The organism is Gordonibacter sp. RACS_AR68, assembly GCF_030418485.1.
GTDB classification, from domain to species: Bacteria; Actinomycetota; Coriobacteriia; order Coriobacteriales; family Eggerthellaceae; genus Gordonibacter; species Gordonibacter urolithinfaciens.
Map to the genome: position 1 here is coordinate 285242 of NZ_JAIPUP010000004.1, position 57671 is coordinate 342912.

General features: G+C 66.7%; 49 protein-coding genes, 1 pseudogene and 1 CRISPR repeat array (2 of these 51 running past the window's edge). Of the genes and pseudogenes, 23 read left to right on the forward strand and 27 right to left on the reverse strand.

Translation table 11 applies throughout. The features are described from left to right. On the forward strand, positions 1–889 hold the 3' portion of the coding sequence (locus K9U15_RS10450; RefSeq protein WP_301156060.1) for a DGQHR domain-containing protein. Its footprint begins 1427 nt before the window's first position; only the last 889 of its 2316 coding nucleotides appear in the window; its start codon lies off the left edge, out of view; its stop codon occupies positions 887–889. Continuing rightward, entirely contained in the window at positions 886–1686 is an 801-nt protein-coding gene (locus K9U15_RS10455) for a Dam family site-specific DNA-(adenine-N6)-methyltransferase (RefSeq protein ID WP_227114895.1), read from the forward strand. The genes K9U15_RS10450 and K9U15_RS10455 overlap by 4 nt, the downstream gene beginning before the upstream one ends. A 158-nt stretch (positions 1687–1844) precedes the next feature. Here the strand turns inward: K9U15_RS10455 and K9U15_RS10460 are convergent, their stop codons facing one another. The 4 genes from K9U15_RS10460 to K9U15_RS10475 form a co-directional block, all read right to left on the reverse strand. Further along, positions 1845–3527: a DEAD/DEAH box helicase family protein gene (locus K9U15_RS10460; protein WP_301156062.1), complete on the reverse strand. Its 1683-nt coding sequence runs from the start codon at positions 3525–3527 to the stop codon at positions 1845–1847. Continuing rightward, positions 3528–4340 (reverse strand): hypothetical protein, encoded by an 813-nt coding sequence (locus K9U15_RS10465; protein WP_227114893.1) that lies wholly within the window; start codon positions 4338–4340, stop codon positions 3528–3530. It abuts the gene before it with no gap. 564 nt (positions 4341–4904) lie between these two features. Further along, positions 4905–5315: a HipA domain-containing protein gene (locus tag K9U15_RS10470; RefSeq protein WP_227114892.1), complete on the reverse strand. Its 411-nt coding sequence runs from the start codon at positions 5313–5315 to the stop codon at positions 4905–4907. Beyond that, positions 5299–5580 (reverse strand): helix-turn-helix domain-containing protein, encoded by a 282-nt coding sequence (locus K9U15_RS10475; RefSeq protein ID WP_227114891.1) that lies wholly within the window; start codon positions 5578–5580, stop codon positions 5299–5301. Before K9U15_RS10475 ends, K9U15_RS10470 begins: the two co-directional genes overlap by 17 nt. Before the next feature lie 183 nt (positions 5581–5763). On the opposite strand from K9U15_RS10475, the gene K9U15_RS10480 reads away from it, so the two are divergent. The 11 genes and pseudogenes from K9U15_RS10480 (at position 5764) to K9U15_RS10520 (ending at position 14366) form a co-directional block, all read left to right on the forward strand. Next, positions 5764–6243: a helix-turn-helix domain-containing protein gene (locus K9U15_RS10480; RefSeq protein ID WP_227114890.1), complete on the forward strand. Its 480-nt coding sequence runs from the start codon at positions 5764–5766 to the stop codon at positions 6241–6243. An 82-nt stretch (positions 6244–6325) separates the two neighbouring features. Next, positions 6326–6424 (forward strand): annotated as a pseudogene (locus K9U15_RS14545) (DUF4357 domain-containing protein); the annotation flags it as partial. 595 nt (positions 6425–7019) lie between these two features. Continuing rightward, positions 7020–7145 (forward strand): hypothetical protein, encoded by a 126-nt coding sequence (locus K9U15_RS14550; RefSeq protein ID WP_367316883.1) that lies wholly within the window; start codon positions 7020–7022, stop codon positions 7143–7145. Positions 7146–7149: 4 nt separating this feature from the next. After that, positions 7150–7641, forward strand: a complete 492-nt coding sequence (locus K9U15_RS14555; RefSeq protein ID WP_367316884.1) for a hypothetical protein — start codon at positions 7150–7152, stop codon at positions 7639–7641. A gap of 100 nt (positions 7642–7741) precedes the next feature. Then, complete coding sequence (locus tag K9U15_RS10490; protein ID WP_227114888.1) at positions 7742–8161, forward strand: peptide deformylase; 420 nt, start codon at positions 7742–7744, stop codon at positions 8159–8161. Positions 8162–8317: 156 nt separating this feature from the next. Continuing rightward, positions 8318–8935 (forward strand): HNH endonuclease signature motif containing protein, encoded by a 618-nt coding sequence (locus K9U15_RS10495; protein WP_096227043.1) that lies wholly within the window; start codon positions 8318–8320, stop codon positions 8933–8935. Positions 8936–8981: 46 nt separating this feature from the next. Further along, entirely contained in the window at positions 8982–9392 is a 411-nt protein-coding gene (locus K9U15_RS10500) for a peptide deformylase (RefSeq protein ID WP_123674098.1), read from the forward strand. A 151-nt stretch (positions 9393–9543) separates the two neighbouring features. Beyond that, complete coding sequence (locus K9U15_RS10505; protein WP_301156064.1) at positions 9544–11706, forward strand: UvrD-helicase domain-containing protein; 2163 nt, start codon at positions 9544–9546, stop codon at positions 11704–11706. Further along, entirely contained in the window at positions 11703–12233 is a 531-nt protein-coding gene (gene thpR, locus K9U15_RS10510) for an RNA 2',3'-cyclic phosphodiesterase (protein WP_301156065.1), read from the forward strand. Before K9U15_RS10505 ends, thpR begins: the two co-directional genes overlap by 4 nt. A 169-nt stretch (positions 12234–12402) precedes the next feature. Next, on the forward strand, positions 12403–13827 hold the full coding sequence (locus K9U15_RS10515) for an amidophosphoribosyltransferase (protein ID WP_087190323.1): 1425 nt from the start codon (positions 12403–12405) through the stop codon (positions 13825–13827). Between the two features lie 155 nt (positions 13828–13982). Beyond that, a complete protein-coding gene (locus K9U15_RS10520; protein WP_123674075.1) occupies positions 13983–14366 on the forward strand; it encodes a hypothetical protein in 384 nt (127 codons plus the stop codon). A gap of 109 nt (positions 14367–14475) precedes the next feature. Here K9U15_RS10520 and K9U15_RS10525 read toward each other — a convergent pair whose 3' ends face one another. Beyond that, positions 14476–15465, reverse strand: a complete 990-nt coding sequence (locus K9U15_RS10525; protein WP_123674076.1) for a diaminopimelate dehydrogenase — start codon at positions 15463–15465, stop codon at positions 14476–14478. A gap of 312 nt (positions 15466–15777) precedes the next feature. On the opposite strand from K9U15_RS10525, the gene K9U15_RS10530 reads away from it, so the two are divergent. After that, positions 15778–16236: a hypothetical protein gene (locus K9U15_RS10530; RefSeq protein ID WP_087190320.1), complete on the forward strand. Its 459-nt coding sequence runs from the start codon at positions 15778–15780 to the stop codon at positions 16234–16236. 19 nt (positions 16237–16255) lie between these two features. On the opposite strand, the gene K9U15_RS10535 is transcribed toward K9U15_RS10530, so the two are convergent. The 5 genes from K9U15_RS10535 to cas9 all read right to left on the reverse strand — a co-directional run bounded on the left by K9U15_RS10535 (position 16256) and on the right by cas9 (position 24701). Then, positions 16256–17242: a YafY family protein gene (locus tag K9U15_RS10535; protein ID WP_114568894.1), complete on the reverse strand. Its 987-nt coding sequence runs from the start codon at positions 17240–17242 to the stop codon at positions 16256–16258. A 256-nt stretch (positions 17243–17498) separates the two neighbouring features. Beyond that, positions 17499–18653: direct repeats of the CRISPR family, unit length 36 nt; unit sequence GTTTGACTACCAGTCAGTTTGTCACTGCTCCAAAAC. Between the two features lie 55 nt (positions 18654–18708). After that, positions 18709–19389, reverse strand: a complete 681-nt coding sequence (gene csn2, locus K9U15_RS10540) for a type II-A CRISPR-associated protein Csn2 (RefSeq protein ID WP_227114884.1) — start codon at positions 19387–19389, stop codon at positions 18709–18711. Continuing rightward, a complete protein-coding gene (cas2, locus tag K9U15_RS10545) occupies positions 19386–19694 on the reverse strand; it encodes a CRISPR-associated endonuclease Cas2 (protein ID WP_227114883.1) in 309 nt (102 codons plus the stop codon). The genes csn2 and cas2 overlap by 4 nt, the downstream gene beginning before the upstream one ends. 23 nt (positions 19695–19717) lie before the next feature. Next, entirely contained in the window at positions 19718–20596 is an 879-nt protein-coding gene (cas1, locus tag K9U15_RS10550) for a type II CRISPR-associated endonuclease Cas1 (RefSeq protein WP_301156066.1), read from the reverse strand. Then, a complete protein-coding gene (cas9, locus tag K9U15_RS10555) occupies positions 20586–24701 on the reverse strand; it encodes a type II CRISPR RNA-guided endonuclease Cas9 (RefSeq protein WP_227114881.1) in 4116 nt (1371 codons plus the stop codon). The genes cas1 and cas9 overlap by 11 nt, the downstream gene beginning before the upstream one ends. 401 nt (positions 24702–25102) lie before the next feature. Here cas9 and ettA point away from each other — a divergent pair, with 401 nt between their 5' ends. Further along, entirely contained in the window at positions 25103–26782 is a 1680-nt protein-coding gene (gene ettA / locus K9U15_RS10560) for an energy-dependent translational throttle protein EttA (protein WP_227114880.1), read from the forward strand. 77 nt (positions 26783–26859) lie between these two features. Here the strand turns inward: ettA and fdhF are convergent, their stop codons facing one another. The 4 genes from fdhF to trpB all read right to left on the reverse strand — a co-directional run bounded on the left by fdhF (position 26860) and on the right by trpB (position 33655). Then, the gene (gene fdhF, locus K9U15_RS10565; RefSeq protein ID WP_227114879.1) at positions 26860–29571 is read right to left on the reverse strand and encodes a formate dehydrogenase subunit alpha; all 2712 of its coding nucleotides are present in this window, start codon (positions 29569–29571) and stop codon (positions 26860–26862) included. Continuing rightward, positions 29564–31402: an NAD(P)-binding protein gene (locus tag K9U15_RS10570; RefSeq protein WP_301156067.1), complete on the reverse strand. Its 1839-nt coding sequence runs from the start codon at positions 31400–31402 to the stop codon at positions 29564–29566. The genes fdhF and K9U15_RS10570 overlap by 8 nt, the downstream gene beginning before the upstream one ends. A gap of 164 nt (positions 31403–31566) precedes the next feature. Further along, complete coding sequence (gene trpA, locus K9U15_RS10575; protein WP_154270355.1) at positions 31567–32478, reverse strand: tryptophan synthase subunit alpha; 912 nt, start codon at positions 32476–32478, stop codon at positions 31567–31569. Beyond that, complete coding sequence (trpB, locus tag K9U15_RS10580; protein ID WP_096227053.1) at positions 32471–33655, reverse strand: tryptophan synthase subunit beta; 1185 nt, start codon at positions 33653–33655, stop codon at positions 32471–32473. The genes trpA and trpB overlap by 8 nt, the downstream gene beginning before the upstream one ends. A 551-nt stretch (positions 33656–34206) precedes the next feature. On the opposite strand from trpB, the gene K9U15_RS10585 reads away from it, so the two are divergent. Then, complete coding sequence (locus K9U15_RS10585; protein ID WP_123674081.1) at positions 34207–35169, forward strand: L-lactate dehydrogenase; 963 nt, start codon at positions 34207–34209, stop codon at positions 35167–35169. A gap of 369 nt (positions 35170–35538) precedes the next feature. Here the strand turns inward: K9U15_RS10585 and K9U15_RS10590 are convergent, their stop codons facing one another. The 3 genes from K9U15_RS10590 to K9U15_RS10600 all read right to left on the reverse strand — a co-directional run bounded on the left by K9U15_RS10590 (position 35539) and on the right by K9U15_RS10600 (position 37604). Continuing rightward, a complete protein-coding gene (locus K9U15_RS10590) occupies positions 35539–36375 on the reverse strand; it encodes an RNA methyltransferase (RefSeq protein ID WP_123674082.1) in 837 nt (278 codons plus the stop codon). Between the two features lie 14 nt (positions 36376–36389). Further along, positions 36390–36992, reverse strand: a complete 603-nt coding sequence (thrH, locus tag K9U15_RS10595) for a bifunctional phosphoserine phosphatase/homoserine phosphotransferase ThrH (RefSeq protein ID WP_096227056.1) — start codon at positions 36990–36992, stop codon at positions 36390–36392. Positions 36993–37220: 228 nt separating this feature from the next. Then, complete coding sequence (locus K9U15_RS10600) at positions 37221–37604, reverse strand: RidA family protein (RefSeq protein WP_301156068.1); 384 nt, start codon at positions 37602–37604, stop codon at positions 37221–37223. 107 nt (positions 37605–37711) lie between these two features. Between K9U15_RS10600 and K9U15_RS10605 the strand changes: the two genes are divergently transcribed. The 4 genes from K9U15_RS10605 to K9U15_RS10620 all read left to right on the forward strand — a co-directional run bounded on the left by K9U15_RS10605 (position 37712) and on the right by K9U15_RS10620 (position 42940). Then, a complete protein-coding gene (locus K9U15_RS10605; protein ID WP_227114876.1) occupies positions 37712–38302 on the forward strand; it encodes a hypothetical protein in 591 nt (196 codons plus the stop codon). A 344-nt stretch (positions 38303–38646) separates the two neighbouring features. Then, on the forward strand, positions 38647–40365 hold the full coding sequence (gene cydD / locus K9U15_RS10610; RefSeq protein ID WP_301156069.1) for a thiol reductant ABC exporter subunit CydD: 1719 nt from the start codon (positions 38647–38649) through the stop codon (positions 40363–40365). After that, complete coding sequence (cydC, locus tag K9U15_RS10615) at positions 40362–42173, forward strand: thiol reductant ABC exporter subunit CydC (protein ID WP_301156070.1); 1812 nt, start codon at positions 40362–40364, stop codon at positions 42171–42173. Before cydD ends, cydC begins: the two co-directional genes overlap by 4 nt. Positions 42174–42478: 305 nt before the next feature. Next, the gene (locus K9U15_RS10620) at positions 42479–42940 is read left to right on the forward strand and encodes a zinc ribbon domain-containing protein (RefSeq protein ID WP_096227061.1); all 462 of its coding nucleotides are present in this window, start codon (positions 42479–42481) and stop codon (positions 42938–42940) included. Here the strand turns inward: K9U15_RS10620 and K9U15_RS10625 are convergent. The 3 genes from K9U15_RS10625 to K9U15_RS10635 all read right to left on the reverse strand — a co-directional run bounded on the left by K9U15_RS10625 (position 42909) and on the right by K9U15_RS10635 (position 45382). Next, positions 42909–43853: a helix-turn-helix transcriptional regulator gene (locus K9U15_RS10625; protein WP_172623277.1), complete on the reverse strand. Its 945-nt coding sequence runs from the start codon at positions 43851–43853 to the stop codon at positions 42909–42911. The two genes, K9U15_RS10620 and K9U15_RS10625, sit on opposite strands and share 32 nt — an antisense overlap. 243 nt (positions 43854–44096) lie before the next feature. Further along, entirely contained in the window at positions 44097–44972 is an 876-nt protein-coding gene (locus K9U15_RS10630; protein ID WP_096227062.1) for a patatin-like phospholipase family protein, read from the reverse strand. 47 nt (positions 44973–45019) lie between these two features. After that, positions 45020–45382, reverse strand: coding sequence for a transcriptional regulator (locus K9U15_RS10635; protein WP_087190303.1), 363 nt, complete (start codon positions 45380–45382; stop codon positions 45020–45022). Between the two features lie 220 nt (positions 45383–45602). On the opposite strand from K9U15_RS10635, the gene K9U15_RS10640 reads away from it, so the two are divergent. Further along, complete coding sequence (locus K9U15_RS10640) at positions 45603–45974, forward strand: n-acetylglutamate synthase (protein WP_123674089.1); 372 nt, start codon at positions 45603–45605, stop codon at positions 45972–45974. Here the strand turns inward: K9U15_RS10640 and K9U15_RS10645 are convergent. The 4 genes from K9U15_RS10645 to K9U15_RS10660 form a co-directional block, all read right to left on the reverse strand. Then, positions 45971–46732 carry a TatD family hydrolase gene (locus tag K9U15_RS10645; RefSeq protein ID WP_301156072.1) on the reverse strand — a complete coding sequence of 254 codons (762 nt, stop codon included), beginning with the start codon at positions 46730–46732 and terminating at the stop codon, positions 45971–45973. The genes K9U15_RS10640 and K9U15_RS10645 overlap by 4 nt on opposite strands. Further along, positions 46729–47469 carry a ThiF family adenylyltransferase gene (locus K9U15_RS10650; protein WP_096227064.1) on the reverse strand — a complete coding sequence of 247 codons (741 nt, stop codon included), beginning with the start codon at positions 47467–47469 and terminating at the stop codon, positions 46729–46731. Before K9U15_RS10650 ends, K9U15_RS10645 begins: the two co-directional genes overlap by 4 nt. Positions 47470–47608: 139 nt before the next feature. Further along, positions 47609–48136 carry a hypothetical protein gene (locus tag K9U15_RS10655; protein ID WP_096227065.1) on the reverse strand — a complete coding sequence of 176 codons (528 nt, stop codon included), beginning with the start codon at positions 48134–48136 and terminating at the stop codon, positions 47609–47611. A 29-nt stretch (positions 48137–48165) separates the two neighbouring features. Continuing rightward, entirely contained in the window at positions 48166–49074 is a 909-nt protein-coding gene (locus K9U15_RS10660; protein ID WP_096227066.1) for a patatin family protein, read from the reverse strand. Between the two features lie 85 nt (positions 49075–49159). On the opposite strand from K9U15_RS10660, the gene K9U15_RS10665 reads away from it, so the two are divergent. Further along, on the forward strand, positions 49160–49396 hold the full coding sequence (locus K9U15_RS10665; protein ID WP_087190298.1) for a glutathione S-transferase N-terminal domain-containing protein: 237 nt from the start codon (positions 49160–49162) through the stop codon (positions 49394–49396). Between the two features lie 70 nt (positions 49397–49466). On the opposite strand, the gene K9U15_RS10670 is transcribed toward K9U15_RS10665, so the two are convergent. Beyond that, positions 49467–50555, reverse strand: coding sequence for a hypothetical protein (locus K9U15_RS10670; protein ID WP_301156073.1), 1089 nt, complete (start codon positions 50553–50555; stop codon positions 49467–49469). Positions 50556–50787: 232 nt separating this feature from the next. On the opposite strand from K9U15_RS10670, the gene K9U15_RS10675 reads away from it, so the two are divergent. Beyond that, entirely contained in the window at positions 50788–51153 is a 366-nt protein-coding gene (locus K9U15_RS10675) for a PH domain-containing protein (protein ID WP_096227068.1), read from the forward strand. Between the two features lie 34 nt (positions 51154–51187). Here K9U15_RS10675 and K9U15_RS10680 read toward each other — a convergent pair whose 3' ends face one another. Next, positions 51188–56590: a DEAD/DEAH box helicase gene (locus K9U15_RS10680; RefSeq protein ID WP_301156074.1), complete on the reverse strand. Its 5403-nt coding sequence runs from the start codon at positions 56588–56590 to the stop codon at positions 51188–51190. A gap of 251 nt (positions 56591–56841) precedes the next feature. After that, positions 56842–57671: the 3' portion of an MFS transporter gene (locus tag K9U15_RS10685; RefSeq protein ID WP_154270912.1), read on the reverse strand. The gene runs 520 nt beyond the window's last position; 830 of the gene's 1350 nt are visible here — the last part of the coding sequence; its start codon lies off the right edge, out of view; its stop codon occupies positions 56842–56844.

Below are 57671 nucleotides of genomic sequence, written 5' to 3' on the forward strand. Positions count from 1 at the left end.
AGAGACGGATACTCTCACTCTAGAGCGAGCACGAGAGGTTCTTAATGGCTTTTTTGACTTGATCAGAAGCGCAAACCCTGAGATTTGGGACGCCGGTCGAGGGGGGCTGCTCTGCACAAATATCAGCTTACAAGGTTATATGCTGTTTCTAAGCTCAGTTATTTCATATTGGGAGAATAAAACGAATTCGAATGCGAGAGAACTAGAACCCTTGGATCTCCTGCTCGAAGTAAATACCTATCTTGACCCCATTCGCGGTTGGCTCGCAAAAGCAAACTTTCTCAAAATGAATGAACGTTTCAAAATCCAATACGGATCAGGCGCTCCAAGCACATATTTTTACAAGCTCTGTCAATTAGTAAATCCTGAATATGACGATTTTTGCCCCACAGGATATCTGGAGTGGCTTGAAAGCCAATCGGCCGAAAAGATTGCTGAGGCGGACAAACAGATCAAAGAGATCTCTATTATAGTCAATAGGATTGTATTTGATACTCTAAAAGAGGTCTATGGTGAAGAGGTTAGTGGTTACTGGCATGAAGGCGTGAAAGACAAGACCATCATGAGCAGCGCCTATCAGAAATCACTTGACGAGCCTAACAGGGGCCTTGCACTCGAAAACTACGTAGAATTCATTGAGCACAAGAAGATAATCGAAAGAAAAGAAAACTGGCCTCTTTTCAAAGAGTATTTCGATATTCCGGAATTAGGCGAGAAAGGAAAAACGAAAAATTTAAAATGGATGGAAAAGATTAATGAGTTAAGGAGAATCCCCGCCCATCCAACAGAAAGTCGAAATTACCGCAAAGACGATTTCGAATACATCGACTACGTGTACCAAAAGCTGATTACGAAAACGTCTATCGATTTTCGCGGATCAACAGCATGAAACCTTTTCTGAACTGGGCTGGAGGCAAGCGCTGGCTCGTTAATGATTATTCTGATCACATTCCGACAAATACCGTTCGCCATATCGAACCCTTTGTCGGAAGCGGTGCTGTCTTTTTTTATTGCAGCCCACAAACTGCGCTAATCGCTGATTCTAACGCCAATCTTATTGAGACATATCAAGCTATCAAAGATAATCCCAAAGCGGTGCATAATCATTTAAAAATTCACGACGCGAAGCATTGCCGAGACTACTATTATCTTATCAGAAGCCAGGAGTACGATGACCCTTTCGAAAGAGCTGCGCGGTTCATTTATTTGAATCGCACATGTTTTAATGGCTTATATCGCGTCAATAAGAATGGCGGCTTCAACGTTCCCATTGGAACAAAAAAGCACGTTCTCCAGAATGACGACTCTTTTTCCGATTGGTCGGAAGCACTGTGTAATGCGGAAATAGTCGCCCAAGATTTTGAAAAAACTATCGATAGCGCAAAAAAAGGCGAGTTCATTTACGCGGACCCACCTTACACCGTTCAGCACAACAACAATGGCTTTGTGAAATACAATGAAACCATGTTTTCCTGGGAGGATCAGAAGAGGCTGTCCGTCTTATTAAAAAGAGCCGCCGAGCGTGGAGTGAAGATTCTTGCATCTAACGCCGATCATCCTTCCATTTGGGAGTTATACAGCTCGGAAATCTGGTCAATACAACGAGTAGATCGTTTTAGCGGCATCGCTTCATCCTCTACGAGAAGGAAGATAATTAGTGAAATTTTAATATCTAACGGCAAATAGCGTACTGTACCGATTATCTAATCACTCAAATAAAGGTTTTTATACTCACTGTCGAATTCTTATCATCATAGAATTCAATTCAAGCTCTTTCTTTAATATAGTGATGAAATTCACTTCTGATCTGGCCTTGAATCGGCGCATATCCCCTCCCACGACGTTTATTCGCTTCCGAATAATCCCAGCAACTCGCGAGCTACTTCTCCGCTGATGAAACGCAACACTTGGTCGTCAGCCCTGGGGTAGGCGAAGGGGGCTATGCCGCCATACCAGACTGTGGCGCTGTCGGCGACTACGAGGTTGGGGCAGGCTTCGCGGAAGGATACTCGGGCTCCGACTTGCTTGAGCAGCGCGGCGGCATCGGCGATTGCCTGCACCTTCTTCGGCTTTGCTTCCTCGGGATCGGGCAAGGTCGCCTGCACATCCACGCCTCGCGCAACCGCCGCCTCCAGGCAGGGCACCAGCAGCTCAACGCGGCGCTTGAGTACCTCCGAGCTCGCTACCACCAGAGTCTTCGCCGCCTTCGTCACGTCCAGCTCGAACCGCTCCAGGTACGATTCTGGAGTCACGAACTCGCCGCGCACATCGCCTTCGACGCCCGCCGGACGCAACTCGTAGCCTTGCGCAGCGTACTCCTTCAGGCGCTTGCGGTACATTCGGTCGAGCATCCGCACGTTGACGTCGACGTAATCGTACACGACCACCTCGTTCTTCCCCTCGCGCCGCCGATGGAGGCGGCCCGCGTACTGCGCCACGAGCCCACTCCACGACACCGGCCCGGCCATGAACAGCGCATCCAGCCGGTCGTCGTCGAACCCTTCACCCACGTAGCTCCCCGTTGCCACGATGGCAAACGGCTTGCCGGACGCGAACTGTCCGAGCATGCGCAGCTTCTCCCGCTTGATCCTCTGCGGATCCGATCCCACCAGCAGCATCGTCTCGTACCCCTGCGAGGCGAGCCCCTTTTCTAGCCTCGCCGCATGCTCCACACGGCGCGTCAAAACGAGCGCGGTCCCTCCCCCGTCAAGCACGCGTGCGACATCCCGCACGATCAGGCCGTTGCGTGCCTCATCGACACAGAGCCCGTCCACCAGCTGGGTGAAGTTCTCCTGATCGACGTCGTCGAGGCGGGTTTTCGTGAAGCGAGGCACCATCACGCGCGCAAGCGGTGCCTCTTCGCCGACCGCCCCTCTCCCCGCTTGGTAACGGACCGGCCCGCACTGCATGAAAGCGATGGATTGCAGTCCATCGGAACGCTTGGGCGTTCCCGTCAGCCCGTGCACGTAGTGGGCCTTCACCGCGCGCATGACCTTCTCGAAGCTGAATGCCGACACATGATGGCACTCGTCGCAGATCACCATCCCATAGCTTCCTACGAGGGCAGCCACGCGTTTCTCGCCGGGAAGGTCGCCTTTCTCGAACAGCGCCGGGACGAGTGCGATATCGACGACGCCGCTCGGCAGGCGCTTCCCTCCACCGATCTGGCCGATAATGGAGCGATTCTTCCTGCTCTTGCGGCCGGTCGGCGTCAGCAGCTCCGGCAGCTCCTCGTCGATGTCCAGGAACTGTTCGAGCCGCTCCTTCCATTGCTCGAGCAGCGTCACCTTCTCAACGAGGACGAGCGTGCTCACCTTGCGGCACGCGATCAAGTTGGCGGCCGCCACGGTCTTGCCGAACGCCGGTGGGGCCACCAGCACGCCGATGTCGCATGCTGCGAGCGCCTGGACGGCGGGTGCCTGATCGGGCCGCAGCTCACCCCTGAATTCAACCTTGATCGGCCGGCCCTCGCAACGCGCCTCTTCGAACGTCGGTTGCGCACTGCACGTTGCGAGCAGCTTCGTCACCTAATCCTCGCATCCGCGTGGCAGCCCGATCCAGTCTCCAGCATCCTCGGCGAAGTGCAGCACCCCCTCTTTGCCGTACACCGACTGGCGCATAGCTTGCGCTCGGTAGAAATCGGGGTTGCCGAACGCGGCTAGGCGCCCGATCCGGTCGATCGCCGCAGCCAACAAGCCCTCCTTCGACACGAACAGCAGGTTCGAACGCACGATGCGCACCTGCGCGGGCATATCCCCCGGCCCCAGCTTCGCACGCGCCTTCGAGGCCCACGGCAAAACCTCGCCTCCCTCACCGCCCTTGCACGCTGACGCTTCCGCATCGAGCAGCTCGCTCGCAGACGAGGCGTCTGCGTCTGCCAGGTCGCCGAGGATGCGCTTGCCGAAGCGCCGCAGCAGCCGCATGAGATCGTCCGACGTCATGCGCTCGACCGGCGAGAGGAACCTCCACTGATCCGCATAGGGCCGAAACGACGCGTCGACGAACAGCGAGTTGCCGTCACGTCGCGCGTCGCCCTGGAACGGCAACGCGATCGCATTGCCGAAACCGCCAGTCGGCGTGGAGTCCTGGTTGGGGAACAGACGGTCGTACGATCCGAATCGCACACTCGGATCGATCCGCATCGCGCGCATCAGCAGAGCGCATCCGAGCTTGCGGGCATCCGACGCGGCAACCAGCTCGCTAAAGAACACCCACACATGCGCGCCGTTGCCCGACCGCGAGCGCTCGATGGCGACGGGCACGCCCTCCCGCTCGCACACGCCGCTAAATGCGCCGACCGCCTGCCGCCAATCGTCCTTGTCGAAGTCCACCGCGAGCACGCGCGTCCTGTCGTCGTCGATAAGCAGGTAGCCCGCGACACCCCGACGCCTTCCCGCCCTGTGCCGCGGAAATGCGCCTTGAGAACCTCACCGTCGAGAGGCAAGAACTCACGATGCAAACAGTCCGCGCACTTAACGCGGGGTTTCACGCACACGCCGCCTTTCCACTCATGAGCGCATGCGGGCGCATAGCCGACGCGCGCCGTCTTCTTGCTGAAGCAGCTCTTCGCAAACACGTCGTTTCGCACAGCGAACAGCGAGTTGAACAGCGCAAGCTTCTCGGCGCTCGAGCTTGCCGAGGTCACGACGCCCTCGTCCGCCGATCGACGGGCCTCGAAGCGGGCACAGCCGGTTTCCCATGCCTCGCACGTTGCGTAGCGCCTCGAACCGTCGAGAGCTTCGCACACCACAACTTCGCCGCCATCCGTGGCCGAAGCAAGCTTCTCGACGAAGCGGTACTCCGCGTCGGCAATCAGTGCGTGCGCAACCCGCAGCGAACCGTCATCCACAAGGACTCCCGTCTCGAGAAACGACTCGCATCAGCATAGCATGGACCTACGCGCCTCAGCCCTGCTTCCCCAACGCTCCCCTCACGACTTCCTCGACTTCGTCCAGCATCGCACGAGTTCTGCGAGGCGGCAGGCCAGCCCGCGTTCCCACCGCCAGCAAGTCATCGTGCGTGATGTCGGCCCCTTTCCCGTTGACCATCGCGGCATGCTCGCCGTTTATGCAGGAATTCCTCGTGAGGTCGTACGCCGGCGACAGCGTCCACGAATCGAACGCATTGTCGTGCAAAAACGTGAAGTTCTTCGCATGATCGTCCCTGTTTCCCACTAGGACGTTGAACGAACCCGTCTTCGATCCAAGAATCGGCGTACTGAAACGTGCGACGCGAAGATGCGTCAAGGACAAATCATCGGCGAATCCCCGAATGCCACCGGTCTCGATTCGACAGTCGTCAGCGCTTCCGGCCACGGATAACTTCCTCTATCGAAGAATCACCGCGCTTGGCGAACAAGCTGCCGAAGTCGTCCTCGCATCCGAGAGCGATGGCGATACGGATAAGCGAATCGAATGCCACCAGTCCTTTTTGCTCGAAACGCTTATATGACGCTAGCGACATGCCGGCCTTGCTGTTGAGCTGCTGTTGTGTGAGCCCGAGTTCTTTGCGGCGCGCCCGAACCCACGCCGCAACCGACGCACCTATCTCGCCCGGGTTCTTTTGTTCGAAGTCAATCATGGCTTATATAGCAGCCATTTTTTATAATGGGAACTGAATAGCTAATAATTTGTTCCTTTTGTTTTACAAGACAAGAGACAGACCCTCTCGGTTGCCCCCACATTCGCCCTCTGGGAGGTGGACTCGCGGGCCCCTACACGCGACAATGGCCCCATCGACCAACCACGCCCCAGGAGGCCAACCGTGAACCAGATCGCAACCGGCATGTTCATCGCGCGCAAGCGCAGGGAGCTTAACCTCACGCAGGCGCAGCTGGCGAAGCGGCTCGGCATCTCGAGCAAGTCCGTCTCGAAGTGGGAGCGCGGCAAGTGCATGCCCGACTACGCCGTCGTGAACGAGCTGTGCGACGCCCTCGGCATCTCCGTGAGCGAGCTGCTCGACGGCGAGGAGAACGAGCGCAAGAACCTACGCATGTACGACAACGATCAGATGATCGAGATGCTCGCGCGCATCCAGCGGCTCGAGAACCAACGCGTCACCATCATTGCCATCGCGCTCATCGTGATGGGTCTCGGCCTGCTCGCTCTCTCGCCCCTGTTCGGCGGCTCGGACCTGACCGATTTTATCAGCGGCGTGCTGTTCGGCATCGGCATCGGCACGACCCTCATCGGCGTCTTCCTGGCCGCGCGCAGCGTCTTCGCGTACCTGGGGCACTCGGATTAGGAACCTCACGCGCCATCCTTGATACACTGTCCCCATTCGACAAACTCAACAGAATGGAACGACCGACCATGGGATACAGCTCATGGGGACAGGCGTCATAGCGGGCGACTCCTTTTCGCAAGACTACGAGTTCAGCTCGCCATCGGCAGCGTCATCGGTCGTACTCGGCCGCAGCTCGAACGGCCGACTGGAAGACAGAAGAGGGAAGATCGCTGCGCGAGCTTTAGGGCAAGAAGGGTTTAGGCAGGGGCGTCGGCGTCCATGCTGTGCAAATCTGTGGCACAATGATCGCGAGCCGATTCCTCGTCGCGCCGCGAAAGGAACATCATGGACAACCGCCCTTCCGATAACGCGCCGAACGCAGCAGCACCCCAGTCCGATTCCGCCTATGCCGACGCCGCGTCGGCGCAGGGCGAAGGCGCTCCGAAGAAGACGGCGGCCGAGTACGCCGCGACCTTCAACAAGGCCGTCGACGTCGCCGAGCAGGTGCTGCGCTTCGCTCCCCTTCCCGCCGGGGCCAAGCGCGTGGCGACCCGCGCCATGCCCACGGTGAAGAAGGTGGCGAAGGTTGCCCCCATGGTGGCGCCGGCCGCCGAGCCCTACGTGCGCAAGGCCGTCGCGAAGGCCAAGGAGGTCGCACCCGAGGTCGCGCATGCGGCGAAGGCGGGGGCGAAGACCGTCGCCGCAGGGGCCCAGACCGGCGCGCAGGCGGCGGCGTCGGGTGCGAAGACGGTCGCCGGGCACGTGCGAGAGACGGCCCCCAAGCTGGGCATGCGGTGTCCGACGGGACCAAGGCCGCCGCGACCCACGTCCATGACGATGCCCCCAAACTCGGCCGCGCCGCCGCCGAGAAGGCGTCGCGCCTGGCCGGCAAGCTCAAGCGCAAGAACAAGGAGGGCTGAAGCCGTGAAAGGCAACGGCGAGAACGCGCAGATCGAGCTCCTCACGGAGCGCCTGCAGGGCCGCGACAACGCAGATGCCTACACGGCGCTCAAAGAGCTCCTTGCGCTGAGCGAGGCCACCGACGCCGTCTCCGCGTACTTCGACACGTTCGCCCGCCTGCTGCATGCGAAGAGCGCCTTCGCCCGCACGCGCGGCTTCCTGCTGATCGTCGCGAACGCCCGTTGGGACGCCGAGGAGCGCACGGCCGGCATCTTCGATGACCTCGCGCGCCTGTTCAACGACCCGAAGCCCACCACGGCGCCAGTGCGTCCAGGCTGCGCCCGCCCTCGCCCAGGCACAGCCCACGCTCGTGCCGCGCATCGCCGAGGCGCTCGAGGGAGTCGATCCCGGCCGCTATCCCGACAGCACGGCCCCGCTCGTCGCCGCCGACGTCACCGCGGCCCTCGAGGCCGTGCGCGCGCTCGGCTCGACCGCCACCTGATGCGCAAACCTTAAGCCTCTTCATGGTAGAATTCATCCGAACCGAAGCCGGCCCGGCGCAATGAGCGCCGCAAGCCGGCGAGACGCAGAGCCAACCGGACGGAGCAACCGCATCATGATCAAAGAACTCGTGACCGACGAAGCCATCCTCTCGCAGCCGTGCGAGCCCGCCACCGCCGAGGACGCCGCCGTGGCGCAGGACCTGCTCGACACCCTCGCCTCGCTCGACGAGGCGGCGTGCCTGGCGGCCAACCAGATAGGCGTGGCGAAGGCCGTCATCGTCTACCACGACGAGAGCGAGCAGCCGCACGTCATGTACAACCCGGTTCTCAAGCAGGCGCTCGGCGCGTACAAGACGGTCGAGGGCTGCCTCACCCTGGAGTCAGAGTCCAAGGTCACCCGCTACGAGCGCGTCAAGGTGGTCTACGACGAGCTGGTGGACGGCGCCCTCGTCAGCCGCAAGCGCAACTTCACCGGCTGGACCGCCGAGCTCATCCAGCACATGATCGACCACTGCAAGGGCAAGCTGGTCTGAGGATATGAGCAACAGGAGGTCCCTTTAAGCCTTGTTCTCCTGAATTATCAGCCAATGTCTACGCTCGCCTTCTCGCTCAATCAACGCAATTTGATGAAATGAGGGGACGCGTTATCCGCGCAAAAATACGAGAGCTCCCTCGGAAAAGATCGTCTCATGAATGATAGACAACGCATAAAGACAACCGTTCAGGAGTCGATAGACTATTGGTCGGGACATGTAAACGAATGCGGACTGAGCGTAGACTGGAGCGAAGCTGAAACTCACTGTTGGAGGTGTGGCTGCAAGAGAAACCTGGAGCGATGTCATATTGTGCCCCACGCCCTAGGTGGAAAAGACGAACCATCGAACATAGTTCTTCTCTGCCACCGATGCCATGCAGAAGGACCAAACGTCAACGACCCGGAAATCATGTGGGACTGGCTGAAAGCTTACGGTGTTTCATACTATGGCACGTTTTGGAAAATCGTCGGAATGAAGGAATACCGCTTCATATACAGGCACAGTGTACTGAAAGAGGCGGAGGCCATATTGGAATCTGCGGGAATCCCCGTGGATTCCCCTTTGGCACAAAAGCTTTTCAACGACCATCTCGATAGGGCAACCCAAGAAGCAAGTATTCACTATGGGCAGCCATATTTCAACGCAGCCACGATGGCGGGCATATTCCGCGTGGCTCTCAAGAAAATGGCGAAGACCCTTGGCGTTGATTTCCCTTCGCTGCCGGAAGTCAGGGATATTGCGCACGAACCATGGTGGAGCGAGCTGACGTAGCTCAAGCTTCGTCGTGCGCCCGAAACACAACAGGAGGCTTTTGACTATGATCAGGCCCATCATGACGAACCGGATGTTCCTCTCGCTGCCCTCATCGGCCGCCATGGCAGCCGACGCCCAGACGGCGCAGGACCTGCTCGACACGCTCGCGGCGCATGCCCACGAGTGCGTCGGCATGGCGGCCAACATGATCGGCACGGCCAAGCGCATCATCGTCTTCGACGACGAGGGTACCCCGCGCATCATGTTCAACCCGGAGATCGTCAGCCGCTCGGGCGCGTACGAGGCCGAGGAGGGCTGCCTGTCGCTTCCTGGCAGCCGCCGCACAACGCGCTACCGCACCATCAAGGTGCGCTTCGAGGACCGAGGCTTCCAACCGCGCGAGCAAACGTTCACCGGCTTCACCGCGCAGATCATCCAGCACGAGATCGACCACTGCAACGGCATTTTGATCTGACCGACGCTCCCATGGGCGACAGAGACGGCTCCGCTTACTCGAGCCTCCCCCTCTCCACGAATCGCTGACAACGGCCATTCGCGCGCTCGAATCCGGTAGAATGTTTCGGCGAACTTTTCAACCTGACCGATGCGCGCCGCAAGGAGAACCCGTGCCGACCAAACCCTTCCAGAACCCCGCCGACGACAGCGCCGATCCCGTCTTCGACCAGGAGCAGAGTCACCTCGCTGAAACTTACGCGAAGCTCCGGCAGATCGGGCGCGCCCTCGTGCGCAAGATGGAGCGCGCGCAGCGCGAGGCGGCGGCCGACAAGAAGGCGATGGCGGAAGAGCTCGCGCCCAACTTCGCCACCTACGCCGACGCGATGGAGACCTACGCCGACTTCGCAGCCATGAACCGCGTGATCGACGGGTACAACCTCGCGCAGGACGCCGACGCCGCCGAGCTCGCCAAGGTGGAGCTCCTGCTCAAGCAGCCTTACTTCGCCAAGGTCGCCCTGCAGTTCAAGCCCGGCCAACCTCCCAAGGAGCTCTACATCGGCACGGCCGGCATCTCGGACGAGAACTACCGCCGCCTCGTGGTGGACTGGCGCTCGCCGGTGGCCGAGACCTACTACAACCAGGACAACGGCCGCACCTCGTACGTGGCCGACGGCCGCACCATCGAAGCCGACCTCAAGCTGCGCCGCCAGTTCGACATCGAGGAAGACCGCCTGAACGCCTACTTCGACACCACGGTCGCCATCCAGGACTCGCTCCTCCTGGCGTCGCTTTCGAAGCAGCGCACCGCGCAGATGAAAGCCATCACGGCCACCATCCAGAAGGAGCAGAACACCGTCGTGCGCCACGAGGACGTGCCGGTGCTGCTGGTGAGCGGCATCGCGGGCAGTGGGAAGACGTCGGTGCTGTTGCAGCGCATCGCCTACCTCTTCTACCAGCAGCGCGGCAGCCTCGATGCGAGCGAGGTCTTCCTCGTCTCGCCGAACCCGGTGTTCAGCCACTACATCGCGAGCGTCCTCCCCGACCTGGGCGAGCGCAACCCGGAAAGCCTCACCTGGGACGAGTTCGCGCGCCGCCTGCTGCCGCCCGACCGCGGCAGCGGCCGCGTGGACGTGCCGCTCTCCGCGCTCGCGCGCATCGATAGGGCCATCGAATCGTTCGAGTTTGACGCGAACGACTTCAAAGACATCCGCGTGGATGAGAAGCGCCTCATCGCCGCCGACCAGATCCGCAAGCTGGCCGACAAGCTCGGCCGCATCCCCGCCGGCCCGCATCGTATCACGCTCATGCGCGAGGAGCTGCACGCGCGCCTGGAGAGCCGCCTGAAGCAGATGGCCGGAACCGACGAGGCGCTCGACGAGCTGGAGGCCCTCGAGGCCGACGAGCAGCTGCGCATCTTCGGCGAGCTCATCGCGCCGACCGACGAGCAGGAGGAGCGCGCGCTCGCCCTGCGCTACCTGACCGACCGCTACGCCGACGCCTTCGCCGCCGTGGAGAACGATGACTGGCTACGCATCGACCGCATCGGCATGCGCCTCCTCGAAACCGACGGCCTCGCGCCGCTCGAGTGGCTCTACCTGAAGATGGCGCTCACGGGACTGGGCAACCCGGATGCGAAGTACGTGATGGTGGACGAGGTGCAGGACTACACCGCCGCCCAGCTGGCCGTGCTCGCGCGCTACTTCCGGCGGGCGAACTTCCTGCTCTTGGGCGACCCGAACCAGGCCATCGCGCCCGACACGGCTGCGTTCGACGACGTGCGCGAGGTGTTCCAGGCCGCGCGCGGCGCGGTGGAGGAATGCCGCCTCATGACGAGCTACCGCTCGACGCCCGAGATCACCGCCCTGTTCGCGAGCCTGCTGCCGCCCGAGGAGCAGCTCCAGGTCTCCTCCATCCAGCGCGCCGACGAGCCGCCGGCCCTCCGCGCCTTCGACGACGACGCCGCCTACGCGGACGCCCTGCGCGCCGCCGTGGCCGGGGCGCGCGCAGGCGAGGGGCTCGCCGCCGTCATCGCGCCGTGGAAGCACGAGGCCAAACGGCTCCAGCAGCTGCTCGGCGAGGACGCGCCGCCGCTCTTGGACGAGCACGACGAGCTCCCCGCGAGCGGCGTCGTGCTCATCACGCTCAAGCTGGCGAAGGGCCTCGAGTTCGACCACGTCGTCGTGCCGGACGCCTCGGCGCGCGTCTTCCCTGGCGACGACCTCTCGCGCCGCCGCCTCTACACCACCATCTCGCGCGCCACCCGCCGCGTCGACGTGCTGGCGAAGGGCCCGCTCACGCCGCTGCTCGACGGCTTCGGAAAGGAAACCTCATGAGGACGTTCGTCGCGCTCGATTTGCCGCCGGACTTCGCCGACGACGTCGCCGCACTTGCCCGCCAGATGGGAGCCGCTGTGGAGGGCCGCTTCCTGCCGCGCTCGACCTACCACCTCACGCTCGCCTTCCTCGGCGAGGTCGACGAGGCGCAGGCGGCCCGCGCGGCCGACGCCCTCGACGCCGCGTGCGCGAATACGGCCCCCGTCGTGCTGGCGAGCGACGGCCTGGGCAAGTTCGGTCGCGCGAGCGACGCGACGCTCTGGCTGGGCGTGGTGCCCACCCGCGAGCTCGAGGACCTCTCCGAGCACCTGCGCGACGAGCTGGCCTCCCGCGGCGTGCCCTTCGACGCGAAGCCGTTCAAGCCGCACATCACCCTCGCCCGCCGCGCCCGCATCCCCAAGGCGAGCCTGCCGCCGCTCGCCTTCCCCCGCGACGACCGGGCCGCCGCCGTCACGCTCTACAAGAGCACCCTCGAGCGCACCGGCGCCGTCTACAAGACCCTCCACACGACGCACCTCGGCGCCTAGCGGGCAGCCCACGCCGCGGTCGACCCGCCGCGACCGCCCGGCCGCTCTCGGGGCTTCTCGTGCAGAAACCGCGAATCGCCTGCCCGCCTCGCCCCAGACGCGCGCCGGGAGCCTTATACTGGTACCTTTGTTGGCACTGCAGGCTACGGGCAAGACGAAAGGCAAACCAATGGGCGGATTCTTCGGGGCTGCATCGCATCACGATGTGGTGCTGGACGTATTTTTCGGGGTGGACTACCACTCGCATCTGGGGACACGGCGCGCAGGCATGATCTTCCACGACGAGGAAGTGGGCTTCCAGCGCGAGATCCACTCGATAGAGAACACGCCCTTCCGCACCCGCTTCGAGGACGATCTTCCCGGATTCAAGGGCATGAGCGGTATCGGCTGCATCAGCGACACCGACCCGCAGCCGCTGCTCGTGCGCTCGCACCTGGGCACGTTCGGCATCACCACCGTAGGCGCCATCAACAATGCCGAGCAGCTGGTGGAGCGCTACTTCTCCAGCGGCAGCCGACAGTTCATGGCCATGAGCTCGGGAGCCGTGAACACCACGGAGCTGGTGGCCGCGCTTATAAACCAGAAGGACAATTTCGTGGAGGGCATCAAGCACGCCCAGAAAGAGATCGAGGGCTCGCTCACCCTGCTCATCATGACGAGCGACGGGACGATCATCGCCGCACGCGACAGCATGGGACGCCTGCCGGTGCTCATCGGAAAGGACGGCGAGGGCTTCTGCATCTCGTTCGAATCGTTCGCCTACCACAAGCTGGGCTATCACGACGAGTACGAGCTGGGGCCGGGCGAGATCGTGCGCGTGGACGCGGACGGCTACGAGACCATCTCCCCTGCTGGCACGCAGATGAAGATCTGCGCCTTCCTGTGGGTCTACTACGGCTACCCCAACTCCAACTACGAGGGCGTGAACGTAGAGGTCATGCGCTACCGCAACGGCGCGATCATGGCGCGCGACGAGGCAGCGGCGGGCGGCGTGCCCGACGTGGACTACGTGGCCGGCGTGCCCGACTCGGGCGTACCGCATGCCATCGGTTACTCCACCGAGAGCAAGGCCCCCTTCGGCCGCCCGTTCATCAAGTACACCCCCACCTGGCCGCGCTCGTTCATGCCCGCTAATCAGGACGTGCGCAACCGCGTGGCGAAGATGAAGCTCATCCCCGTGCCCGAGCTCATCAACGGCAAGCGGCTCCTGTTCGTGGACGACTCCATCGTGCGCGGCACGCAGCTGCAGGGCACAGTGAACTACCTGCACGAATGCGGCGCCACCGAGGTGCACATGCGCTCGGCCTGCCCGCCCATCATGTTCGGCTGCAAGTACCTGAGCTTCTCGCGCAGCCGCTCCGAGATGGAGCTCATCGCGCGCCGCGTGGTGCAGGAGCTTGAAGGCGACGAAGGGCAGAAGCACCTCGACGAGTACGCCGACAGCTCCACCGAGCGCGGCCAGTGCATGCTGAAGTCCATCTGCGAGAAGATGGGCTTCGACTCGCTGGGCTACCAGTCGCTCGACGGCATGCTGGAGGCCATCGGCATCGACCGCGAGAAGGTATGCACGTACTGCTGGTCGGGCAGGGAATAGGTTTTCGGCCACGGCGGCGCGCAGAAACCTGCGCGCCGCTTTTTTATGCGCGGAAACGAGAGAATTTACATCAACCGTCCCGTTAGTAGGACAAGCAAGCAGGCGGCGGCGCGTATGATGGGGCCACCATTCAACGCACGACCCCAGGAGGCACCATGGTCGCCAACGCCGCCCTTGCCACGAATTACCCCCTTGCCGAAGCACCCTCGCCCTCGCACGGCGCCACCGTCCGCGGAGCGCATGCGCGCACCGGGCAGGATGCCCCCGCCATCCGCGTGATCGCCTGCCCCGGCGGCGCAGGCCGCCTGCCGCAGCATGCGCGCGCCTTGCCGGCGGCGGCGCTTCCCGCTGCAAGCCGCGAGGCGGCGGCCCGGCCGAAAGACACCTGCCGCCCGGACTTCCCGTCCCCCGCCCACGCAGCGCGCACGGCCCTTTGCCTGCAAGGCACCGCGTTCGGGCTGACCGCCCGCGAGCGCACGTTCGCCACCGGGGCCGGTATCCTGTTCGCAGCCGCGGCGTTGGCAACGATCCTGCTCTGAGACGAGAACGGGCGGACCGCTTGCGCAGCCCGCCCGTCCAAGGTTGTTCTCGCGGCCCCATGGCCGCGCAGCTCGTTTGCCAGCCTCTCGCCGTTCTGCTGCGCGAAACCTACAGCATGCTCGCGCGCAGCTCCTCGGCGCTCAAGGGCGACAGATACGCGGGCGGGACGTCGAACAGCGTCTTGCAGCCCGTCTGCCCCTCGGCGGACAGGCGGTGCACCGCACGGGCACAGGCCGCCAGCACGCTGCCGGTGAACTCGGGGTTCGAATCCAGCTTCAGCGAGTACTCCACCACGTGGCCGTGCTCGCCGTCCTGGCCGGTCACGCCCGAGCGGATCACGGAACCGCCGTGCGGGATGCCGGCGTGGTCGCGGTCGAGCTCCTCCTGCGACACGAACGTCACCGTGGTGTCGTAGTCGGCGAAGTAGTTCGGCATCTCCACGATGGCGCGCTCGATGGCGGCCGTGTCGGCGCCCTCCTCCGCCACGACGAAGCACTCGCGCGTGTGCTTCTGGCGGGTGGTGAGCTCGGGGTTCTCGCCAGCGCGCACGGCCTCGAGCGCCGCGGGCACGGGAACGGTGTACTGGCGTGCGTCGGCCACGCCCTCGATGCGGCGGATGGCGTCGCTGTGGCCCTGGGACACGCCGCGGCCCCAGAAGGTGTAGTCGTGCCCCTCGGGCAGGATGCTCGTGGCGTACAGGCGCGCGAGCGAGAACATGCCCGGATCCCAGCCGCCGGAGATCAAGGCCACCTTGCCGCCCGCCTTCGCCTCCACGTCCACGTCGGCGAAGTGGGCGGGGATGTTCGCGTGCGTGTCGAACGAGTCCACCACGTTGAACAGGCTCGCGCAAGCGGGCGTCTGCTCGGGCAGGTCGCGCGCGCTGCCACCGCACAGCACGAGCACGTCCACGTCGCCCGTGTGCGCCGCCAGGTCATCGGCCGCGTACACGGGCACGCCGGCGGTCAGCGGCTGCACGCTCGCCGGGTCGCGCCGCGTGAACAGCGCCGCAAGCTCCAGGTCCTCGTTCTGCCGGCAGGCCAGCTCCACGCCACGCCCCAGGTTGCCGTATCCGTAAATGCCGATGCGCGTCTTCGCCATAGTTCCGCTCCTTGCCAAAGTGTCCGTACGTGTTGCAACGATCATCCACGAACTGCGCCCATCCCGTCAATGCGCGCAGGTCAACTCCAAGAAAGCCCCATCGCATCGAAACACGTTGGAAACCTTGGCGGCCGAGAGGGTCGGCCGCCGCGCGAGAAATGTGCGGAGCTGTCCCATAGGAAGGACAGCCGCTCCGAGCCGCGCGCGTATGATGGCGATACAGGCGAAAACCGAGACCTAGGAGGCACCGTGGACGAACCGTCACGCCCCGCAAAGCAAGATGCGCAGGGAGACCTTCGTGAAGGACGCGCGATGAGCATGCCGGTGGAGGCCGCGACGGCGTTCGCGAACCTGTACCAGCGCTGGTTCGACGATGCCCGCGGCCTCGCGGAGGCCAACCGTCGGCAAGCACGGGGCGCGATCGGCGCATGCGTGGCCGACGTGGTGACGCTCTGGAATGAGCGGGAGCGGTCATGGCTGCCGAACGCGCCGACCATCCTGCGGCTCGAGTCGGGCGACCTCGCAGCGTTCGCCATGAGGGAGCCGTGCATCGCCCTGTATTCCGGCTGCATCGCCACGGACGCCCCCGTGACGGGCCTACGTTGGGAGAGCTTCCGCCCCTGCTCGTACGCCATCGGGCGGACGGTGGCCGACCTCGTGCTCGTCACCGGCCGAGGCGGCCTGCTCGAGGACGTGGAGGTCGTGCTCGACGATGGAGGACGGCTGTTCCTGGGCAACCGCGACGCATGGCCGCTCGCCCACGCGGTCTAGCCGCGGCCGCGCCGAAGCGTCACTCCCCGTACGAGGCGACGATGCCCGCCAGGTAGTCGCGATACTCGGCCGCGAGCGAGGCGGGCTTCTCGATGTGCACCCGGTCGCCGAACTGCGCGAGCCAGCCGAACAGCACGGGGCTTTTCATGACCACGGCGTACACGCGCGCCCAGCCCTCGCCCGCCGGCAGGGACTCGACGTCCTTGCCGAAGCGGTCGATCACAGCGCCCATCACGGACTCGTCCACGAGCAGCGTCATCGGGACCGGCTCGCCCGCGTACATGCCGAACGCACGGCTCTCCAGCTCGCACGGGTCGAACGTGGCGATGCGCTCGTTCTTGGCGGCCGGCTCCTCCAGCACCTCGATGCGATCCATGCGATCCACGCGATAGTTCGCGAACCCGTCGTGCTTCTCGTTGAACGCCACCAGGTAGTAGTAGCCCTCGGAGTACACGAGCTGCACGGGCGTCTCCACGTAGCGCCTGCCGTCATGCTGCAGCTTCTTGCGCTTCTCGGCGTCGTACTTGAAGTAGGTGAAGGATATCTTGCGCTTGCCCGCCAAGGCCTCCTGGATACGGTCGACGCTGTAGAACACCGACTCGTTCTGCATCTTAATGCGGCCTTCCACGTGCACGCGCTTGTCGAGCAGCTTGCGCTGGCGCTTCGTGGCGAGCCGCTTCACGCCGGCCACGAGCGCGTCGCTTTTGCGCTGCGTGAGGAAGCGCGAGCTCTGCACGGCGTCCACCAGCAGCAACAGCTCGTGGAAAGCGAAGTCGCGCCGCTCCAGCGCGTACTCCACCGGCGCGCGCTGGTAGGTGCGCACGTCCAAGCCGAACTCGCGCAGCGCCTCGATGTCGCGGTAGATGCCTTTGCGCTCGGCCGTGATGCCCTGTGCCTCCAGCCGCTCGAGGATCTGCGCCATCGTGAGCCCCTGCTCGGCATCGGTCTCCTCCTCGAGCATCCGCATGAGATACAGCAGCTTGAGCTTCTGACGGTTGACGGCCATGGTTCCTCCTCGCAACAGGTCCGCTTGCAATCCCTACGTGCGAGTATAAACTATCTATCCCTATTATGGTACAGGCAATCGCCCTGAAAACCACCGGCAATTGTTAACCGACGACGGAAGACGCATCCAACCTCACACCCTCCCACCCCTGTATCTTAAAGCGATGCCCTCCGGTTGGTCATCCTATTCGTTTATGTCCACCAGTCCGCCAGCCACCGCTCCAAAACGGCTACCGAAGGCTACGCGCCCAAGATTAGCTTGATTAACAGTCGGTTCGTCACCGCACCAAAACCAGCGCATGCAACGAGCGTATCAGCCGTTTGTCTGACCACCAGTCAGTTTGCCACTGCTCCAAAACGCTGCGTTCATCTTCCGAGCTCGCCACTTCCGTTTGACTACCAGTCAGTTTGCCACTGCTCCAAAACCTGCTCTCTTCGAGCTTGATGATGCGGCGCGTTTGACTGCCAGTCAGTTTGTCACTGCTCCAAAACTGGGAGACGGTGATGCGGCATGAGCGAACAGTTTGACTACCAGTCAGTTTGTCACTGCTCCAAAACATGAATTCCCAGGGATTGTCGTACAGCTTGTTTGACTACCAGTCGGTTTGTCACTGCTCCAAAACACTGGGAAGGCGACCAATCGGTCGAATGGGGTTTGACTACCAGTCAGTTTGTCACTGCTCCAAAACCGCATCAGCACGTTGTGGGCCGTGTTGGGGTTTGACTACCAGTCAGTTTGTCACTGCTCCAAAACAACATCGACGTAGATTTTAGAACTGGTATCGTTTGACTACCAGTCAGTTTGTCACTGCTCCAAAACGCTGATGACGATTGGCAGGGCGAGAAGCATGTTTGACTACCAGTCAGTTTGTCACTGCTCCAAAACCGCGGAACCTGCGCGTGAAGCGCGCCGAGGGTTTGACTACCAGTCAGTTTGTCACTGCTCCAAAACCCAATGAGCGCCCTAAGGCATGGCGCCACGGTTTGACTACCAGTCAGTTTGTCACTGCTCCAAAACGGCACGGCGTCCGCGATCTCCACGAGCGCGGTTTGACTACCAGTCAGTTTGTCACTGCTCCAAAACGATGCCTCGTACTCGGCCAGCACGCGCGACGTTTGACTACCAGTCAGTTTGTCACTGCTCCAAAACGGAAGAAGTGCGGACTGAACACGGCACAGGTTTGACTACCAGTCAGTTTGTCACTGCTCCAAAACCTCTCGATGCGGGCGATAGCCGCCTTGACGTTTGACTACCAGTCAGTTTGTCACTGCTCCAAAACCTGTCGACGGCCGAGGACAACTACCGCGCGGTTTGACTACCAGTCAGTTTGTCACTGCTCCAAAACCGCTGATACGACGGGGATAGTTCGCGCTTCGTTTGACTACCAGTCAGTTTGTCACTGCTCCAAAACCGTTGGGGCAAAATCCTCTCTGCAGGAGGATGGACAAGCCGACTGGCGGGCTTCTTCATGATTGAAGAAAGTCCTTATCAATGCACATTTTTCTCTCGAACTCAAAGCTCGCTCCATCAGGTACGTTCTCCAGCAGCAGAACGTTCAATTCTGAAAAAATCGCTTGCCGATAGAACTCTTGAACCTCTTCCGTCTCCAAAAAATTCTTCAAATTCACGAAAACCAACTGCTTTTTAAACGACGCGTCGGATGCAAACTTCAAGAACTTTATCAGGTTGTCAAGGAGCGTGTCGGAAGAATCGACATCAACGCTGAAATCAAAAGCTTTCAGATACTTCCGCATCTCCCATTGTACGTCAAAAGCATAGTCCGATTGAAGCCGCAACCCCAAAGCGGCAACCCGCTCGGATAGTGTTCGTCCCGCCGTCTCAATCTCCTGACGCACATCATCCTCAGAGAGAAACATGCCCTCCACACGCTGAAGCACTTCGCCGATAAGTACCCGCTCTGACCAAGGAAGCGCGAAGGGATTGAACACAAAGAGAAATTGGTTTCGCGAACTCCGCCGCTCATCATCGTCCCAAAAGGCATACGGCTCCAGCGCCTCGTCATCGAGCTCCGAGAACAACGATTGGCACACTCGCGAAAACAATGTGCGATTATGAATCTCGAGCACCGACACCGCATCGCTTCCCAAGTCAAGCGCTTCGGGAAACCCCGACAGGATCAGCTTCATAGCACCACGAACTCCTCTAACGTGTCGAGCTCGCTGTAAGATTGCCGCGAGCCCGTTATGAACTCCATCCCCGCGAACTGCTTCTCGGTCACCTTGAGCGCCTGCACCAACCCCGCTGGCGGGCGGTGCTGTCGCAGGCGGATGACAGCCGCATTCGCTTGCGCATCGTTCACCACCAGCTTGGCGTACACCGACTCCTGCAGCATGAGAAACCCTTCCCTGACAAGGTATTTGCGAAACAGCCGGTACTCTTTTCGCTGCGCCGCCGTTTCCACCGGAAGGTCGAAGAACACGAACACCCTCATATAACGCACCCTTTCCCGAGCGCTCATACCTGCTCGAAACCCTCGATCTCGGATGCGGCCAGGTTCTTGCCGAGCGCCGCGAGGCAGTCCTGCACGAAAAGAGACACCACCGAATGCAGGCGATACGAGCCGCCCTTGTAAGCCATGACGCGACTCCCCAGATCGCCGAGCAAGTGCCGAACCTCCTGGTCGAAGAGCTCCTGCGCGTAATCAAACGCCAATCGATCGACGATAGGGCGGAACGGCTCCATCAGATCGCAGGAGAAATTGAACTGGTTGTACTCGTTACGATGACAGATGCCGCACTGCGTCAGATACCCGCGCGAGACAACCTCCCTGTTCACCATGGAGAGCAGCACGGCGTACCCGTAGTTCAAAGCAGCGTTGACCGGCACGTTGTCATCGCGTGAGAAATCGCGGCCTAACAGCGCTGTAAAGTAGAGGCGCGCTGCATGGGCTTCCCGGTTCGTCGTGTCGCCCGACTTGACCTCACCTCGACAGACATACAAGGCCTTCGCAGCCTCCATCTGACCCTTCTCCTCGAGCACCCGCGCTTGCTGGCGGATCTTCTCTTTGACCACCTGTTGCCACACGCGCTTCTTGATAGGCTCACCCCACGCCAGCTGCTCCGCCACGCGCTTGCTGGCATTGTGCGCACCATGCAACGGAAGGTATTGCCCGATGGGGTTACACTTCTCGTCGGCCACCACCAGCGATATCTTGCACTTGGCCAACTCCGCCAACAAATAGGCGCTCAAATACACCTGGGTATTCTGCAAAATAATGGAGGATATCTCCGACAGATGGATCTTCTTCGTGTCATCCGTTTTACGCACCACCAGGTAGCCGCCCTGATAGCTGCAGCGGCACTGGCTCTCGATGAAGATGGTTCTAAAGGCCAATGGTCTCCCGCCTCTCGAACATGCCGGTGACCGAAGAGTCCACGAAGCAGACCGTGCCGGCTGTAAGCTCCTTTGAGAACGAGACGCGCATGCAGCCGGCACACTTCGACCCGCCCATCGCTGACAAATCAATCATATTGGTGTGGGCAGCCGCAATCGAGACAAGCGACAGAAGAACTTGGCGTCTTTCGACCTCTCCAGCTTCCACAAACGATGGCATTAGATCAGCTACCTGCATCATTTGTCCCAAGCGAGGCGCAAAGCGAGCATACTTCGCCTGTAAGGATCGCAGCATTCCCAGAAGCTCATTCTCCGAGCAGCCTTCTCCGCGCTCAATCCGGCAAATTAGCTCGGTTTCCTCCTGCGAGAAAGCGAACTGCCGCGCATTGCGCACTTCCTTTTTCCCCGTGACATACAACTGTGAATCGCCGACGATGATCTGCTGGTACTTGTACACTTTCCTACGCCGTATGCAGCAGAACTCAAGGCCTTCCGCCTCGGCGAGCCCGCGTGCGTAGTCTTCCAACGCATCCGGGTCGCTCGCCAAAGCCGATGCAACCCGCACCGGCACCGGCGCGAACTCCAACACCCGCTGCTTTTTCTTGGGCTTCACGGCTTCATACACGAAGAAGTAGGCGAACTGCTCGCGCGAGTAGCTGCCGTACTTGCGCGGATCAAGACCTTTCTTCAGAGGAAGGTTCAGCGTCTTGCCCGCCGCCCTCGGCGAGTAGATGGTCGCGTCCCAAAACGCTCCATGCGTCTCTTCGGGCATGCGTGAGATGAAACAATCCTTATAGTCGAAACAACGCCTAATACGGTCGATCTCTGCCCCGGCGTCCCACGCATCGCGGAACACCTCACCCGTCTCCACATCGAATCCTGGCGTCATGAAGCTCGACGCAATGAAACCGGCCGAGCCCGGCAGCTCTCGCGTTCGGCGATAGTCCTCCGCCTGCTTCTTGATGAACTGCTTTACCACCGCGGCCATCTTCACCGGCTCGCTGTACACGGCGCTGTGTCGGTACTGCACGAACCTCCCCACCTGGCACGCCAGATAGGCGTCGTGCGCATGATGGAAGTCGTTGATCTCGCGGCTCTTCGCCAGCGCGCATCCAACACGCAGTTGATGCGACACGCCCGCCTTCACCGGCTGCACCTCGCTCTCGGGGTAGCGCGCCTGCAGAAGCTGCTGCACTTGCTTCACCATCTGGCCCGTCTCAACCAGCTGGCGGCTCACGAACTTCTTCATCTGTTCGTCGCTCACGCTCGTGCGTGTGAGGTTGTTGAACTTCTTCTCGCCGATGAGCTCCGCATCGCGCAGCGTGCGCCAAAAGCCGCGCATGCGCGCGATGAGCCGCTCGTCCAGCAGCAGCGTGTCGCCCTTACGCTGATTGGTGTCAGGACGCACCAGCACCTTGTTCTCGAAGCTGTCGTCTTTGACGTACGACTGCGGCAGGATATGGTCTACCTGGTACGTCTGCAGCTTGTTGATGTCGAGCGCATCGCCCGAGTACATGCACTTGCCGCATTGCATGAAGTAGAGCATCAGCCGCTCGTCGTCGAGCGCGCGCGGATCCCGCTCCTTGAGCTCGGCGTACACGTCGGCGCACTGCGCCTTGATGCTGGAAAGCGCCGCGTCCAGGGCCCGGTAGCGGCTCGTGGTGCGTCTTCCCTTGTTGCGCGCATCCTCGTCGCGCGTCACCTCCACATAGATGTGCGCAGGGGGCTTGCCGGCGATCCCGGCGATCTCGTCTACGACTCGCAGCGCCTGGTTGATGCCGCGACGCAAAGCGGGAGAGCCCGTCACCTCGTCGACCGACATGCCGCCCACCGCAAGCGCGCGCTCGCGGTTGCGCTCGTCGATCTTCACTTGGAACTCTAGCAGATCGTCGTGCAGTATCTCCATAAGGTTCATGGCCGCCCCCATGCGCTGCGCATGGTTCGGGTCGCCTTCCAAAAGGATGTCCATAATGGTTTTCGGCCCGTTGTCAGTATCGCTGCGCAGCCCGCGTAGAAGCTCGCCCGACAGTCGGCCCCAACCGGTGTAGCGCTTCTGACAGAGCTTGCGGACCTGCGCGTCGCCCAGGCGGTCGCCGTACGCCAGCTTGATCTTGCGCTTCAGGATCGAGCGATCCTCGAACACGGTGTTCCATAGGATGATGTCCTCGGCCATGGCGGCGTCGGCGTCCGACAGCTCGCCAACCCCGAGGATCTTGCAGAAGTCGTAGTGCGAGGAGAGCTGCGATTCGAACGCGTCCTCGCCCTGCCCGCCCGATACGTGGTACGCCCCGCCGGCCGACTTGCCGCCCTCGGGCCCGTGCGTCCGCGCGAGCCACTTCTCCGCCGCCTCGTAGGTCACGCGCTTGCGCTTCTTAAACAGGTCCTCCACGATACCCAGGCGATCGGCCGCGTCGAAGCGGTAGCTCTTGTCGCCATCCTGCGTCCAGCGGGCTCCGGCGAGCTCGTTCAGCACGCAGAACAGCTCGTAGTCGAGCGAGCAGCGCGCCAGCACCGGCTCGCCTTTCAGGTAGGTGCACGTGCCCGTCATGCGGCGGATGAAGTCCTCGGCGCTTTGGTCCTTGTCGATGACGTCTTCCCAGTTCCAGGGGTAGACGCGCGCGTCTTCCATCCCCAGCTTGCGCGACGACCACGCGAAACGAGCCTCGCCATTATTGTCGACCGCGGCGTTCTTCCGCGTCAACGGCCCCACATAATAGGGAATGCGGAACGTCACGAGCGATTCCAGCTTGTCCTTTTCACGGGCAAGGAAGGGGTAGTGGGCCGCCTGCCGCTCGACGATGGCATCCATCTCCTCCAAGTGCAGCTGGTAGGGAATGGTGCCATTATCGCTGGTTTTGAGGCGCCGCAAGAACGTGCCCGCCTCGATAGCGCGCTCGACGCCCGCATAGCGCTCGTCATCCTCAGCGCCGATGTCGGCGAGCAGCTTCCGCACCTGCTTCAGGAAATCCTCGTGCGAGAGCTTGCTCGTGCCCAGGTTGTACTTGGTGTAGCCCTGCGCCCTGCCGGGATCGTAGTCGTGCGTGCCTTCATAGGAGGGCCCGCGGAAGAACTCGTCGTAGCGCTCGGGGCCGTAGGTGCGCACCAGGCTCTTGAGCGTTTCAAGCTCCCTGCGGTAACGCTCGTACTCGCCCATCTTGCAAAACGAGAGCGTTTCTCCCTGAGCCTCGCTCAAAATACCCATCAGCACGTAGGACGAATACACCGCCCGCAGCGCCTCGAAGAGGTCGCGTCCCTCGTCGGGGCAGGCATAGGACTCCACTTTCTCGTCGTTGGAGAGCGCGAACTTGCTGCCCTCCGCCTCGGTGAGGAACACGTGCGCGAACTCGGCCGCATATCCCACCATAGCGCCGGAAACCGCCTTGGCCAGCTTCTTGTACGCCTTCTCCACGCCGAGCGTGGCTTCCACCCGCTCGCGCTTCTCGGCCGACCGCAACGACGTGTCGACCAGCGCCTTCTCCAGCGCCGCCGCATCACATGCGCAGTCGATGTCATGCGCCTCGCACCATTCCTCGAGTGCCCTGCACAGCTCATCGACCGCATCCCCCATGTTTGCGTTCTTCGCGCTGAGCGCGGGGTTGTCCTGGTGCAGGAAATTGCCGCGATGCTTCACGATGTTGTGGAGTGCCAGGTAGACGAGCCTGATATCGGCCTTCTCGTCGGACTTTATCAAGTACGCGCGTAGATGGTAGATCGTGGGGAACCGCTTATAATAGTCGGCTTCGGTAAAATCGGCCCCATTGAACAGCGGCCAGCGGTAGTCGGCATGCGCCGGATCGCGGTCCTCGGGATGCAGGCGCGCCTGGTTGAGGCGGATGAAGAACCCGGGGTCCACCTTGGCCACTTCGCCCGCGAAGAACCTTTGCAGCAAGTCGATCCGCTGGCGCCGGCGATCGTAGCGGCGTCGCTGTCCGCGATGCACCCGGGCCTCGGCGGCGGTCTCCGCTGTCGGGAACACGCGGCTCCCCCAGGCAGGCTTGCCTTTGAAGCGGCAGAGATCGCCTTTGTCGTCGAGCACCGCCCAGCCAACCGACCCCGTGCCGATGTCCAGCCCCACTTGATACGATTCGACGTTGCGCAGATTCATAGGTTCCCCTTTCCGGATGTACCTGCTAGAATGGGCAACATCTTGATACCAGTCAAGATGTCACTGCAAGTCAAAATAAAGGCTCAGCCTTACCTGCCCTTCGAGGCGCCGCGGAGGCGGCATTTTGGCTTATTACGGGGCCCTTCGGGGTCCTGTTTTTTCTTCTACAATCAACCTTCTCCCAGCAGAACAAATCACGTGCGAAAGTGCATCTTCTTTTGATGTATTGCCTCTGTTAATTATACGCCGTAAGGTAAGCAACCCCGATCAGCACTTAACCTATCCCCCTCTTCCTACCCGGGCACCCCAAATGCCGCAGAAACCGTGATAAGCTCGCACATCAGCCCCGCTCGTGCGACAATAGCGCGTGCACGAACGAACCCCGACCCAGAAAGCTCGACATGCCAGAATTCATTTACCAGATGCATCAGGCCCGCAAGGCGCACGGCGACAAGGTCATCCTCGACGACGTGACGCTGTCGTTCTACCCCGGCGCGAAGATCGGCGTCGTGGGGCCGAACGGCATGGGCAAGTCCACCCTGCTCAAGATCATGGCCGGCCTCGAGGAGGTCACGAACGGCGAGGCGCGCCTCACGCCGGGCTATTCCGTGGGCATCCTGCTCCAAGAACCACCCCTCGACGAGGATAAGACGGTCCTCGAGAACATCAAGCAGGCCTTCGGCGACATCTTCGCGAAGGTGGAGCGCTTCAACGCCATCGGCATGGAGATGGCCGAGCCCGACGCCGACTTCGACGCGCTCATGGAGGAGATGGGCCAGCTCCAGACCGAGATCGACGCCGCGAACGGCTGGGACCTGGACAGCCAGCTCTCCCAGGCCATGGACGCGCTGCAGTGCCCCGACCCCGACGAGAGGGTCGACCACCTCTCCGGCGGCGAGCGGCGCCGCGTGGCGCTCTGCCGCCTGCTGCTCGAGGCGCCCGACCTGCTGCTGCTCGACGAGCCCACGAACCACCTGGACGCAGAATCGGTGCTCTGGCTCGAGCAGTTCCTGCGGAACTACCCCGGCGCGGTGCTGGCCGTCACGCACGACCGCTACTTCCTCGACCACGTGGCCGAGTGGATCTGCGAGGTAGACCGCGGCAGCCTCTTCCCCTACAAGGGCAACTACTCCACCTACCTGGAGACGAAGGCCGCCCGCATCGAGGCGCAGGGCCAGAGCCAGGAGAAGCTGGCGAAGAAGCTGAAGAAGGAGCTCGAGTGGGTGCGCTCGAGCCCCAAGGCCCGCCAGGCCAAGAGCAAGGCGCGCCTGGCCGCCTACGAGCAGATGGCCGCCGAGGCGCGCGCGAACAAGAAGCTCGACTACAACGAGATCCAGATCCCCGTGCCGCCCCGCCTGGGCGCGAAGGTCATCGAGGCGAGCCACCTGCACAAGGCCTTCGGCGACCGCGCGCTCATCGACGACCTGTCGTTCGACCTGCCCCCGAACGGCATCGTGGGCGTCATCGGCCCGAACGGCGTGGGCAAGTCCACCCTGTTCAAGATGATCATGGGCCTGGAACCGGTCGACGGCGGCACGCTCGACATCGGCGAGTCCGTGGTGATCAGCTACGTAGACCAGAACCGCGAGGGCATCGACCCGAACACGAAGCTGTGGGAGGTCGTCTCCGGCGGCAACGACTTCATGATCGTGGGCGACACGGAGATCCCCAGCCGCGCCTACGTGGCCAGCTTCGGCTTCAAAGGCTCCGACCAGCAGAAGCCGGCCGGCGTGCTCTCCGGCGGCGAGCGCAACCGCCTGAACTTGGCGCTCACGCTCAAGCAGGGCGGCAACCTGCTTTTGCTCGACGAGCCCACGAACGACCTGGACACCGAGACGCTGGCCAGCCTGGAAGAGGCGCTGCTGGCGTTCCCTGGCTGCGCCGTGGTGACCTCGCACGACCGCTGGTTCCTCGACCGCGTGGCCACGCACATCCTGGCCTGGGAGGGCACCGACGAGAACCCCGGCAACTGGACGTGGTTCGAGGGCAACTTCGAGGCCTACCAGGAGAACCGCTTGGAGCGCCTGGGGCCCGAGGCCTCAAAGCCCCACCGCCTGCACCGCAAGCTCACGCGCGACTAGGCGAAAGCGAGCAAGGGGCGGTCCAAACCCGCCCCATCCCCCGCAACGCGAGCGGCGGCCCCTCGGCCGCCGCTTTTCTATGCCTTCTCAACCCGCACCGCGCAGACCTTGTACTCGGGGGCCTTCGACACGGGGTCAAGGGCGGCGATGGTGAGCCAATTGCTGTTTCCGTCCTGGAAGTGGAAGGGCATCCACGTCTGGCCGGGGTTAGTCTTGTCCGATACGCTGGCCGTGGTCTCAAGGGAGCCGCGGCGCGACGTCACGCGCACCCGGTCGCCGTCGGCGATGCCGAGGGCGGCGGCGTCGGCATCGTTCAGCTCGATGAACGAGCTGCCGGACAGCGCGCCCAGGCCCTCGGTGCGCCCGGTCATCGCGCATGCGTTGTACTGGGCGAGCACGCGGCCCGTCATCATGGCCAGCGGGTATTCCTCGTCGGGAAGCTCCGCCGAGGGACGGTAGTCCGGCGTGGAGAACGCACCCACCCCCTGCGCAAACTCGTGCCGGTGCAGGATGGGCGTGCCGGGATGCCCCGCGTGCGGGCACGGCCACTGAAGGCCCCGCCCGGCCACCTCGTCGCCGTCGAGGCGCACATGGCCCACGCCGCCGTACGACGGCGTGACCGAGGCTATCTCTTCCATGACCTCCGCGGCGGTCAAACGCGGCTGCCCGTAGCCCATGCGGTTCATGACCTCCGTGAACACGTCGGTGTCCAGCCGCGGCCCCGCCGGCCCCTCCACGGCCTTGCGCACGCGCTGCACGCGGCGCTCGGTGTTCGTGAACGTGCCCTCCTTCTCCGCGTAGCTGCGGCCGGGAAGCACGACGTCGGCCAGCTTCGCCGTCTCGGTGAGGAACAGGTCCTGCACCACGAGGAAGTCGAGCGCCGCGAGCGCCCGCAGCACGTGCCCCGTGTCCGGGTCGGTGCGCACCGGGTCCTCGCCGAACAGGTACAGGCCGCGCACACGCCCCTCCAGCATGGCGGGGAAGCATTCGGTAGCCTTGAGTCCGCGCTCTCGCGGCAGGCTCGCGCCCCAGGCGCGCTCGAAGCGGCGCAGCACCTCGGGGTCGGCCACCTTCTGGTAGCCCGGCAGGTCGTCCGGGCCGGCACCCATGTCGCAGGCTCCCTGGACGTTGTTCTGCCCGCGCAGCGGGTTCACGCCGCCGCCGGGCTTGCCGAGGTTGCCCGTGATCATGGCGATGTTCGAGAGCGCCATCACGCCGTCGGTGCCGGTGGAGTGCTCGGTCACGCCCAGGCAGTACACGATGGCGGCCGCGCCCGCCCCTCCGTACATCTTCGCGGCGGACACGAGGTCTCGCTGGTCGATGTCGCAGATCTCGGCCACGCGCGCGGGCGTGTAGTCGCGCACCGTGGCGGCCAGCACCTCGATGCCCTCCGTGCGCTCGCGCACGAACTCGGCATCGTAGAGGCCCTCGGCCAAAAGGACGTTCACAATGCCGTTCGCGAACGCCACGTTCGTACCGGGCCGCAGCTTCAAATGGAGGTCCGCCTGCGCGGCCAGCCCGATGTCACGCGGGTCCACCACGATAAGGCGGCAGCCCCGCTCCACGGCGGCGCGCAGCTGCATGCCGATAACCGGATGGGCCTCCTCAGGATTCGACCCCACGAGCATGACCACGTCCGCCTTCCGGCACACGTCGTCGATGGAGTTCGTCATCGCTCCCGAGCCAAGCATGGTCGCCAGACCGGCGACGGTGGGAGCGTGTCAAACACGCGCGCAGCAGTCCACATTGTTCGTGTGGAGGCTGATGCGCGCCATCTTCTGGAACAGGTAGATGTCCTCGTTGGTGGATCGCGAGCAGGCGAAGGCCGCAAGCGCCTCCCCGCCGTGCGCATCGCGCAGCTCCGCGAAGCGGCGCGCCACCAGGTCGAGCGCGTCATCCCAGCTTGTCGGTTCGAGCTCGCCCGTGGCGGTGTTGCGCACGAGCGGCGCGGTGAGGCGGTCGGGCGCATCGACGAAGTCGAAGCTGCCGGAGCGGCCCTTCACGCACAGCAGCCCCTTATTCGACGGCCCCGACGCGCCCTCCGCATCAACGATGCGGCCGTCCTTCACGACGAGGTCCAGCTGGCAGCCCACGCCGCAGTGCGGGCAGGTGGTGCGCACGCGCTCCGTCTCCCACGAGCGGTAGGCGCCGCGGCGCTTCTCCACGAGCGCGCCCGTAGGGCACGCCTGCGCGCAGTTGCCGCACGACTCGCAGGCGCTCGCGCGCCAGTCCGGCCCGAACGGGGCCTCGACGGTCGTGCGCGTTCCGCGCTTGCCCGTGCGCAGCGCATGGTTGCGCGCGGCGGCGTTGCAGGCGCCCACGCAGCGCTGGCAGCGGATGCACAGGTTCGGGTCGTAGCGCAAAAACGGGTTACCCTCAACCACGGGCTCCGGCGCGCGCGGCGCCGGGTGCGCCGGGCCTTCCACGCCATACTCGCGGCAGAGGTCGGCCAGCTCGCAGGCGCCGTTTTTGTCACACGAGAAGCACGGGGCGCCCACGCCCTGCCCGTGGTCGGCGATGATCAGCTCGAGCGCGATGCGGCGGTAGGCCGCAAGGCGCGGCGAGTCCGTGGTCACGGCCATGCCGTCCCACACGGCCGTCGAGCACGACGGCACCGGATGGGCCAGGCCCTCCACGTCCACCACGCACACGCGGCACGAGCCGACGACGCTCACGTCCTTCAAGTAGCAGAGCGTAGGTATGCGGACGCCCGCCTCCCGCGCCGCCTCCAGCACGGTCGTGCCCGCAGGCACCTCCCGCGCAATGCCGTCTATCGTGATGCTAGGCATACTGTTCCCTGCCTCCCTCGGTCGAGCCGCAACCGAACACGTCGCAACGCAGGCAGCGACCGCACTCTTGCTCGGCCTCCTCGCGGCTCATACCGCACTCGACGTCTTGGAAATCGCGCTTGCGCTCGCGCGCCGGCCGTTCCACCAGCTCCACGCGGCCCTTGGGCGTGCGGTCGTTGAGCGGGGCCGGCGGGGCCGAGGCCTCGCACGCCAGCTTGTGCGAGCAGCCCAGGTACGCATCGATGTTGCGCGCGGCCACCTTGCCCGCCGCGATGGCGCGGATGACCGTGGCCGGCCCCGTTTGGCAGTCGCCGCCCACGAACACGTTGTCATACCCCGCGGCCGCCAAGCCCTCGTCGGCGTCGAAGCAGCCCCGGACGGTCTCCATGCCGAACTCCTCGAACGGCTCCGCCTCGATGCCCTGCCCCACCGCTATGAGCACGATGTCCGCCGCGATGCGCTCCTGCGGCTTGTCGGCCGCCACGGGCGCCGGGCGATCTCCGCGCACGGCTCCGATCATCTGGGGCTGCGTAGCGAGCGCCGTGCAGCGCCCTTCGCCGTCCACCTCGATGCCAACGGGCGCCTGCAGCACCACCAGCTCCACGCCCTCGGCCACGGCGCTCTCCACCTCGGCCGGAAGCGCCGTCATGTCCTCCTTGCGGCGGCGGTACACCACGGACACCTCTTCGGCGCCGGCGCGCACCGCCGTGCGCGCGCAGTCCATAGCCACGTTGCCGCCGCCCACCACGGCCACCTTCTTGCCCGTGAAGTCGGGGTAGTCGCCGTCGCCGATGGCCCCCAGCAGCTCCACGGCCGACATGACGCCCGCAGCGTCCGCATTCGGCAGCGCGAGCGTCTTGCCCGCCTGCGCGCCCACGGCCACGTACACCGCGTAGTAGTTCTCGGCGATCTCGGCCATCTCGTGCGCGCCCACCGGCGTGTCGCAGAGCGCTGTGATAGAACCGGCGGAGAGGATGCCGCGCAGGTCCTCGTCCAGGCGCTCGCGCGGCAGGCGGTAGGCCGGTATGCCGTAGCGCAGCATGCCGCCCAGCTGGCTGCGCGCCTCGAACACCGTCACGCGGTGCCCCATGAGCGCAAGGAAGTACGCGCAGGTGAGCCCGCTCGGGCCGCCCCCCACCACGGCGATGTTCCGCGCGGTGTCCACACTGTGCGGCGGCGGTGCCACCTGGTCGGCGGGCGCCTGGTCCACGGCGAACCGCTTGATGCCGCGGATGTTCACCGGAGCGTCGATGAGCGTGCGGCGGCACCGGGCCTCGCAAGGGTGCTCGCACACGAACGCGCAGGCCGTGGGGAACGGGTTGTCCTTGCGCACCAGGTTCACGGCGCCGGCATAGTCGCCGGCCGCCACGAGGCCGATGTAGCCGGGCACGTCCACGTGCGCCGGGCAGAGCGTCTCGCAGGGGACCGTCTGGCCCACGCCTGCGGCGCAAGAGCGCGCACCCACGTGGCGCGCGAACTCGTCGGCGAAGTCGTCCAAGCCCTCGAGCAGGGCGTTCGCCGCCTCGAAGCCGATGGCGCAGTCCGACGTGCCGCGCACCATCTCGGCCAGCGCGCGGACCTCGGCAAGCGTCCCCGCGTCCGCCTCGCAGTCCGCCACGCGCCCGACGAGAGCCGCCAGACGCGGCAGCCCGTCGCGGCACGGCACGCACTTCCCACACGTCTGCGCCGCAGCCGCCTGCAGAAGCGCCTGCTGCACCACGACCGGGCACGTGCCCGGCGGCATGGCCTCCACGCGCCGCGCGTACTTCTCTATAAAGGCGGCGATGCGCCCGTCGTCCTTCGCCCCGGGCGCCACCGATAACCTTGCCAATGACCCTCCCCCGCTCGCTTCGCCATCACACCTCCGCATCATAGCAGAGCAGCCGCGCGCCCGGCCGCCGCCGCGTCGGGAACCGCAAACCCCACGGGAATTTCGACGGGCGGCGGATAGGTGCCGCCCGGGAGCGGGCGCCCTCGCCGGGACGAGCTCAGAGCCTACGCCCGGCCCGCAGCCTCTGCGATAGCCGCCTTCAGGGTGCGTAAACACTCCGCCGCCGGGCCCGCGCTCGCGCGGCCGTGCTCGGCCGCCAGGCGCACGATGGCGCCGCCCACCACGATGCCGTCCGCCACGGCCGCCAGCGCTGCGGCGTCCTCGGGCGTGGCGGTACCGGCGTCCACGAGGCACGGGACGTCCGGGTTCGCCCGCCGTACCCGCTCCACCAGGTCCTTGGCCTCGGCGGGATCCCCCTGCGCGCCCACCGCCCCCAGCGACAAGGCGCAGCACACGAGCCCGTCCGCTCCCTGCGCGATCGCTTGCACGCGGTCTCCCGACGTAGGCGCCACCATCGAGGCGAACGCCACGCCCGCCGCACGGCAGGGGCCGGCGAACTCCTCCTTCTCCTCGAAGGGGATGTCGGGCAGGACGAGCGCGTCCACCCCCGCCTCGGCCATGCGGCGCGCGAACCGCTCCACGCCATGGCAGAACACCACGTTGGCGTACGTCACGAACGCGAGCGGCACGTCCGTGCGCTCCCGCACGCGCTTCACCAGCTGGAATGCCTTATCGACGGTCGCACCGCCGGCGAGCGCCCGCAGGTTCGCGGCCTGCACCTCGGGCCCCTCGGCCGTGGGATCGGAGAACGGGATGCCCAGCTCCACCAGGGCCGCTCCTGCCCCGGCGAGGGCGACCACCAGTTCCTCGGTAGTTTCCAGGTCCGGGTCGCCGCAGGTGACGAACGGCACAAGCGCCTCGCCGCCCTCGAGGGCGCGCGCGATGCGGGCGACGCCCGTGGCGGCGGATACGGCCGACGATGCGGCAGAAGCGGTGCCCGCCGCGGTCGAAAGCTCAACCGATGCCGAAGCAGATGCGACAGTCGAAGGCGCAGATGCCGTTTCGATGCTACTCATGGAGGTTCTCCCCTCGATAGCGGGCGATGGCGGCGCAGTCCTTGTCGCCGCGCCCGGATACGTTCACCACCAGTATCTGATCCCGGCCCATGGTAGGCGCGAGCACGCGCGCGTGCGCCACCGCGTGGGCCGACTCGATGGCCGGGATGATACCCTCCGTGCGGCTCAGGTACTCGAACGCGTCCACGGCCTCGTCATCGGTCACGGCCACGTACTCGGCGCGCCCGGCGTCGTGCAGGGCCGCGTGCTCGGGTCCCACGCCCGGGTAGTCCAGCCCGGCGGAGATAGAGTACACAGGTGCGATCTGCCCCTGGTCGTCCTGGCAGAAGTAGCTCTTCATGCCGTGGAAGATGCCCAGCTTGCCCGTGGTGACGGTGGCGGCTGTCTCGAAGCCGTCCACGCCGCGCCCGGCGGCCTCGCAGCCCACAAGCCGCACCGACGGCTCGTCGATGAAGTGGTAGAACGCCCCGATGGCGTTCGACCCGCCGCCCACGCACGCCAGCACTGCGTCGGGCAGCCGACCCTCGGCCTCGGCCAGCTGCTGCTTGATCTCGCGCGAGATGACCGCCTGGAAGTCGCGCACGATCGTGGGGAACGGGTGCGGGCCCATGACGGAGCCCAGCACGTAGTGCGTGTCGTCGATGCGCTGCGTCCACTCGCGGAACGTGGCCGACACGGCGTCCTTGAGCGTGGCCGTGCCCTCGTCCACCGCGTGCACGCGCGCGCCCAAGAGGCGCATGCGGTACACGTTGAGCGCCTGGCGCTCGGTGTCCTCGCGGCCCATGAACACCTCGCACTCCATGCCCATGAGCGCCGCCGCCGTGGCGGTGGCCACTCCGTGCTGGCCGGCGCCCGTCTCGGCGATGAGGCGGGTCTTCCCCATCCGCTTTGCCAGCAGCGCCTGGCCCAGCACGTTGTTGATCTTGTGCGAGCCCGTATGGTTCAGGTCCTCGCGCTTCAGGTATACCTTCGCGCCGCCCAGATCCTCCGTCATGCGGCGGGCGAAGCAGAGGCGCGACGGGCGCCCCGCGTAGTTGTTCAGCAAGTCGGCGAGCTCGCGGTTGAACGCGGGATCCCGCTTGCAGTCCTCGTAGGCTTCCTCCAGCTCGCCCACGGCGCTCATCAGCAGCTCGGGGATGTACTGGCCCCCGTGGATGCCGAACCTTCCCTTGGCCATGGCCTCTCCTCCTTGCCCTCTCCGTCTGCAGCGCGCCGACCAGCCCCAAGTCTGCCGGCCTCACGCCGTTCCTTCCCAAGTGCGGGGCGCGTCGCCGCGCCGCCCTCTTCGTCGGAAGGGCATGAAAAAAGCCCGTCCCGACAAGCGTCTGCTTTGCCAAGGACGAGCTTGTAGCCCGCGGTGCCACCTTGTTTCACGGCCCTGCCGTGCGCTTTGCGAGATACCCTCATATCTCCGGCAACTGACGTATGCCCCCACGTCGCATGATACTGGGCGGCCGGGATGCCCCGCCACCGTTCACCGCGCCCTCCGTGGCCCATTTGGCAACCTGCGTCCGACCCGGTTCCCAGCACCCCGGGCTCTCTGTGCGTGCACAGCTGCTTTGACTTCCACCTCAACGGTTTGGTTCAAACTGGCTGGCATCATACCCCCGCCCGCAGCGCTTTGTCAAACGGGGAAACCTTGGCGAAACCCTTGAGGCCTTGACGCCGGCACGTCGTTGCAGTAGGTTCGAGCTCATACGCTACCGCTACACTAGGGAAAGGCTTCACATGGCCAAAGCCGCCAACAACCGAAAAGTCGCCATCGTCGGATGCGGGTTCGTGGGATCCGCCACGGCGTTCGCGCTCATGCAGAGCGAGCTGTTCACCGAGATGGTGCTCATCGACGTCGACCGCGACCGAGCCGAGGGCGAGGCGCTCGACATCGCGCACGGCATGCCCTTCGCCGGACCCATGAACATCTACGCGGGCGACTACGACGACGCGGCGGACGCGGCCATCATCATCGTCACTGCCGGCGCGAACCAGCAGCCCGGCGAGACGCGCCTCGACCTCGTGCACAAGAACGTGCGCATCTTCAAGTCCATCATCCCCGAGATCGCCCGACGCGACTACCAGGGCATCCTGCTGGTAGTGTCGAACCCGGTTGACATCCTCACGCACGTGGCGCTGAAGCTCTCGGGCATGCCGGAGAACCGCGTGATCGGCTCGGGCACCGTGCTGGACACCGCGCGCTTCAAGTACATCCTCGGCGAGCACCTCGGCGTGGACCCGCGCAACGTGCACGCGCGCATCATCGGCGAGCACGGCGACAGCGAGATCGCGGCCTGGAGCACGGCGAACGTCTCCGGCATCCCCGTGAACGACTTCTGCGAGCTGCGCGGCCATTTCGACCACGACGAGTCCATGCAGCGCATCGCCGAGGACGTGAAGAACAGCGCCTACGAGATCATCGCGAAGAAGAGGGCCACCTACTACGGCATCGCCATGTCGGTGAAGCGCATCTGCGAGGCCATCGTGCGCGACGAGAAGCCCATCCTGCCCGTGTCGAACTTCCAGCACGGCGTACACGGCCTGCACGACGTGGTGCTGTCGATGCCCGCCGTGGTGGGCAAAGACGGCATCGAGTACCAGGTGCCCTGCCCGCTCTCCGACGACGAGCTGGCGAGGCTGCATGCGTCCGCGAAAACGCTGCAGGGGATCATCGGCGGGCTGGACTTGAATCTGGACTAGAACAGCGTCGCCTTCCCGCACAAGCGAGGCATGCTCGTTGGATTGAGGCGACGCTACCGCCGCACAAGCCCATAGCCAACATGAAAGACGTCGTCTTGCTACAAATTCACCTAATTCGGCGATATCGAACGAGCCAGCCTGAAGGCTAATTACCGTGAACAGGCGTTTCTCACAGGCGACCTTCCGAGATCGGCTTCAGACAGGGCTCAAACCGCCGAATTCGGCGAATTTGCAGCAAGGGAGGCGACGGCCTGGGCGAGCGGAATGCATTCGTTCGGATGGCGCAAAGCAACAGCAGGGAATATCACGGCTGTCGTCGCACGGACTCCTTCGACTCCGCGCCCGGGGCGCTCCGCCCAGACGGGCCGCTCATCGCCACTTCGTCCTCAGCTCCCAAAACGCAACGGCGCTGGCGGCGGCCACGTTGAGGGAGTCCACGTCGTGGTCCATGGGTATCTTCACGGTGTAGTCGCAGGCGGCGATGGTGGACGCGGCCAGGCCGTCGCCCTCGGTGCCGAGAACCAGCGCCAGGCGCTCGCAGTCGCGCAGACGCGCATCGTGCAGATGGATGGCGTCGTCGGACAGCGCGAACGCGGCCGTCACGAAGCCGAGCGAGCGCAGCAGCGGCACGCCCTCGGCCGCCCAGTCGCGCACGCTGCCGATGCGTGTCCACGGCACCTGGAACACCGTCCCCATCGACACGCGCGCGGCGCGGCGGTACAACGGGTCGTGGCATGACGGCGTGACCAGCACCGCGTCGATGCCGAGCGCCGCCGCCGAGCGAAAGACGGCCCCGATGTTCGTGTAGTTCACCACGTCCTCGAGCACGGCCACGCGGCGCGCGCCTGCCAACAGCTCCTCCACGCTCGGCAGCGCGGGACGCTCGAACGCCGCGAGCGCGCCGCGCGTCACCTCGTAGCCGGTGAGCGCGTGGAACTGCTCGCGCGTGGCCACGAACACGGGCATATCCGGGTCGGCCGCGAGCGCGCGCTCGACGACCGGCATGGTCTGGTCGAGCCACTTCTCCTCCATGAACAGCGAGCGCATCCGCACGCCGGCGGCCAGCGCGCGCTCGATCACCTTGCGCGATTCGCCGATGAACAGGCCGTTTGCGCTGTCGGGGCAGTCGCGCAGCTGGGAGTCGGTCATGCCCGAGTACACCGCGAGCCGCGGGTCGTCCAACCCGTCGAGATGGATGATCGGCACGGGACGCCCTCCCCCTATGCGGCGGCCTGCTTGATGGCGGCCAGCAGGTCGCCGAACTCCTCGAAGGCCGGCAGGTCGGGGTTGTCCGCCTTGATGGCATCGGTGCTGCGGAACAGGAAGCCGGCCTTGCTCGCACGGATCATCCCCAGGTCGTTGAAGCTGTCGCCGGCGGCGATGGTGTCGAAGCCGCATGACTGCAGCGCGCGCACCGTGGTGAGCTTGGACTCGGGGCAGCGCATGCGGATGCCGGCGATCCGGCCGTCGGCGGTCATGTCCAGCTCGTTGCAGAAGATGGTCGGCCACCCCAGCTTCTCCATGAGCGGGCTCGCGAACTGGGTGAACGTGTCGCTGATGATGATGACCTGCATCTGCGAGCGCAGCTCGTCCAAGAACTCCCTCGCGCCCGGCAGCGGGTCGATGGCGGCGATGGTGCGCTGGATCTCGGGAAGGCCCAGGCCGTGCTCTGCGAGCGTGTCCAGGCGGAAGGCCATGAGCTTGTCGTAGTCGGGCTCGTCGCGCGTCGTGCGCTTGAGCTCGGGGATGCCGCTCGCCTCGGCGAACGCGATCCATATCTCGGGCACGAGCACGCCCTCCAGGTCAAGGCAGGTCACATACATAGGTACAACCCCTCTTCTCGAACGTTTCCCGAACGCCTCCCGCACGTCCGCCGGATGCGGCTTACAGCATACCCGAGCCGGCCCGGTTCCGCCACGTCGCGCCCGGTCGTTTCGTCGCCCGGATGCGCGCGCCGGGAAGCGGCGGCAGCCAAGCCGCCCCTTCTCCCACCACGTGCGACGTCAAGCGCGCGAGGCTTTGCCCGCGCCGGCATCATGCGCGGCCGCCGGCTACGCGCCCGGCACCTCGGCCACCACTTCCACCTCCACGAGCGCGCCCTTCGGCAGGCCCGCCACCTGCACCGCCGAGCGCGCGGGCAAATGAGCGCCGAACGAGCGGGCGTACACCTCGTTCACCGCCGCGAAGTCGCCCAGATCGGCGAGGAAGCACGTGGCCTTCGCCACGTGTTCGAAATCGGTGCCGGCGGCCGCGAGCAGCGCGCCCACGTTGCGCATGACCTGCTCGGCCTGCTCGGCAGCCGTGTCGCCCACGAGCTCGCCCGTGGTCGGGTCGAGCGAGATCTGCCCCGAGGCGAACAGCAGCCCTCCCGCCACGACCCCCTGGGAATAGGGCCCGATGGCCGCGGGGGCCTCCTTCGTCTCGACAACGTCCATGAGCGCTTCCTTCCGTATTCGGCGTTTCCGCCCATTCTAGCGCATCGCCCGGGCCCCGTTTGCCCTATACTCTTCCCAACCGATCCATCCGATGCGAAGGAGGCCGCATGGCCGCTACCGTCAAGACCCTTATCGAGCACAGCGGCGAATTGTACTGGGGCACGCGCCAGGCGATGCCGGGGTACCATTTCGGGGTGTCGCTCAACGTGATGGAGAACGGGCTGGTCGCGCGCGTGGTGTACGTGATGAGCGATCTGGACGACAGCGAGGAGCCCCTTGTGACGCCCGAGCTGCTGGCCTCGGCGTGCTTCTCCGTGGACGACCTCGCGCCGAACGGCATCGTGCCGAGCGACCTTCTGGACGACGAGGAGGCCGACGACGAGGGCGTCATCGGCTGGTACTGCGTGGAGGAGTCGTTCTTCGGCAAGGACGACGTGGAGGCGCTGCGCGCCAGCAACGACCAGCTGGACGGCTACCTGGACATCGTCCTCGCGATCATGACCATCTCGGCGGACGAGATAGCCGCCGGCATGCCGTCGCTCGAGGAGGTGTCGTTCTTCGACCTGCTCGACGAGCTGGAGGGCATCGCGGTGCTCATCGACGAGGGCGCGCTGGCAAAGCCGCTCCCCTTCACGTTCCGCCTGATAGGCGACGCGCTTCTGGGATGGGAGTCCGCGGACGAGGAAGACTGGCGCTAAGGGAGGTGCCGCCCGGCGCCTGTGCGGCAAGGCGGCGCCCGTGCAGCAGGGCGGCAGCCGCGCGGCACGCGCCCCGGGCGGCAGGGCGGCGGCCGCGCGGCATGCATCCCATGCAGGAGGGCGCGCCCGGAGGGGGCGTGCCGACCGTCGGCCGGCACGGAGCGGACCGCCGCGACGCCCGCTCCGAAGGTCGCAGCGCCGTCAACGGGCCCCGGGGCCCGCAGGCGCGCCCACGCAGATCGGCTGGCACGCCCCCTCCCTTTATGTTACCATAGTAGTACCATTTAACGGCAGGGCAGCGGCGCGGAGCCGCCGCGGGCCCCGGATCGCAAGGGAAGCGAGCCATGATCGACAAGGCCATCTTCGCGCTTCCGGGGGTGGGACGCATCCTCGGGCCGCTCGCGGCGTCCGCGGCGCTGCAGGCGCTCGCGGTGCTGGGTCAGGCGTGGTCGCTGTCCACGGCCATCACGAACCTGTGGCTGGGCGGCGCGGTGGTCGACCAGGCCCTGCTCGTGGCCGTGTTCCTCGCGTGCTTCATCGGGCGGCAGGGCGTGCTCTGCGTGCAGTCCGGCCTGCTCGACGCCTACGCCTACGAGCAGGCGAACGCGCTGCGCCGCTCACTGCTCGAGAAGATATTCACCACGAACGCCCGGCTCGTGCAGGACCACGGCACCGGCAGCGTGGCCGCCGCCGTGCTCGAGGGCGCCGACCAGGTGGAAGCGTACTTCAAGCTCATCCTGCCCAAGGTCACGGGCATAGCCCTCATTCCCGCCATTCTGCTGGCGGCCTCGTTCGCACTCGACTGGGTGTCGGGGCTCATCATGTTCGTGGCGTTCCCGTTCATCATCCTGTACATGGTCATCATGGGCCACACGGCCAAGGAGAAGGCGTCGCGGCAGCACCGCACGTTCGAGATCATGTCGAACCACTTCATCGACACGTTGCGCGGCATCGACACGCTCAAGCTGTTCGGCGTGTCCAAGCGCTACGGGAAGAGCATCTACGAGGTGTCCGAGCGCTTCCGCGAGGCCACCATGCGCACGCTCAAGGTGGCGAACCTCTCGAGCCTGGTGCTGGACACGTTCGCGACGCTCTCGGTGGCGGCCGTGGCGTTCATGCTGGGATTCCGCCTGATCGACGGCTCGGTCACGCTGTTCCCGGCGCTCGCGCTGCTCGTGATAGCGCCCGAGTACTTCCGCCCCATCCGCGAGTTCGCGGCCGACTACCACGCCTCGCTCGACGGCAAGAACGCGCTCGCGTCCATCCAGGCGCTCGTGGACGCGCCCGACGAGCCGCCCGCGGAGCTGCCGCTGCCCGCCTGGCACGCCAATGCGCTCCTCGGGCTCGAGGGCGTGGGCTTCTCGTACCCGGGGTTCAAGGCGCTCGAGGGCGTGACGCTTGCGGCCGAGGGGTTCCAGAAGGTGGGCATCGTGGGCGCAAGCGGCTCGGGCAAGAGCACGCTCGTGAGCCTGCTCGGCGGCTTCGCCTCGCCCGACGAGGGCGAGATCGACGTGGACGGCGTGCGGGCGGGAAGCCTGCGCCAGGCGGCCTGGCAGAGCCAGGTGGCCTACATCCCGCAGGACCCCTACCTCTTCCACGCCACGCTGCGCGAGAACCTCGTGTTCTACTGCCCTGACGCGACCGACGACGAGGTGGCGCGCGCCGTGGAGGTGGTGGGGCTCGAGGGGCTCGTGGACGAGCTGCCCCGCGGGCTGGACACGCGCATCGGCGAGGGGGCGCGGCCGCTCTCGGGCGGGCAGGCGCAGCGCATCGCTCTCGCGCGGGCGTTCCTCGACCGCTCGCGGCGCATCCTGCTGTTCGACGAGCCCACGGCGCACCTGGACATCGAGACGGAGATGGAGCTGAAGGAGCGCATGCTGCCGCTCATGGAGGGGCGCCTGGTGTTCTTCGCCACGCATCGGCTGCATTGGGTGGACGACATGGACCTCGTGGTGGTCATGGAGGGCGGGCGCGTGGCCGAGCAAGGTGCGCCGGAGGAGCTGCGCGCCGGCGGCGGCGCGTTCGCACGCCTTGCCGCCCAGCTGGAAGGGGGTGCGCTATGAGCCGCAACGACGGCGGGCGGCGGGAAGCGGTCCCTGCGACGCAGGCCGGCGGACACCGGGCCAACCGCCGAAGCCCCCGCGAGGCCGACCGTTGGGTCTCGCCCTTCTTCAAGCGGTACTGGAAGGCGCTCGCGCTGGCGCTGTTCCTAGGCGTGGCCACGTTCGGGTTCGCGAGCGGGCTCATGGTGACGTCCGGCTACCTCATCAGCGCGGCGGCGGCCCTGCCGGGCAGCATCCTCATGATCCACCTGCCCACGCTCTTCGTGCGCATCTTCGGCATCGGCAAGCCCATCCTGCAGTACCTCGAGCGTCTCACCAGCCACGACTGGGTGCTGCGCATGACGAGCGGCCTGCGCCTCAAGCTCTACGAAGCGCTGGAGCACGACGCCGTGTTCTTCCGCCACAGCCACCGCACGGGCGATATCCTGGGGCTTCTGGCCGAAGACATCGGGCACTTGCAGAACCTGTACTTGCGCGCCGTGTTCCCCACCGTGGTGGCCTGGCTCGTGTACGCGCTGGGCGTGGCGGTGCTCGGGTTCTTCGACGCGTGGTTCGCGCTGGCGCTCGCGCTCGTTTTGGGCGTGGAGGTGTTCCTGGTGCCGCTCGTGTCCGCACTCGCTAACCGGGCGCGCATCGAGCGCCGCAAGACGCTGAAGAACGAGCTGTACGGCGAGCTCACCGACAACGTGCTGGGCGCCTCGGACTGGATCTTCGCGCGACGCGGCGACGAGTACCTGTCGCGCTACCAGGCCGCCGAGCAGGCCCGGCACGACATCGAGGCGCGGCTGAACCGCTTCGCGCGGCGGCGCGACCTCGCGTCCACGGTCGTGTTCGGCATTGCGGCGGCCCTGCTCCTCGTGTGGGCCGGCGGCTACTTCGGCGGCCAACCAGGCGAGGCGGCGAACTGGATCGCCGCGTTCGTGCTCGGGTTCTTCCCGCTCATCGACGCCTTCGCGCCCCTTCCCGCGGCCGCGGCCGAGACGGGCGTCTACCGCGACTCCATCCGCCGGCTGAACGAGCTGCCCCAGCCCGCGCCGGAAGAGGGCCCCGCGCCAACGGTGGAGGCGCCCCTCACCCTGGCCGTGGAGGACGTGGCGTTTCGCTACCCCGGCTCCGCGCGCGCCGTGCTCGACGGCGTGAGCTTGACCATCCCGCAAGGCCAGAAGGTCGCCATCCTGGGGCGCAGCGGCTCGGGCAAGAGCACGCTCGCCTCCCTCATCCGCGGCGATCTGGCGCCTGCATCCGGCAGCGTGACGCTGAACGGCGTGCCCACCAGCAGCTTCGGCGACGGCGTGGCGCGCTGCATCGGCGTGATCCAGCAGCAGACGTACCTCTTCAACATGACGCTGCGCGAGAACCTGCGCATCGGCAACCCCGCCGCCACCGACGACGAGATCCGGGAGGTGCTGGCGCACGTGGGTCTGTCCAACCTGGTAGAGCGTCTGCCCGAGGGGCTCGACACCATGGTGGACGAAGCCGGGATGCGCTTCTCGGGCGGCGAGCGCCACCGCATCGCGCTCGCCCGCGTGCTCTTGCAGGACACGCCCGTCATACTGCTGGACGAGCCCACCGTGGGCCTCGACCCCGCCACTGAGCGCGCGCTGCTGAAGACGTTCATCGAGAACGCGGAGGGCAGGACGCTCATCATGGTCACCCACCACCTGCAGGGCGTGTCCGCCATGGACCGCGTCGTGTTTGTGGAGGACGGCCGCATAGAGATGGAGGGCTCGCCTGCCGAGCTCGAGCGCACGAGCGAGCGCTACCGCCGCCTGCTCGCCTTCGACTCCGGGGTGGCCGCCCCGGAGTAAGGCGCCCCGGGCGGGTAACGGCGGACGGACGGATCGCTTTCGCCGTGACGCTTCAACAGCCTTCCTTGATTCACGCGTTCGCATGAATTTGTAGTAATGCGAGCATATTTCACACGAACGCGTGAAACGAAGGAGCAGCGATACCGAGTTTCGCAACACTCGAGAAGCTGGCGCGCTCCGCGGCCGCCACGCTCGGTCGGAAGCCCTTCCCCACGCGCAATGATTCGTTGCTTTACGCGTGGCGCGGCGCATGGTTCAATGGGTGCACGGCGGGAAGGCCGCCTGCCCCGATGAAAGGATGCCGCATGAGTGTTGGAGAGACGCTTGCCCGCATGCGCCGCGAGCGCAACCTCACGCAGGAGGACGTGGCGCGCAGGCTCTACGTCACCCGCCAAGCCGTCTCGCGCTGGGAGACCGGCGAGACCGAGCCGGGCGTGGACATGTGCAAGCTCATCGCCGCCACGTTCGACATGCCGCTCATGGAGCTGCTGGAGATGCCCGACGGAGACTACTGCCAAAGCTGCGGCATGCCGTTCTACCAGGAGGCCGACCACGGCAGCGAGGCAGGCGGCGGCCGTTCGCGCGACTTCTGCTCGATGTGCTACGAGGACGGCGCGTTCGTCCGCGACGAGACCATGGAGGAGCTCATCGAGGAGGCCGCCCCCCACATGGCCGCCGCCTGCCGCATATCGCGCGACGAGGCCGTGTCGTTCATGGGCGCGCTGCTTCCCCACCTCAAGCGCTGGGAGCAGGGGCAGGGCCGGTAGGGGCGGCGCAAGCGGGCCGCTCCCCCGTTGCGAGCGGCCTCACGGCGCGCATCTCACGGTAGCCGGCCGCGGGATCGGGCTCGTACTGCACGCGGGGGTGGTCGTCGTCCCAGGCATAGCCGATGACGGCCGGGTCGTAGCGGTCCATGGCGCGCTGCACGGACTCCATGGCGTCCACGAAGTCCTCCTCGCGGAAGGGCTCGCCCTGGAACGAGAGGTACGTGGCGGCGGGCAGGTCGACCACGTCGAAGCCGTTGGGCACGGGTCCCTCGAAGCCGGCGGGCATCTCCGCGCCCTGCACGTACACCGACGTGCCGGCGGGGCGGAAGCGCGGCGGCAGCCACAGGCTCACCGGCTCGCCGCCCAGCTGCTCCATGCTGGTGACAAGGCCCCACACCTGGCATCCCACCTCCTCGCCGTACGAGAAGTAGTCGTGCGCCGACACGCCGCGCTTCAGCACCACGCGGCGCGCCGGCTTCTCGATCGTCTGCACCAGCACGTTTCTCGCCGCGTTCGCAGGGGCGGGCACGTGGGCGCGGCGCAGCTCGTCGAACTTCACGCCGTAAGGCACGAACAGGCCTATGGGGACCGGGTCGGCCGCGTAGGCGCCGGGGTTGCAGCCGAACTCGCGGCGAAACGCCCGCTGGTAGCCGTCCACGCTGCCGAACCCCGACTCGAAGGCCACGTCGGCCACGCGCCGGCCCTCCTCGCGCAGCCGCGCGGCCGAATGCGTGAGGCGCATCCGGCGCTGGTAGTCGGCGGGGGTCATGCCCGTGAGCCGACGGAACAGCCGGTAGGAATGCCACGGCGAGAACAACGACACGGCAGCGAGGTCCTCAAGGGTCACCTCGTCCTCCACGTGCTCCTCAAGGTAGTCCTGCATCCGCTGCACTGCCTGCACCTGCTCGTTCACGCCGCACGCCCCTCTCCGCCGTTCGCTTTCCACCACCCGACGCCTGCACCCGTCCACTCTACCGGACGCACGCGCGGGCGCTCGACCGTTTTTGCCCTATTCCCACCGGAAGAACCGAACCGCCACCGCCGTGCACGCCACGACCACCGCTGCCAGCACGGCCAGCGTGAGCAGCCAGCCTCCGAGGAAGGCAGGCCATGATCCGCTCATCTGCATGCCGAACGCGAGCGTGGCGCGTGCGCGCTACCGCCCGAGGAAGCGCTCCCAGGCGGGCAGCTCCGCCTGCGCCTGCGCGCGGCCGCGCCGGAAGTTCGCCTGGAGCCTCGCCCGGTCGCGCTCGGTGTTGGCCACGCCCTGGTCGTTCGCGTAGAACACGTAGGCGCGGCCCTCCGCCTCCAGACGTGCGAGGCGGTCGAGCTCGGCGTTGTAACGACGCGCCCAGGTGTCCAGAGCCGCGCGCATGGCGGGACGCCGCCAGAAGAACACGTCGTAGAGGCGCTGGGGGCGCGTCCGGCGCCGGAAACCGCGAGGGCGCGTGCACACGACGAAGAAGCGCCGCAACCCGTCGGCTTCCGCGCGCGGAAGCATGATGCCGGCGCCGTCGCCGATGCCGCCATCGTACAGCGCCCGTCCGCCTATCCAGGTGGGAGGCAGGATGACAGGGTAGCTCGTGGAGGCGCGCACGCGCTCCATGAGCGCCCGCTCGTCGGGGAAGTCCCGGCGCGTGAAGTAAGCCGTGGCGCCGCTGTCGCGGTCGATGGCCTGCAGCGTGGCGCGCGCCGGGTTCGCCTGGAAGGCTGCGAAGTCGAACGGAAGCGCGTACCCGGGACGTGCGAGCGCATGGCCGTGCAGGGCCGCGCGCACGCCGTCCGCGCCCGCGAACGGCGCTATCCACCAGCGCAGCGACAGGTCGTCGAGCGATGCGGTGAACGACGCCTCCGCCCGCCGCACGTCGCGCGACAGGTAGTCGATCGTGTTCGTCGCCCCCGCGGAGAGCCCGTACACGTCGTCGAAGAACAGCCCGTTCTCCAACATGACCGCAAGCGCCCCGGCCGAGTACGAGTTCCGCATCCCGCCGCCCTCGAAGATGAGGGCAACGTCGCGCACCGTGCTCTCCATCGGGCCGCCCTCCCTTCTTCCCGTCGCCGGAACAGTGCCTGCGCGCCTCACAGCGCCGCGACCTCGCGGCGGAGCGCGGCGAGGTCGGGCGCCGGGCCCACGAGGCGGCGGTACAGGCGCTCCACCTGGCCGCGCAGCGCTATCTCGCGCGCCTCGCTCAGCACGAAGAACGACACGCGCAGGTACAGCTCGAGTTCTTGGGCGCTTTCCAGCTGCGCGGGGTCGGCCGAGGGGCGGGCCTGCCGCTCGTCCACGAGGGCGGCCAGCATGCCCTTCGTCACGCGCCGCATGCGCGCAAGGCTCTCCTTTCGGTCGCGGTACGCCCGGTACTGCGGCAGGAACAGCGCCGTGCACACGGCCAGCACCTCTGCGCACGCCGTGAACCACTCCGGCAGCGACCCGAGCTCCATGGCTCCTCCTTTTCGCAAGCTCTTTTTGAGCCACTATAGAAGCGCCTGCAAGATGGTACGCACTCACGGACGCATTCGTCACACCCCCGTGGTCACCGCGTAAGCCCGCAGGAGCCCACGCCGCCCTGCGTGCACGGCACAGATTCAGTGCGCGTTCGCTTCGTGCCGATGATAAGATGAATTGCGAAAACCCACGCGACAGCGAAGGAGCGCCATGCCCATGCCGAACTACGACGGCCGCGTGTTCGTATCACTCGAAAACACGGAGAACGGCGAAGTAGACGAACGGACGCGATTCGCCTATCACCAAAACGGCTTCAGCGTATGGGCCGATTATGCGGGCGGCGATATAGTGCGCGGCCACCTTGTGGGCACGACGGATGAAGATGGTCGCTTGCATTTCCTCTATCATCACCTGAATACCGCAGGAGAGCTGCGGGCAGGCGAATGCAACAGCATTCCGCAGAAGCTGCCCGACGGCCGCCTGCGGCTTCGCGAAACATGGCGTTGGCTCAATGGAGATTGCTCGGCTGGTACCTCGATCATCGAGGAGCAGGCGCCGGGCAATAGCGGAGTCGAACACGACGGCTAGAGACCGAGCAGGTCGCGGCTCGAGTGCGCAATGCGCTCCGCAAGGGTTTCGGGATCCTCGCGGCGCAGGCGGGCGATCTCGTCGAGGGCGCCTTCCAGCCGGCGGGCGAACTCCCCCGCCGGCACGGCCGGGCCGGCCTCGGGCGGCTCGTCGGTTTCCAGCAGCAAGCGGTCTCGCGGGATGGCCTGCGCGTAGGCGCGGCCGCGCTTCGAGGCCAGCATGTGCGGGCCCACGGAGAAGAAGCAGCCGAGCTTCGCGGCACGCTGCAGCTCGTCGGACGTGCCGGAGAACCAGTGGAAGAGGCAGGCGCCGCCGTCGAGGACGCCGTGGCGCTCGAGGACGTCGAGCACGGTTCCCGCCGAGCGCACGGCGTGGATCGAGAGCACCTTGCCGCCTTCCGCCGCGCAGGCTGCGGCGATACGGTCGAACGCCGCCACCTGCGCCCCGCGCGTCGCCACGTGCTTGGGGCTGAAGTCGAGTCCCACCTCGCCCACGTAGCGCGACGCGCCTGCGTTCGCGGCGGCGCGCTCGGCGGCCGCCTCGCCCGCCGGCCCTTCTTCCACCCACCAGGGATGCAGCCCCGCCCCCACGCGCACGTTGGGGCACGGCGCGAGCAGCCGCGCGGCCCGGTCGAAGCCCGCAGGCGTCACCGTCATCGAGAGCGCGCCCGTCCCGCATGCCGCCAACCCGTCCGCAAGCGCGCGCGGATCGGCGTCGAAGTCCAGGTGGCAGTGCATATCGAACAGGCGATACCTCATGCGCGCCCAATCCCAGCCAGCGTGCAGATCACCTCGCCGGCGATCATCTGGCCCATGATGGGCGGCACGTACGACGCCGTGCCGAGGTTCGACCGCTCGCGGCGCGCGGCGCCCTCGCGCACGGGCACGTCCACCGGCTGCTCGCACGAGTACAGCACGCGCAGGCTCCGGATGCCGCGCTTGCGCCCCTCCTTGCGCATGATGCGGCAGAGCGGGCAGTTCACCGTGTCGTACACGTCCGCCACGCGGAAGCACTCGGGGCGCAGCTTGTTCGCCGCGCCCATGCTGCTGATCAGGCGAAGCCCGCGCTCGTCGGCGTACTGCGCGATGGCGAGCTTCGCCGATATCGTGTCGATGGCGTCCACCACGTAGTCCACGCCGCCGGCATGCGCGGCGATGAACGCCGGCACGTTCTCGGCCAGCAGGAACTCGTCGATCGCCTCCACCTGCGCCGCAGGGTTGATGTCGGCCACCATCGCGCGCGCCACGTCCACCTTCTTGTGCCCGATGGTGCTGTGGAACGCGATGGCCTGCCGGTTGATGTTGCTGGCCTGCACCACGTCGTGGTCGACCACGACCAGCCGGCCCACGCCGCCGCGCGCAAGCGCTTCCACGCAGTTCGAGCCCACGCCGCCCACGCCGAGCACCATGACGGTGGAATCCGCGAGCCGCGCCAGACCGTCGCGCCCCATGATCAGTTCGAGTTTCGAGGTGGCGGTGTCGCCGGTTGCCGTCATGCGCTTCCTTTCTGTCGGCGACCATGGTAGCACCGCAGGGTGGCCGACCGTCCGAAAAGCCGCCGAGAGCCCATCTTCGCCTCAAAAACACGATTCAGCCACCGAGGCGCGAGTTTTATAGCGAAGATGCCTCCGCGGATTACGTCTGCGCGCCTATCCCCAAGCGCGCAAGGTCGGCGACGAAGCGCTCGACGGGCAGGCCGAGGCCCTCGAAGCCGGCCGCCTTACAGGGCATTCGCTCGTTCGCCAGGCGGCACAGCTCCGCCGGAAACGGATCGGCCGCCGCGTCGAGCGCGAGCGGGAGCGCCAGCAGCTTGTCCACCAGCACGTTCATGAACGCGACGGAACGCCGGCCGTGCGTGCGCGTGACCTCGGCCGCGCCGGCGAGGAACCGGTACGCCCCGATCGCGTCCTCGTCGAACCCCGAGGCGGCAAGCGAGGCGCGCAACGCTGCGAGCGCGACGGCCTCCCAATCGCGCCAATCCCCCGGCTGCATGCACGCGAAGGCCGCGAACCGGTTGCACGCGTTCGCCAGCAGCAGCACGTCGGCCCCGCCGAGCGCCACACGGTGCGCCTCCCAGCAGAAGAGCGGCTCCTCCGGCTCGCCGTAAGGCGGCCGCGCAAGCCGCAGATGCCGCTGCAACGGTATGGTGATGCCCAGCTGCACCGCTCCGCCTCCTCCTTTCCCGCAGCGCCTCAGCCGCGCTGCAGCCACGCTTCCCAGGCGTCGGCCTCGCGTTGGGCCTGGGCGTAGCCTTGGTCGTAGGAGCGGGACAGCTTCGCGTGATCCGTCTCCCGGTTCGATACCGGCATCTCGTCGGGGTGGAACACGCAGGCGGCGCCCTCGCGCTCCAGGCGGTCTACCTCGTCGCAGAGGGCGTTGTAGGGCCGCCAGCGCTCGATGGTGCGCTCGGCCACCTGCGGATGGGCCCGGAAGGCGGTGCGGAACAGCGCCGCCGCGGCCGGCCGCGGCGGCTTCTTGCGATAGCCGCGCGGCTGCGAGCGGATGATAAAGAACCGTTCGAACCCGTCGCGGCGCGCCGCGTCCAGCAGGATGCCCCGGCTCTCGCCCAGGCCGCCGTCCATGAACGTGCGCCCATCGATTACCGTAGGCGGCATGAACAGGGGCATGGTGGAGCTGGCCCGTACCCGCAGCATCATGTCGCGAAGCGTGGGGCAGTCGGCCTTCGTCCAGGCCACCGTCTCGCCGGTGTCCCAGTCGAAGCCCTCGATGTGCACGTCGGCGTCGCTGGCTGCGAACGTGTCGAAGTCGAACGCCATCACGGCGTCCGTTCCCGCCAGCTCCTCGGCAACGCCCTCGTACAGATACGGCGCGTTGAAGTAGCCATGCCCGCGCAGGAAGCTGCCAACACCGCCGAAGCGCGGGTCGCGCACGAGATCGACGAACGACGCCTTCGTGCGTGCGATGTCGCGCGACACGTAGTTCACCGCGTGGCTCGAGCCGGCGGAGATGCCGTACACGCGCCCGAAGTGCAGCTGGCGCTCCAGCAGCGTGACCATGGCGCCCGCCGTGTAGCTGGCGCGCATGCCGCCGCCCTCGATGACGAGCGCGACGTCGGATATGTTGGCCGTCAGGGTGCCCATGGGAGTATTATAGCCGTGCCGCGGGCTCTCCTGGGGGATGCGATACCGCGGCGTAGCCGAACGAGATGAGAGAGGAAACGCTACCATGGAGAAGCCGATTCTGTATTACTGGGCCCCGTGCCCCACCTGCTCCGTCCTGACCCATTTCGCCGAAGAGCACGGCATAGAGCTCGACAAGCGCGACGTGGAGCAGGAGGCACCCTACCAGGAGCTCCTCGAGCTGGGCGGCAACGCCGACCTCATCCCCTACCTGTGGGACGGCGAACGGCTCGTCAACGGCAACGACGAGTGCCTGGCGTACCTGCGCGAGAAGTACCTTTAGGCAGCGGGCGCACCCGAGCAGGGGCGCCCCCGCAGCGATCTCTCGCGCAGGGCGCCCTCGCTCCCGCCGCTCACCGGGTCACGGCAACCGCGGCGCTGCCCGAGCTTTGGGTCGCCGAGCTTTGGGTCGAGCTGGAGGGCGAGCCGCCCGAATTCGGCTGCGAGGCGGAATCGTGCGAGCCGCTGCCGGACTGCCCGCTGCCGCCCGATCCGCTGCTGTCCCCCGTGCTGCCGCTGCCGGAGCCGTCCGACGAGCCCGACGAGCCCGACGAGTCGCCCGAGGGACCCGAGGAACCCGACGAGCCCGAAGATCCCGAACCGCCCGACAGCCCTTGGTCTCCGCCCGACGACGAGTTGTCGCCCGACGAGCTCGAGGACCCGTTCGGCGCCGTGTCCTTCGAAGGGTCGGTCGTGGAGGAATCGTTCGAGCCCGATGACTCTTCCTTGTCCGCCGGCTCATCCGAAGCATCCCCGCTTCCCGAGGAGTCCGACTTCTGGGCCTGCGATGACGAGGGGATGAGGGGCTGCGTCTTCGCGCCCACGCCCTGCCCGGTGGTGACGAGGTCGATGACGAGGGCGGACAGCGCGACGGCCACGATAGCGGACGCGATGGACACCGCCACCACACGTCGCTGCAGCTTCTTCCTGTGTTCGCGGCGCTCGCGCGCCCGCTGCACCGTGGGGTCGCCGCGCAGGCCGGCATCGTCGGCGCGCGGCGTGCGCGAGCGCCGCGCCGCCTCGCGCGACTCGATGGAGTCCTGCGGCAAGAGGCGCGCCGTCTTCTCCGACTGCGGGAGGGTTGCCGTCCTCCCCGCCGATCCGGCAGCATGCCGGGCGGCGGTCCACCCCGACGGGTCCGGCCCTTCCGCCCCCGCATCGTCCGAGGCGCCCTTTGCGGGAGGCACGTAGCCGGTCTCGCCCGGCTTCAGCTCGCGCAGCTTCTCGGCCGACGCGGTGAAGAACTTCTTGTACAGCTGCGATGCCACCGCCGACACGACGGAGCCCACGCCCACGCCGATCACGGAGCCGTAGATGCCTATTTGCGAGGCCAGCAGCATGGAGGTGACGGCCGCCAGCGCACCGGCTACGACCTGCGCCACCGACAGGTCGTCGAACAGCCTGCCCCTCTTCGCCTTCCCGCCGCCCGCATCTCGCGCCATGCCGCAACCTCCTGTTCGCCTCGCGTCCGTTCCGGGGCCCTCACCCCATCCGAACATACCGCACGCCTGTGGAACCCTCGCGCACTCCATCCAATCGTTATCAGCACGCCACAGAACATGCACCGCTTTCGCTTGTCCTCAGCTGGCAAAGGCGCGCGACTGGTATCATGCGAAAGGCGGGAGGGGTACTGCTCGGCCCGCGTAGAATCGCAACCTAGGGAAAGGAAAGCACATGGAAGCAAGCTTGCTCGAATGGACGCTCGTGTCGGAATGCCCTATCCCCCAGGATGTGGCGAACGTGCTCGTGCAGGGCGAGCAGCCCATCGCCGCGTACAAGACGCTGCGGGATTCGGCCATCTTCACCACGAAGCGCTTGATCGTGCGCGACGCCCAGGGTATGACGGGCAAGAAGGTGGAAATCTACTCGCTGCCGTGGAAGTCCGTGGACATGTGGTCGTCGGAGACGGCCGGGCACCTCGACCTCAACACCGAGATGGAGTTCTGGACACGTGCGGGCCACATCAAGGTCAACCTGAAGAAGGGCCTCGATATCCATCGGCTCGACAACATCATTTCCCACTGCGTGCTGGGGCTGTAGGCGCCGCCCCAGCAAGCCGCCCCCCCGACGGTGCCTAAAACGGGTCCACGTAGAGCCGCATGCCGTCGGGCAGGCGGACGAGGCCCGCCCGCTGGAGGACGTCGGCGAACGGCGTGTCCAGCACGGGCCGGCCGTTGAACGTCTCCACCACGACCTTCTTGCGGGCGCCCTCCGCCCCGCCGCGGCGCGCCTCGCGCGCCATGTGGGCGACGAGTGCGCGGGCAGCCTCGTCGAGCGCCTCCCCGTCTGCGGTAAAGGCCAGCACGGAGCGCAGGCCCGCCGCCGCATACAGCACCGGCACGCCGTCGCGCATGGCCACGAGGCTCCCCGGCCGGCGCGCGGGGCGCGCAACCGAGGGCATGCCGTCAGGCGAGGCAGAGGAAGCGGCGCCGGAAGGAGCCGTAGGCGCGGTAGCATCGCCGCTAGCAGGGGCTTCAGATGCAGGAGCATCGCCGCCCGAGAGGGGCGGCCACGGCAGGCCGGCCCCGAACAGGCACGCAGGGTCGTCGGCCGCCAGCACCACGCATCCTCCGGCACCGGAGCGGCCGTCCCGCGCATCGCCTTCGGCCGCATAGGTGCGCAGCAGGTCCACCGTCTCGCGGGCGGCGAACTGCGCCGGGCCGAGGCCCTTCACGAACATGCCGCGCAGAAGGTCGCCGGCATCCCCCATCGACCGCAGCACCGGCATGAGGGCGCCCAGGCCGCCGGGTACGCCGGAGAGCAGGGCCACGTCGCGCGCGAGCACGCCGTAACGGTCGAGGATCGACTCCACCAGCGCCACGGCGCGCACGGTGTCGTTCTCCGGCGACGGCGCGAGCAGCGACCAACGGCCCGAGAGCGCCGCGTCTGCGGAGCCGACACCCGCCACGGAGGCGCGCTCCGCGGCCTCGGTCCGCAGCCCGCCGGCCGCAGCGCCGCGGTAGCGCGAGCGCCGGCTACTCGCGCGGCGCTTCGGCGCGGGGCGCGGACGCGTGCCCGAGGCCGCCGCCTCGGCCGCGCGCACCGGCGCGAACGTGTCGTTCGTGGCGCGCCCGCTCCACACCAGCTCCTGCAGCGCCGCGGCGATGGACGCCTCGTCGACGCGCTCGGGCTCCATCCGGCGCCGCACCGCATCGGCTATCTGGCGGAAGAACAGCCCGTAGCCGCTGGCGAGCGCCTCCACGACGGCCTCCTCCACCGACGGGCGCACGGCCGGCTCAACGTCCTCCGCTCCGGCCAACGCCGCATCGGCCTGCACGGGCGCGAGCGGCGAATCCGTGGGGTAGAAGGCCACGAGCGCAGGCGCCGCGGCAGCCTTCCCCGCCTTGCGCGCCCGCGGGCCCCCGTCCGCCGGCGGGGCGCCGTCCTCGCGGCGTCCCCCCGCCCACACCACCTCGCCTGCGGCGACGAGCTCGTCGAGCATCGAAGGCCGGTAGTCGCGCACCCGGCTGGGGAACACGTGGCCCTCCCAAGCCGCGGCCGGCAGGAACACGCCCTCGAACTGGGAGATGACCTGAGCTACCCCTTCCGTCCCCTCGAGCGCTCCCCCGCTCGTGCCCGCTCCCTGCAGATCCAGCACGTAGCGCGCATAGGCGCTCGCAGGCACCGCGCGCACGGCGGCGCGCGCCTTCGCGAGCGAGCGCGAGCGCAGGCGGCGGAACACCTCCGCCGACACCCAAGTGCGCTCGGCCTCCGTGATCGCAGCCACGGCCCCGACGCCCGCAGGCCCCGGCCCGTCCGCGCAGCCGAACCGGCCCTGCACGACCTTGCCGGCCGCAACTAGGCGGCGCAGGCTCTCGCGCGCCACCGAAGGCCCGATGCCGAGGCGTGCCGCCACCTCCGCCTCCCCGAAGGGACCGTGCGTGCGGGCGTAGCGCGCGACGAGGCCGTCCAGCGGTCCCGGGCCGTCGCCCGCGTCCGGCACCTCGAGGAACGCTGCGGGAACCCACGCGGGCGCCTCCGTCCCCAGCGCCTCGTGCAGGCGCCCCGCATCCTCCACGGCCGCCCAGCGCTCCACGCCGCCGATCATGGCCGGGAAGGCGCGCTTCGCGTCGCGCAGCTCCTCCAGCAGGGTGCGGGCCTCGGCAGGGGTGGCAGAACGCGAAGGCGTGGGAGCGGCTGCCGCGCCTTCGCAGGTTTCAGCTGGCGAGGCGTTTGAGCCTTCGGCCGCGGCGTCCCATGGGCGCTCCCGCCCGGCGACGCGGCCGGAAGCATCGGCATCGCACTCGTCTTCTTGCCCGGGTCCAGGCGATCCCCCCGGCGCCTCCAGCCGCGCGGCCGCCTCTTCCGCCGTGAGCGGGCCCAGCACGCGCAGCAGGTCGGCCGCGCCCTCCGCGCCGCGGGCGCGCCGGTCGGGCGCCAGGCGCTGCAGCTGCGCCTCTACCTGGGCCACCACCTGCGGGTCCAGCAGCTCGCCCAGGTCGGCCGAGCCCAAGAGCTCGCCCAAGAGCGCCGGGTCCAGCGACAGCAGCGACGCCTGGCGCTCCGCGTGCGGCAAATCGCCCTGGTACAGGTGCTCGCCCACGTAGCCGAACAGGAGCGGGCCGGCGAAGGGCGACGGGATGCTCGTCTGCGCCTCCGCCATGCGCACGGTGCCCGCCGCAAGCCCCTCCATGAGCTCGTGGAGCGCATCCAGGTCGTACACGTCCTGCAGGCACTCGCGCGCCGTCTCCAGCAGTATCGGGAAGTCGCGCTCGCCGCGTGCCGCCTCCAGCAACTGGCCCGCCTTGAGGCGCTGCTGCCACAAGGGGGCGCGCTTGCCCGGCTGCGTGGGCGACATGAGCAGGGCGCGCGCCGCGCACTCGCGGAACCGCGCGGCGAAGAGCGCCGTCTTGTCCACCCGGTCGCGCACGATGCGCACGAGCTCGTCGGGGTCGAACGCGAACAGCTCCGCCCCCGGCAGGCGCGTCTCGGTCATGGGCACGCGCAGCAGGATGCCGTCGTCGGCGGCCATGGCCTGCGGATCGAAGCCGAGCGTGCGCTCCACGCGATCCTGCACCGCCATGGCCCACGGCTCGTGCACCTGCCGGCCGTAGGGCGAATGCAGCATGACGCGCCAGTCGCCCGTCTCGTCCTCGCAACGCTCCACCACGAGCGTCTTATCGTCCGGCACGACGCCGGTGGCCTCGCGCTGTGCGCGCACGAGCGCGGCCAGGTTGTTCTGCGCGTCCTCGTCGAGGCCTGCAGCCGTCAGCCGCTCGCGCAAGGCGGGGTCGAGGCGCGAAGCCGCATCGGCGAGCAGGTCCGCGCCGGCTGCAGCCGCACCCGCCGCCCCTGCGAGCGCCTTGTCCGCGCCGGCGGCGGCTCCGTCCCCAAGTTCCCCGCCCCCGACCCCCTCGTCCAGGCCGGCGGCCACGGCGCGCAAAAACGCCCCGCGCGCACGCCCGGTCTCGGCGGGGCGGCCCACGCCCTCGCCGTGCCAGAACGGCAAACGCGCAGAGCGGCCCGGCGCGGGTTCCACAATGACGCGGTCGCGCGTGATCTCGCTGATGCGCCACGAGCTGGTGCCCAGCGCGATGATGTCGCCCACGCGCGACTCGTACACCATCTCCTCGTCCAGCTCGCCCACGCGGCGACGGCCCTCGTTGCCGTCGCCCTCGGGCAGCACCACCGAGAACATGCCGCGGTCGGGGATCGTGCCCGCCGCCGTCACGGCCAGCCGCTGGGCGGCGGGCCGCGGCGAGAGCTCCCCGCTCTCGCGGTCCCACACGATGCGCGGCGCGAACTCGGCCAGGTCGGCCGAGGCATAGCGCCCGGACAGCATGTCCAGCACCCCGTCGAACGCGCGGCGCGGCAGCTCCGAGAACGGCGCCGCCCGGCGCACCGTGGCGTACCAGCCATCGGCGGTGGCGCCTCCCATGGCAACGGCGGCCACCGTCTGCTGCGCCAGCACGTCCAGCGGGTTGCGCACGAGCGCGGTGGCCTCGATGGCGCCGGCGCGCATGCCCTCGGCCACCACGGCCGCGTCGATGACCTCCGTGCGCGTGCGCGGATAGACGGAGCCCGTCGACCGGCCGCCCACCTGGTGGTTCGCGCGCCCGATGCGCTGCAGGCCGCTCGCCACCGACGGCGGGGCGGCCACCTGCAGCACGAGGTCGATCGACCCCATGTCAATGCCCAGCTCGAGCGAGGACGTGGCCACCACGCAGGGCAGCTCCCCGGCCTTCAGCTCGCGCTCCACCTGCAGGCGCTTCTCCTTCGACACCGAGCCGTGGTGGGCCTTCGCGATGATCTCGGGCGCGCCCTGCGCCAGCTCGCTCGTGGACCCCAGGTCCGAGCGCAGGTGCGACGACGGCCCGCCGTCCGCCTGGCCGCCGGGCGCCATGAGGCCCTCGCGCTTCGCGTACAGCTCGTTCAGCCGCGCGGTGAGCTTCTCGCACAGCCCGCGCGAGTTCACGAACACGATGGTGGTGCGGTGCGCCAGCACCTCGTCAAGGATGGACGCCTCGATGAGCGGCCAGATGGACGACGTGCCCGCACGGCTGTCGGGCGTGGCTCCCCGGGGCTTGTCGCCGGCCATGAGCGAGCGCAGCGCCCGGTCGGACTTCCACGCCTCCTCGGCCGGCGCGCGGCGCGGCCCGCCGCCCCGGCCGGCGCGCAGCCCGCCGGCGTCGGCGCCGGGGAAGGCCGGGATGGCCGTCATGTCGCGCACGGGCACCACCACGCGCACGTCCAGGTCGGGCCGCCCCTCGGCAGCGATCACGCGCACGGGGTGCGGCCCGCCCAGGAAGCGCGCCACCTCCTCGCGTGGGCGAACCGTGGCCGAGAGTCCGATGCGCTGCGCCGGGCGTTCCAGCAGGTCGTCCAACCGCTCCAAGCTAAGCGCCAGGTGCGCGCCGCGCTTGTTGCCGGCGAGCGCGTGCACCTCGTCCACGATGACGGTCTCCACGCCGCGCAGCACCTCGCGCGCCTTGGACGTGAGCATGAGGTAAAGCGACTCGGGCGTGGTGATGAGGATGTCCGGCGGGTTGCGCTGGATGGCCCGGCGCTGGTCGGGCGTGGTGTCGCCGGTGCGCATGCCCGTGCGCACGGCCGGCGCGGGGGCACCTTCGTCGGCGAGCCGCCGCGCGATGCCCGCGAGCGGCGCCTGCAGGTTGCGCTCCACATCCGCCCCGAGCGCCTTGAGCGGCGACACGTACAGCACGCGCACGCCCCGCGGCGGCTTCGTGGCAGCGGGGCGTGCCTTCTCGCGCATGAGCGCGTCGAGCGCGAACAGGAACGCTGCCAGCGTCTTGCCCGACCCGGTGGGCGCGATGACGAGCGCGTTCTCGCCGCCCTCCACCGCCTCCCAAGCCTGCTCCTGCACGGGCGTGGGGCCAGCCGGAAACGCGTCGAGGAACCAACCGCGCACGGCTTCGGAGAACCGCATGAGGGCGTCCGGAGACGGGCGGGCCCCATTGTCCGCGCCCGCTGCAGCGGCGCGCGCGGCCTCGTCCTCGGCACGGTTCCCATCGTCCATGGCAGCCCGTCGCCCCCTTCCGGCTATCGTCGTGCGATCCTGCCCATCTTACCGCATATGCACCGTGCGAGGCGCCCGGCCGCCCCGGCCGTTGCGAAACCTTAGGACGCGCCCAAACGCCTATTGCAGAAGCGAGGGGGGGGGACGGCATCCACCCCCCCCCCCCGACGTACGCCCGCGCAGCCATACCCGCATCTCGCAGCCAGGCCCGCAGCGCAGCCGCAGCCGACGCGTTCTCCGCAGAACACTCCCTACACAGCGATCTCGAAGCCCTCCGCGTCCAGCTCCGGCGCGCCCTCGGCCCGGCGGCGCTCAACCAGGCGCCGCGCGGCGGGGATGGACGCCAGCAGCGCGAGCCCCATGACCACGCTCGCCGCGATCACCATGATCCACACCGGCGCGAACGACAGGTACGCGTCGAAGATCACGCCCGACACCACCGCGCCCACGGCCGCGCCCAACAGCTCGAACGCCGTCACGATGCCCGTGACCGTGCCCAGGTCCTTCTTGCCGTACTCCTTCACCACCATGATGGGCGGCGCCACCGTGCCCATGCACGTGGCGAACCCGAAGAACAGGCAGGCAAGAATAGGACCCCAGTCCGTTGCCGGGAACAGCAGCATGACGCCGGCCAAAACCGACGTGATCGTGCCCAGGATGGTGCCCATGCGCATGCCCCAGCGGTCGTAGATGGCGCCGAGCGCCACCTTCGCCACGATGACCACGGCCAGGTAGAACGACCACACCGAGCCCGCCCACAGGGTGGAGTGCCCGCCGGTCACCACCTCGGTGCCGCCCACGGTCACGCTCGTCATGTTGGCGATGGAGTTCGTGATGATGCACCCGTTCGTGATGCCCATGGCCACGAACCCCACCACCAAAAGCCAGAACGCGGCGCTCTTGCGCAGCGGCTTCCATCCCACCGACACCGTGACGGGCGCATCGGGCGAGCGGTCGGCCTTGGCCTGCTCGGTCTGCCCGGCACCGTAGGGCTCGAGGCCCTTCTCGCTCGGGCGCGTGCGGAACGCCGCCACCGCCAGCGGCAGGGCCGCCACGAGGCACACCACGGCCAGCAGCAGGA

What these genes read in the sequence shown, in the direction of transcription:
- K9U15_RS10455 (WP_227114895.1), top strand. Translation starts at nt 886, where the DNA reads ATGAAACCTTTTCTGAACTGGGCTGGAGGCAAGCGCTGGCTCGTTAAT.
- K9U15_RS10475 (WP_227114891.1), bottom strand. Translation starts at nt 5,580, where the DNA reads ATGATTGACTTCGAACAAAAGAACCCGGGCGAGATAGGTGCGTCGGTT.
- K9U15_RS10490 (WP_227114888.1), top strand. Translation starts at nt 7,742, where the DNA reads ATGATCAAAGAACTCGTGACCGACGAAGCCATCCTCTCGCAGCCGTGC.
- K9U15_RS10495 (WP_096227043.1), top strand. Translation starts at nt 8,318, where the DNA reads ATGAATGATAGACAACGCATAAAGACAACCGTTCAGGAGTCGATAGAC.
- K9U15_RS10500 (WP_123674098.1), top strand. Translation starts at nt 8,982, where the DNA reads ATGATCAGGCCCATCATGACGAACCGGATGTTCCTCTCGCTGCCCTCA.
- thpR (WP_301156065.1), top strand. Translation starts at nt 11,703, where the DNA reads ATGAGGACGTTCGTCGCGCTCGATTTGCCGCCGGACTTCGCCGACGAC.
- K9U15_RS10515 (WP_087190323.1), top strand. Translation starts at nt 12,403, where the DNA reads ATGGGCGGATTCTTCGGGGCTGCATCGCATCACGATGTGGTGCTGGAC.
- K9U15_RS10520 (WP_123674075.1), top strand. Translation starts at nt 13,983, where the DNA reads ATGGTCGCCAACGCCGCCCTTGCCACGAATTACCCCCTTGCCGAAGCA.
- K9U15_RS10525 (WP_123674076.1), bottom strand. Translation starts at nt 15,465, where the DNA reads ATGGCGAAGACGCGCATCGGCATTTACGGATACGGCAACCTGGGGCGT.
- K9U15_RS10530 (WP_087190320.1), top strand. Translation starts at nt 15,778, where the DNA reads ATGAGCATGCCGGTGGAGGCCGCGACGGCGTTCGCGAACCTGTACCAG.
- K9U15_RS10535 (WP_114568894.1), bottom strand. Translation starts at nt 17,242, where the DNA reads ATGGCCGTCAACCGTCAGAAGCTCAAGCTGCTGTATCTCATGCGGATG.
- csn2 (WP_227114884.1), bottom strand. Translation starts at nt 19,389, where the DNA reads ATGAAGCTGATCCTGTCGGGGTTTCCCGAAGCGCTTGACTTGGGAAGC.
- cas2 (WP_227114883.1), bottom strand. Translation starts at nt 19,694, where the DNA reads ATGAGGGTGTTCGTGTTCTTCGACCTTCCGGTGGAAACGGCGGCGCAG.
- cas9 (WP_227114881.1), bottom strand. Translation starts at nt 24,701, where the DNA reads ATGAATCTGCGCAACGTCGAATCGTATCAAGTGGGGCTGGACATCGGC.
- ettA (WP_227114880.1), top strand. Translation starts at nt 25,103, where the DNA reads ATGCCAGAATTCATTTACCAGATGCATCAGGCCCGCAAGGCGCACGGC.
- trpA (WP_154270355.1), bottom strand. Translation starts at nt 32,478, where the DNA reads ATGAGTAGCATCGAAACGGCATCTGCGCCTTCGACTGTCGCATCTGCT.
- trpB (WP_096227053.1), bottom strand. Translation starts at nt 33,655, where the DNA reads ATGGCCAAGGGAAGGTTCGGCATCCACGGGGGCCAGTACATCCCCGAG.
- K9U15_RS10585 (WP_123674081.1), top strand. Translation starts at nt 34,207, where the DNA reads ATGGCCAAAGCCGCCAACAACCGAAAAGTCGCCATCGTCGGATGCGGG.
- thrH (WP_096227056.1), bottom strand. Translation starts at nt 36,992, where the DNA reads ATGTATGTGACCTGCCTTGACCTGGAGGGCGTGCTCGTGCCCGAGATA.
- K9U15_RS10600 (WP_301156068.1), bottom strand. Translation starts at nt 37,604, where the DNA reads ATGGACGTTGTCGAGACGAAGGAGGCCCCCGCGGCCATCGGGCCCTAT.
- K9U15_RS10605 (WP_227114876.1), top strand. Translation starts at nt 37,712, where the DNA reads ATGGCCGCTACCGTCAAGACCCTTATCGAGCACAGCGGCGAATTGTAC.
- cydD (WP_301156069.1), top strand. Translation starts at nt 38,647, where the DNA reads ATGATCGACAAGGCCATCTTCGCGCTTCCGGGGGTGGGACGCATCCTC.
- cydC (WP_301156070.1), top strand. Translation starts at nt 40,362, where the DNA reads ATGAGCCGCAACGACGGCGGGCGGCGGGAAGCGGTCCCTGCGACGCAG.
- K9U15_RS10620 (WP_096227061.1), top strand. Translation starts at nt 42,479, where the DNA reads ATGAGTGTTGGAGAGACGCTTGCCCGCATGCGCCGCGAGCGCAACCTC.
- K9U15_RS10630 (WP_096227062.1), bottom strand. Translation starts at nt 44,972, where the DNA reads ATGGAGAGCACGGTGCGCGACGTTGCCCTCATCTTCGAGGGCGGCGGG.
- K9U15_RS10635 (WP_087190303.1), bottom strand. Translation starts at nt 45,382, where the DNA reads ATGGAGCTCGGGTCGCTGCCGGAGTGGTTCACGGCGTGCGCAGAGGTG.
- K9U15_RS10640 (WP_123674089.1), top strand. Translation starts at nt 45,603, where the DNA reads ATGCCGAACTACGACGGCCGCGTGTTCGTATCACTCGAAAACACGGAG.
- K9U15_RS10645 (WP_301156072.1), bottom strand. Translation starts at nt 46,732, where the DNA reads ATGAGGTATCGCCTGTTCGATATGCACTGCCACCTGGACTTCGACGCC.
- K9U15_RS10650 (WP_096227064.1), bottom strand. Translation starts at nt 47,469, where the DNA reads ATGACGGCAACCGGCGACACCGCCACCTCGAAACTCGAACTGATCATG.
- K9U15_RS10660 (WP_096227066.1), bottom strand. Translation starts at nt 49,074, where the DNA reads ATGGGCACCCTGACGGCCAACATATCCGACGTCGCGCTCGTCATCGAG.
- K9U15_RS10665 (WP_087190298.1), top strand. Translation starts at nt 49,160, where the DNA reads ATGGAGAAGCCGATTCTGTATTACTGGGCCCCGTGCCCCACCTGCTCC.
- K9U15_RS10670 (WP_301156073.1), bottom strand. Translation starts at nt 50,555, where the DNA reads ATGGCGCGAGATGCGGGCGGCGGGAAGGCGAAGAGGGGCAGGCTGTTC.
- K9U15_RS10675 (WP_096227068.1), top strand. Translation starts at nt 50,788, where the DNA reads ATGGAAGCAAGCTTGCTCGAATGGACGCTCGTGTCGGAATGCCCTATC.
- K9U15_RS10680 (WP_301156074.1), bottom strand. Translation starts at nt 56,590, where the DNA reads ATGGACGATGGGAACCGTGCCGAGGACGAGGCCGCGCGCGCCGCTGCA.